A 55,016-nucleotide genomic window follows, 5' to 3' on the forward strand; every position below is an offset into this window, starting at 1 on the left:
GTGACGCCGGCCCTGGCGCAGACACCCCGTCCGGTGGGCTGGTTCACGGGCGCGACCCACGGCGGAGGCTACTGGCCGGCCGCGGAATGGGCGGGCGACGCCGACGGCGACTACCGCAAACAGTGCGAGTACGCTCCCTGGTCATCCATGGTCAACGTTTGCGGGCTGCCGGCCATCAGCATCCCGGTGCACTGGACCGGCGGCGCCCCTGGTTCCGGCCTGCCGATGGGCATCCAGGTGATCGGGCCGATGGGCTCCGAGGGGCTCCTGCTGCAGGTGGCCGCCCAATTGGGCTTCTAGCCGTGGACCCGGCACTCACCCGTGGGCATGCCCACTCCTGACGCCGCGCAGGGGACATGTCCGGAACTCACATCGGGCACCGGACATGTCCGTCCTCCACCAGTCGGGACATGCCCATTCCACACGCCGCGCACCGGACCCGCCCGCCCCTGACGCCGCGCTATGGACATGTCCAGTGCTCATCACGGACATGTCCGCCCGTAGCCGAGGCGGGTGGACATAATGCCATCTTGTCCACGCCCGGGCACCAAAAATGAGCATGTCCCCAGCTGGCGTCCAGGAACTCAGCCAACACACACCCCCCGGGCACCAAGAATGGGCATGTCCCCCGGTGCGGCCCAGGAACTCAGCCAACACACGCACCCCCGGGCACCCCAAGCCCGCGGCCGCCGTCGGACCTCCCCCTCCCCCAAATGGACGCTGGCGGCGGCAGGCGGCTATCGTTCACTCAAACCCGACCAGGCCGCGAAAGAGGATCGATGAAGATCACCGGTGCAGTACTTGAGGAAATCGGCCGCCCCCGCCCTTTCGCGGAGTCCAGGCCGATCAGCATCTCCGAGCTGGAACTGGCGGCTCCCGGGCCCACCGAGATCCTTGTCCGGATGGAGGCCGCCGGGATTTGCCATTCGGACCTGAGCGTCGTCGACGGCAACCGGGTCCGGCCCGTTCCCATGCTGCTGGGCCACGAAGCCGCGGGCCGCATCGTGACGGTCGGTTCAGGCGTCACGGACCTGCAGCCCGGTCAGCGCGTGGTCATGTCCTTCCTGCCCCGATGCGAGAACTGCGCGAACTGCGCCGAGGACGGCCGGCTGCCCTGCACGGCAGGGTCCAAGAGCAACAACGACGGGACCCTGCTGCACGGATCCCGGCTCCTGAGCCGCGACGGCGAGCCCGTCCACCACCACCTGGGCGTCTCAGGCTTCGCCACCCACGCCGTCGTGGACCGCGCTTCCGCCGTGCCGGTGGACGACGACATCCCCGCGGACATTGCGGCGGTGCTGGGCTGCGCCGTGCTGACCGGCGGCGGCGCGGTGCTCAACGCGGCCCGGCCCCGCCCGCAGGACAGCATCATGATCGTCGGCCTCGGAGGGGTGGGCATGGCGGCGCTCATCACCGCCGTCTCGCAAGGAATCTCGCGGATTGTCGCTGTGGACACGCTGGAGCAGAAACTCGATCACGCCCGCCGCCTCGGCGCCCACGAGACATACACCCCGCAGCAGGTCCTCGACGCCGGGGTCAAAGCCAGGTTCGTGATCGAGTGCGCGGGAAATCCCCGCGCGTTCGAGACCGCGTTCGCCGCCACCTCCCCCGGCGGCACCACCGTCACGGCGGGACTGCCCTCCCCCGAGGCCCGCGCCCAGCTGGCGCCGCTGACCGTCACCGCCGAAGCCCGGACGATCGTGGGCAGCTACCTGGGCTCCGCCGTCCCGTCGCGGGACATCCCGAGATACGCCCAGTTGTGGCGGGACGGGAAACTGCCCGTCGAGGAGCTGATCTCGGACCGCATCGCCCTGGCCGATATCAACCGGGCCATGGACCAGCTGGCGGACGGCCTCGCCATCCGGCAGATCATTATGTTCGACGCCGGCGAGCCCGCCCAGGAGCCCGCCGGCGAGCCCGTCTAGGACGCAGCCGCCCAGCCCGGAACGCCCCGCGAAACCGGCGGAAAGAGAGGCAAAACACGGCCGCGGTTGCTTGCCTCGAGCCTGCTCGAATGTGACAATCGCGCGTCACAATGTCACCATTAAGTAAATGAGCACAACTCATTTATCCAATCCCCCCGCTATAACGCCGGGCGATCCCTCGTTACGTCCCCCCACCAAGACACCGGGCGACACCTCGTTTTTTGGCCACCCAAAGATGCTGGCCAGCCTTTTCTCCGTAGAGATGTGGGAGCGCTTCTCCTTCTACGGAATGCAGGGGATCCTCCTTTACTACATGTACTTCACGGCCGCCCAGGGTGGCCTTGAGATTCCACAAGCTTTGGCGGCCGGCCTCGTCGGCGCCTACGGCGGCGGCGTCTACCTCTCCACAATCCTCGGCGCCTGGCTCGCGGACCGGCTCTTCGGGTCCGAGCGGGTGCTGTTCGGCGCGGCCGTCCTGATCATGGCCGGCCACATCGGGCTGGCACTCGTGCCCGGCACACCCGGCCTGATCGCCGGGCTGGTGCTGGTGGGCGTCGGTTCCGGCGGCCTGAAGGCCAATGCCACCGCCCTCGTCGGCAGCCTGTATGGGGAGAAGGACGAACGCCGCGACGCCGGGTTCTCCATCTTCTACATGGGCATCAACGCCGGTGCGCTGATCGGCCCGCTGGTCACCGGCTGGCTGCAGGAAAGCCAGGGCTTCCACTGGGGCTTCGGCGCCGCCGCCGTCGGCATGGCCATTGGCCTTGTCATCTACTCGCTGGGCCGCAAGAAGCTGCCCGAAGAAGCACACCGGGTACCGAACCCGCTCCCGGCCGCCCAGCGCACCCGCTACGGCCTCGTCTTCGCCGGCATCGCCGTGATCATCGCCGTGCTGCTCGTGACCGGCACGGTGAACGCCGAAAACCTGGCCATGTCCATGGCCTACGCCGCAATCGGCGCGTCGGTGCTGTACTTCGCGCTGATCTTCAGCAGCAAGAAGGTCACCCCCACCGAGCGCGGACGGGTCGCAGCGTTTATCCCGCTGTACATCGCCTCTGCCGCGTTCTGGGCCCTGTTCCAGCAGCAGTTCACCTTCATCGCCGTGTACTCGGAGGAGAAGCTGGACCGGAACCTGTTCGGCTGGGAAATGCCTGCCGCCTGGGTCCAGTCCATCAACCCGGTGTTCATCATCATCTTCGCCGGCATCATGGCCGCCCTCTGGACCCGGCTCGGCCGCAAGCAGCCCGGTTCGGCCCTGAAGTTCTCGATCGGCCTGTTCGTGATGGGCCTTGCTTTCCTGGCGTTCATCCCGCTGGCCGGCGGTGGCAAGACCCCTCTGCTGGCTCTGGTTGGAATCCTGCTTCTGTTCACGCTTGCAGAGCTGTTCCTTTCCCCCATCGGCCTGTCTGTGACCACCAAGCTGGCGCCCAAGGCCTTCCACACCCAGATGGTGGCACTGTTCTTCCTCTCGGTGTCCCTGGGCACCACCCTGGCCGGCATCCTGTCCGGCCTGTACAACCCGCAGGACGAGCTGCCCTACTTCATCGGCATCGGCGGAACCGCAATGCTGCTGGCTGTGGGCCTGGCGGTCGCCTCGCCGGCGATCAAGAAGCTCATGGGCGGCGTACGCTGACCCGATGAGCACCGCCCATCGCGTTCCGGTTGCTTCGCGCGTCTACACCCCCGCCCCCGGCGAGGCGTCCGACGTCGAAGTCATGCCGGCAGGCGATGTCACCGACGGCGTGGTGCGGGTTGGCGGAACTATCCGCCGCCCGCACCAGCCGCAATCCCTCGCCGTCGCCGAGTACCTAGACTGGCTGGACGACGCCGGCTTTGAAGGCTCCCCCCGCTTCCTCGGCCGCGACCCGCAGGGCCGGGACGCCCTGATACTGCGCCGGGTCGCCGCCGGAATCCTGGGTGCAGTCCGAAGACCTGCTGGCCTCCGTGGCCCGCATGGTGCGGCGTCTGCACACCGCGTCCGCCGGCTTCGTGCCGCGGGCCCACGCGTTTCCGCCCCGGCCGGTCCGGCCAAACCCCACCGACGCCGCCGGACTCATCTGCCACCTGGACGTGACACCCCAGAATGTGGTGGTCCGGGGCGGCCTGGCCGCGGGACTGGTGGATTTCGACCTCGCCGGACCCGCCACGGCACTTCACGATTCGCTCAACACCGCCATGCACTGGGTGCCGCTCCGCGACCCGTCAGATAGGTGGCCGGGCTGGGAAGACCAGAATCCGTTCCGCCGGCTGCGCATCTTCGCCGATGCCTACGGCTGGAGCGAGGATGAACGACGCCGGGTGCCCGGCGCCGGGATCGACGCCGCGACGCTCAGCTACGAGCGGATGCGGCACAGCGCCGCCGCCCTGGGCGGCGGCTGGGCGCGGATGTGGCAGGACGGCGTGGGCGGCCAGATCAACCGCCGGCGCGCTTGGCTTGAGGCCAACGCGAAGCCCCTGGTGGCTGCGCTGACAACCTGACCAGGCGCGGCTCCGGCGCCACAGGGCAGACCTAGGCTCCGTACCCGCTGTTGCGCGCGGTGCCGATGACCAGTCCGAAAATGACCAGGACCAGGATGGTCACGGCGATGCCCACGTAACCCATCACCAGACCGGCGATCGCCATGCCCCGGCCGGCCGGTTCGCGCCGCAGGGCCAGGTGCCCCAGTATCACGGCGGCCAGCTGCGGGAGCAGGAAGAATCCGAATCCCACCAGTGCCGCGATGCCGCAGCACATGCTGGCGATGCTCAGACTCTTGGGCGACGGGGGCGCGCCGTAGTACGCGGGCTGGCCGTAGGCGTTGGGGCTGCCCGGCTGGGCATACGGCGACGGCTGGCCATACGGGGCGGCCGGCTGGCCGTAGATCGGGGGGTACGGGCTTGAGTACTGGCCGCGGTCAGGTGCCGCCTGGCCGGTGTAGGGCTGCTGTCCGACGTGGGGCTGCTCGCCCGTGTCGGGCTTCTGGCCTGTGTGAGGCTGCTGGCCCGGGTAGGGCTGCTGGCCTGTGTGGGGCTGCTGGCCCGGGTAGGGTTGCTGCGGGGATTCGGGTTGCGCGAACTGCTGCGTCGCCGACGGTCCCTGGTCCTGGCCGGCGGGTGGTGCCTGCCCCGGCGGAACGTCGGGTTGCTGGTCCGGGAGGCGCAGGGTCGGCTGGTAGCCCTCCGGGGTCTCGTCTTTGCCTTGTTTTGGCTGTTCAGTCATGGCTTGTCCCCTCAAGAAGTCTCTGGATCCAGAGTACCGCCGCACGGTTGGCTTGGGACCGGGCCTATTGGCGGGTTTTCTTTCGTCACAGGAGCGGGTTTGGCGCGAAACCGTGTTGCACCCCGCCCTCGTCTGGCATGCTGGTGCCATGGCTAGCCGCGCGGGCACAGTTGCCCAACCCCAAGACCTTGTTGACCTCACTGCGCTTTTGGATGCGTACTACGACATTTCGCCGGACCTCTCGGACCCGGGCCAGCGGGTGGCCTTCGGCACCTCCGGGCATCGGGGATCGAGCCTGAAGGCGTCCTTCAACGAACCCCACATCCTCGCCATCACGCAGGCGATCGTGGAATACCGGGCAGGCCAGGGCATCACCGGCCCCCTCTACATGGCCAAGGACACCCATGGCCTGAGCGAGCCCGCACAAAACTCCGCCCTTGAGGTGCTGGCCGCCAACGGCGTGCACGTCCTCATCGACGCCCGCCACGGCTACACGCCCACCCCTGCCCTGAGCCACGCCATCCTGACGCACAACCGCAATGCCGCCCCTGGCGCGCCGCAGGCCGACGGCATCGTGGTGACCCCCAGCCACAACCCCCCGGGCGACGGCGGATTCAAGTACAACCCTCCGCACGGCGGCCCCGCGGACACCGACGCCACCGGCTGGATCGCCAACCGCGCCAACGAGCTGCTGGAAAACGGCCTGCGCGGCGTCAAGCGGATTCCGGTGGCCGAGGCCCTGGCCGCCGGGACCACCGGCAAGTTCGACTTCCTGAGCAGCTACGTCGACGACCTCCCCTCCGTACTGGATCTCAACGCGATCCGCGAGGCGGGCGTCCGGATCGGCGCCGACCCGATGGGCGGAGCGTCGGTGGACTACTGGGGCGAGATCGGTGAGCGCCACCACCTGAACCTCACCGTGGTCAACCCCACCGTTGACCCCCAGTGGGCTTTCATGACGCTGGACTGGGACGAGAAGATCCGGATGGATTGCTCCTCGCCGTCGGCGATGGCGTCCCTGATCAACCGCATGTCCGACGGCGCCAAGTTCGACGTCGCCACAGGCAACGACGCCGATGCCGACCGCCACGGGATCGTCACCCCGGACGGCGGGCTGATGAACCCGAACCACTACCTCGCCGTCGCCATCGATTATCTGTACCGGCACCGGACCGGCTGGAACCCGCAGTCCGTGATCGGCAAGACCCTGGTTTCCTCATCCATCATCGACCGCGTGGCCGAGAGCCTGGGCCGCAAACTTGTCGAAGTGCCCGTGGGCTTCAAGTGGTTCGTCCCCGGGCTGCTGTCCGGAGAGGGCGCCTTCGGCGGCGAGGAATCCGCCGGTGCCTCCTTTAACAAGATGGACGGGAGCGTCTGGACCACCGACAAGGATGGCATCCTGCTGGCTCTGCTGGCCTCGGAGATCACGGCGGTGACGGGCAAATCACCGTCGCAGCTGTACAAGGGCCTCACCGACCAGTTCGGCGACCCCGTCTACGCCCGGATCGACGCGGCCGCCACCCGGGAGCAGAAGGCAGCGCTGGGCAAGCTCTCGCCGTCGGACGTCACCGCGACCGAACTGGCCGGCGAAACGATCACGGCCAAACTGACCGAAGCACCGGGCAACGGCGCCGCGATTGGCGGCCTCAAGGTCGTTACCGAAAACGCCTGGTTCGCGGCCCGGCCCTCCGGCACGGAAGACGTCTACAAGATCTACGCCGAGTCCTTCAAGGGTGCCGAGCACCTCAAGCAGGTCCAGGCCGAGGCGAAGGCGCTGGTGGACGGGGTTATCTCGTAGTTCAGCCGCCGGTGGCCAACTCGGCGCGGTCCCTGCCAAGCGTCTTTGCCTGGTAGAGGGCCGCGTCGGCCGAGATCACTGCGGCGTCGAGGCCGCCCGGTCCGGCGCCGGTGGACGCGATGCCGTAGCTCACGGTGGGCAGCCGGGGAATGACTGCGGAGCCGGATTGATGGAGCCGGACGCTGATGTCGGCAGCGATTTCCCGTGCCCGGTCCGGCGTGACGCCAGGCAGCAGGAGGATGAATTCTTCGCCGCCGTAACGGCCCACGAGGTCGGTGGAGCGGACGGTGCCGGAGCAGGCCCTGGCAAAGGCCTGCAGAGCGGAGTCCCCGGCCGAGTGGCCGAACTGATCGTTGATGGCCTTGAAGTGGTCCAGGTCCGCGAGGATGATCGATGCCGTGGTGCCGGTCCGGCGCAAACGGCGCAGTTCGTTTTCGGCGAGGTCCAGGAACGCAGAACGGTTGAGCAGGCCCGTGAGGCCGTCCACGGTGGCCCGTGCCCGGAGATCCTGGGTCTGCTGTTCGTAGCTCAGCTCGGCCATGGTGAAGGAAGCAACCACGAGCGTGATCGTCGAGAAGACGGTCATGGGGACGGAGCCGAACACCGACGTGAAGACGGCACCGTCCGGTCCGTTCGCCAGGAAAGCGACCAGGCGGCCCAGGTAGAACACGGCCAGGATGCCGGCGCCCACGGCGAGAGGACGGTGGACGCGCGAGTAGTCGCGCTCGAGCAGGAACAGCTCCCGGGATGCCAGGCCGATCAGCACGGCCATGAATCCCAGGTACACCGGGCCTCCCGCCCAGACGTTGGTGGCCGGGTGGTCGAGGAAGGAAGCGACGGCGGTGGCGGCAGGACCGGCCGCGAGCTGCCAAGGCCGGAGGGAGGGGGCGCGGAGGGATCGTCCGCCGGCCCAGATGCTGGCGGCACCGGCGACCAGCAGGACGTTGCCGGCAGGGATGGCCCACCCCTGCTGCGCCGTACCGTCCAGCAGGTACGCGGCGTTGCCGACGAGGAACAGCAGGAGCGCCATGCACCACCAGCCGCTGTAGTGCGACCGTGTGCGCCGGAACGTAATGAAGTAGAAAAGCATGAGCAGTGTGAGGTCGACAAGCGCCAAGGCAACCCGCAGTGTCGCGGCGTCAAGCATCATTTAGTGGTCCCCCCGGTCCGCTGTGATTTGCCCGAAATACTCACTTCGTCTTCGAATAACCCTCGAATAGCTGCCGAAGTTGACCCCAGTATGGCACCCGGTCCGCAGGAATCCAGCGCCGGCGTCGCGGATATGACGCCGGGCCCTCCCAAGACGCCGTTCTGGCGCCTCGCCTACGCCTGGCCGGCGGTCCACAACTTCAGGATCCGGCGCGTGGCGTGCCCGCCGTCGGGCGCCATGTCCACGAGCGCTAATCGGTCAAGCGCGAAGGTGTCGCCCTGCCGGAGCCGTTTGTCGCCGTGGTGCGAGACGTGCGGCCGGTACCCCCCCAGGGTGTAGGCAGGCGTGGAGATCCGGCCTGGCAGCTGATCCACGATCCGGACCAGCTCGTTGTGGAGGACCTGCAGCTCGTCGCTGGGTTCAATCAGGTTGACCGGGATTGACCCTGCGCGCCCGAACCCGGCTTCGCCGCCCACGCTGAGCCGGCAACCCAGGGCAGCGGCCATCGGGTCCGCCATGAGGGCGGCGATGTGGTCGGCGAGCCGATCGCCCGCGGCCGGCGGCGTGCCCGACGCGGGTTCGGCGCGGGTTTCCTGGCCGGGTTCGACGACGTCGGACTTCACGACGCCGGCCGTGACCACGTCGAACTTGACCAGGGTGAGATGCAGCGGCCAGTCATCCCGGGGAAACTCGAGCCCTTCGGCTACCGGTTCCACGAAGGCCACCGCGATCAGGTTCCGCATGGGAAAAGTGTGCCACGCCGCGGCGCCTCCGGGGCCGGGCGGGCGACGCAAACTCACAGTGCCGGCGGCGACGGCGCGGACTAAAATGGGAAGTGGCCTTGGATGTGGGCCTTGCGCTGAACCGCAGAATCGCATCCCGCGTGCCTCCGGCCTGTCCCCCATGGTGCCGGAGGCACCTCCGCGGGAGGACAGCGCCGCAGGCACCTCCGCGAAAGGACAGTGCCGGAGGCACCTCCGCGGGAGGACAGCGCCGCAGGCACCTCCGCGAAAGGACAGTGCCGGAGAACGGCGCCGCAGGCTGTTAGACGGTGCGGACGACGTCCTCGTAGGCGAATTTCGGCTTGGCTTCGCCCCAGGCGTCTGCCCCGGGCTGGCCGATGTTGACCACCAGGAAGCTCTTCTGGCTCCCGTCGGGGAAGAACGCAGCGTCGATCTTGGCGAAGTCGGCACCGGTCATGGGACCTGCCGCGAGGCCCAGGGTGCGGACCGCGAGGATGAAGTAGCCGGCCTGCAGGTGGGCGTTGTTGTTGCCCGTGGCCGCGGCGAGATCCGGCGCGGCGTCATACATGGCCTTGGGGGCGTTGTAGCCGGGAAGGAACGCGTCCCACTGCTCCTGCCACGCGGTGTCGTAGCTCAGGACCGCGACGAGCGGCGCTGATGCCGTCTTGGCGCGGTTTCCGGCGGCCAGCGCATCAACAAGCGTGGCGCGGGCTTCGTCGGAGCGCACGTACGTAACGCGCAGCGGCTGGGAGTTGAACGCCGTGGGGCCGAACTTCGTCAGTTCGTAAATCGCGCGGGCCTGCTCGTCGGTAACGTCGCCGGTGAAGGCGTTCGCCGTGCGGGCTTCGGCAAATATGGCGTCGACGGCGGCTGCCTCGATTACTGCTTCATCGTGGGCGAGTGTCATGGGCATCCCTTTCGCTGGGCCGGCGCACTCTTGGGCGGCCGGCGTCTCCTGCTGTCAATAGTTGCAACTTCAACGGACGGCGCCTGCTTCCCGCTGCGCCCTGTGACCTCGGGCACACCGGCCCGGCCCGCAGCACGCCGGCCCGACGGGACGGCCGGTAAATGCTGCGCGGTAAAGTTGCTCGGGAAGATTCCTTCCCGCCCGCCCCACATTCTCTGAAAGGCTCCCGGCATGAGCATGCTCGGCACCAAATGGAAGCTCCACGGCAACGGCAAGTCCGTCCGCCCCGGTGAGGTCGTCAGGCCGGATGAGCGGCTCACCTGGCCCCTGACGGTAGGGATCGGGATGCAGCATGTTGTGGCCATGTTCGGTGCCACCTTCCTGGTCCCGATCATCACGGGCATGCCGCCAGCCACCACCCTGTTCTTCTCCGGCATTGGCACGCTCCTGTTCCTGGTCATCACCCAGGGACGGGTGCCCAGCTACCTCGGTTCCAGCTTCGCGTTCATCGCGCCGATCATGGCTTCCCAGCAGCAGTTCGGCGTCCCCGGGGCACTCGGCGGCGTGGTCCTGGCGGGCGCGACCCTCGCCGTCGTCGGCGCCGTAGTGCAGAAGTTCGGCGCCGGCTGGATCAACCGGGTCATGCCGCCGATCGTGACCGGCGCGATCGTGGCGCTGATCGGTCTGAACCTGGCACCCGCGGCGAAGGCCAACTTCGACCAGGCCCCCGTCACCGCCTTCATCACCCTGGCCGTCATCATCGTGGTCAGCGTGCTGTTCCGCGGCATGCTGGGCCGGCTGAGCATCCTGGTGGGTGTCCTGGTGGGCTACCTTGTTGCGATGATCCGGGGCGAGGTGGACTTCTCCAAGGTGGACAGTGCTGGGTGGGTGGGCCTGCCGCATTTCCAGACCCCCGAATTCCACCTGGGCGTCGTGGGCCTGTTCGTGCCGGTCGTACTGGTGCTGGTGGCAGAGAACATCGGCCACGTGAAATCCGTGTCCGCCATGACGGGGCAGAACCTCGACGGCGTCTCCGGCCGCGCGCTGCTGGCCGACGGCGCCGCCACCGTACTTGCCGGTCTTGGCGGCGGGTCCGGGACGACCACGTACGCCGAGAACATCGGCGTCATGGCCGCCACGAAGGTGTATTCGACGGCGGCGTACTGGGTGGCCGGCGCCTTCGCTGTGATCCTGAGCTTCTCGCCGAAGTTTGGTGAGCTTATCGCCACCGTCCCCGCCGGCGTCCTGGGCGGCGCGGCCACGATGCTGTACGGCATGATCGGCGTGCTGGGCGTGAAAATCTGGGTCCAGAACAAGGTGAACTTCTCCAACTCGATCAACCTGACCACGGCCGCCGTCGCCCTGATTGTCGGGATTGCCGACTACACCTGGACCATCGGCGACTTGAAGTTCACCGGGATTGCGCTCGGCTCGGCCGCGGCCCTGGTGATCTACCACGGCATGAAGGCGATCGCGAAGGTGCGCGGCACGGTGGCCGAACCGGAAACCGAAGATTCCGCGCCGGCCGCAGCTTCGACGGCCGCGGTCAAGGCAGCGGTCAAGCGCTCCCCCAAGAAGCGCCGCTAAAGAACGCCGCCCGGAAGCGCGCGGCGGGCGGGCAATCCCGCCGACGAGAAAGGCCGGACTCCGCCCAAGGGCAGGAGTCCGGCCTTTACGCTGTCACGGCCGGCAGCGCCGGTGGCGGCGGGGCGCGGCGGGCCTGGGACTAGCCGGCGTCGAAGGCGTCCTTGTCATCGTCGCGGTCCTTCGGCGACTTGTTCTCCGGCAGGTCCGTCCCGGAGCCGTCCGGCAGCCCCGCCGCGTCCTGTCCGGACTCAGAGGAGAAGGGCCGCCCGGCGTCGGGCTCTTCCGTGTTGGCACCGTCCATCTCCGCTTCCGACGACGGCACTGCCGCCTCGGAATTCTCCGAGGCGTCCGGGTCGAAGCCGGGGGTTGCGCTGGCGTTTTCTGAACTCATTTGTTCCTCCGCTCCTCCGAAGCGTCCTGCTCCGGGTTCTCCTGCACTGTCTTGGTCTTCTGCACCGAACTGGCTCAGGTCCGGCGCGCCGGCCGGATACGTCTCGCCGTCGGGGCTGTCCTGGTTCAGCCCGGCGGCGTCGAAGGCCTCCTCCTCGCGGGGCTGGGCAAATTTCTTCCCATCGCCGCCCATCTCCTGCTCGGCGGTCGGCGTGCCGTAGCCGCCCGCTTCCTCGGTGACGGACTTGGGATCCTGCTGGTTTTCAGTCATGTCATTCCTCCTGGTACGGGAAACTGGTGCTGGAAATGGGACTAGCTGGCAGTGGACGGGTCCGGAGCGGGTTCAGAGCGGGTTCAGAGACCCTTGCCTCCGGTGACCGGAAGCACGGCTCCGGAAATATAGGATCCGTGGTCGGAGGCGAGAAGGACATAGGCGGCCGCGAGCTCCGCCGGCTGCCCCGCCCGCTGCAGGGGCGTGTCCTGGCCGAAGGACGGGAGCTTGTCGGGCCATTCGGTGGCCGGAATCAGCGGTGTCCAGATGGGACCCGGGGCCACGGCGTTGACCCTGATCCCCTTGGGTCCGAGCTCCTGGGCCAGGGCTTTGGTGAAAGCCACCTGGGCCGCCTTGGTCATGGCGTAGTCAATGAGTTCCGGGGACGGGTTGAAGGCCTGGATTGACGCAGTGGTGATGATCGACGCTCCCGCTTCCAGATGCGGGACCGCGGCACGGGCCGTCCAGAGCAGGGAGTACAGATTGGTTTTGAAAACTCGATCAAACTCTTCGGTGGGCAGTGATTCGAAGCTCTCGCGGTTCTTCTGGTAGGCCGCGTTGAGCACCAGGACGTCGAGGCGCCCGAATTCGGCCAGCGTCGCCTTCACGATGTCCGCCGCGAAGTCCTCGCTGCGGCCGTCGCCGGGGAGCAGCAGGGCCTTGCGGCCGGCCTGTCGGATCCACTCGGCGGTGTCCTGCGCGTCGTCTTCTTCCTCCGGCAGGTAGGAGATGGCGACGTCGGCCCCCTCACGGGCGAAGGCGATCGCCACCCCCCTGCCGATTCCGGAGTCGCCGCCGGTAATCAGGGCGGCCTTGCCGCTCAGGGCACCGCTGCCGCGGTAGCTTTCCTCGCCGTGGTCCGGCTTGGGCTCCATGGGCGCGGTGAGGCCGGGCTGCTTCTGGACCTGTTCCGGGAACGGGCCGGAATGGTAGCCGGCGCGCGGATCACGCGGCTGTTCGGGCTGCTTGGGCTGATCCTGCCGTTCGCTTGAGTCGCTCATAGTCCGCCTAACAACGTGTCGGTTTCCAGGATGTTCATCGGTCCCATGGGGCCTGGGCCCGCTGAATCCATCCCAGCGAAGTAATCAGTTTCTACCCTAACTACAATATCGTCAGCAAGCTTAGTACCAACTTGTTTTTGGCAACTCTCAAGCCTAGGTTGAGGGTGGGGCCGCATGTTGTGGCGGTCTTGGTTTCAAGATTTTGCGGAGGAGTACCGATGACCGGCCCAGTAGTGCCGAAGAACGACGGCAGGGACGAGTCCGTTGCGGAGCGGATGGACCGCAACTGGGTCGAACTGCTGCAGGAACTGCGCGTACTGCAGACCGGCGTCCAGATTCTCGCCGGCTTCCTCCTGACGCTGCCGTTCCAGTCGCGCTTCGAGACGCTCGATGACTACCAGACCCGCCTGTATCTCGCCAACGTCGTCCTGGCCGCCCTGACCACGGCCACGATCCTGCTGCCCGTGAGCGTGCAGCGCCGGCTGTTCCGGCAAGGGCTGAAGCAGGCCCTCGTGAGCAGCGCGGACATCATCGTCAGGTTTTCGTTGACCGGGGTGGGGCTGCTGAGCCTGGGCACCACCTCACTGATCTTCGATGTCACCGTAGGCCGGACGGCGGGCGTGATCGCCGGCGTCGGACTGCTCGCCGTGCTGGTGCTGCTGCTGGTACTTGTCCCTGCCTGGATCCGTCGACGGGCCCGCAAAGAGGAGTCGCTATGACAAACGTTTCACATGAGCGCCACACCGCAGGCACCGGAACCATGGGCAAGTGGGTCAAGGAACATGGATTGCTTCTGGCCAACATCGGGCTGTTCGTCGTGTTTTTCGGCGGCATGGTCCTGAGCGGGGCAAGCACCTACAGCGACGAGCAGCTTGCCCACGGCGAACCTGCCGTGACCGTCCTGCAGTACCTTGGCACCGGGAACTTCCTGGAGGCGACTTTCGAGAACTGGGAGTCGGAATTCCTGCAGATGGGCATGTACGTCATCCTCACCGTCTTCCTGTTCCAGAAAGGGTCCTCCGAGTCCAAGCCGGTGGGCCGGACCGCCCCGCAGGACGAGGATCCCCGGCAGGCAAAGCTCAAGGAGTCCACGCCGTGGCCGGTGCGGCGCGGCGGCTGGGTCCTCAAGCTCTATGAACACTCGCTTTCGATCATGTTCCTCCTGCTGTTCCTGGCGTCGATCGCCCTGCACGCGGTTGGCGGCGCGGAGGACTACAACAGTGACCAGCAGGCGCACGGCCAGCCCACCGTGACGGTGCTGGGCTATCTGGCGACGAGCCGATTCTGGTTCGAGTCCTTCCAGAACTGGCAAAGCGAGTTCCTCGCCGTGGCGGTCCTGGTGGGCGCCTCGGTATACCTGCGCGAGAAGGGCTCCCCCGAGTCCAAACCCGTGGCCGAACCGCACTACGAGACCGGCGCCTAGACGGCAGGCCGGCCGGCACGGGCGTCAGGAAGGCGCGTCAGGCGCCTTCGAGGACCTGGCTGGTGACCCAGGTAAGGTACTTTGCGGCGTTTGCTACTGCGTCCTGGGGGCTGCCGGCGACGTCCAGCAGCTGTGCCGCGGCCACCACGCCGTGGCGGGCAAGGTCCTCCGGGGTGACGAGGATCCGTCCGGCCACCACTACCACCGGAATGCCAAGGGCCTGCGCGGCATCGGCGAGGGCGATCGGCGCCTTGCCTGTCAGCGATTGGCTGTCCATGGAGCCTTCTCCGGTGATGACCAAATCAGCCACCGCGAGTTTCGCGTCCAGCCCGGTGAGGCCGGCCACCAGCTCGAAGCCGCCTTCCAGGGCGGCCGTGCTGAAGGCCAGGAACGACGCCGGGAACCCGCCGGCCGCCCCGGCGCCGGGCACGTTGACGTCCCGGCCGGTCCTCTGGCGCAGGACCGAGGCCCAGTTGCGCAGGCCGGCGTCGAGCAGTTCCACCGCATCGGCGTCGGCGCCTTTTTGCGGTCCGAACACGTGTGCCGCGCCGTCACTGCCGAACAGCGGGTTTTGGACGTCGACGGCGATCCTGAACTTCACCCCGGCCAGCCGCGGGTCCAGGCCGCTGATGTCCACGGACGCGACGTCGGCAAGCGACCCGCCGCCGAGGGGCACCACGTTGCCGGCGGCGTCCAACGGCTTGAGTCCGAGGGCGCGGAGGGCCCCGCTGCCGCCGTCGCTCATGGCCGAACCGCCTACGCCCAGCACGATTTCCGTGGCACCGGCGTCCAGTGCGGCGGCGATCAGCTGGCCGCAGCCGTAGCTGTGGGCGCGCAGGGCGTTGGCCGGTGTGGGCTCCATGTGCGCCAGCCCTGAGGCCTGCGCCGTTTCAATCACCGCGGTGGCGCCGCCGAAAGCGTCCGCCCGGATGGCCCACGCGGCACCGATCGGGGCCAGGATCGGGCCGACGACCGCGTTGAGCCGTTCCTCGTAGCCGGCCGCGACGGCCGCCTCGAGGGTTCCTTCGCCGCCGTCGGCCACCGGGAACTGGATGGCGTCGGCCTCGGGGTAGACGCGGAGGGCGCCTTCGGCAATGGCCGCGGCGGCTTCGACGGCGGTGAGGGAACCCTTGAACTTGTCCGGGGCGATGAGGATGCGCATGGCTCTATCCTGCCAGCCCGGCGGCCCCGGTGTTGCTCGATCGCCGGTGCAGCGGACAAATCCGCGCCACCGGGAGTAACCTTTCTGCCACACATATTCCAGCCCGGGCCCGCCCGGCTGAGGACGACGTTGGAAAGCAACGGATAGGGGGAACGGTGAGCCACTATGGACACGGCGTTCCGGGCGTGAGCGAGTTACTGCTCGTGCGGCACGGTGAAAGCCAGGGCAACGTTGCCGCCACGCTGGCTCAGCAGGCCGGCGCGCATGTCATTGACGTCCCGGCCCGGGACGCGGACGTCGGATTGTCGGACACGGGACGGGAGCAGGCGCTGGCCCTGGGCAGACTCCTCGCGGACTACCCGGACGGCCGGCGCACGCCAGTCTGGTCCTCGCCCTACCTGCGCGCACGCCAGACCGCGGAACTCGCCGTCCAGACCGGCGGCTGGCAAACATCTATCCTGATCGATGAGCGGTTGCGCGACCGTGAGCTCGGCATCCTGGACATGCTCACTTCGGCCGGGGTGGAAGCCCGCCTCCCGGAGGAGGCCGGCCGGCGGCGGTGGCTCGGCAAGTTCTACTACCGGCCCCCGGGCGGCGAGTCCTGGGCGGACGTCGTGCTGCGGCTTCGCTCGCTGCTCGCCGACCTCGACACCAGGCATCCGGGCGGGGGCGTCCTGCTGGTCTGCCACGATGCCGTGATCCTGCTCATCCGCTACATCCTGGAGGGGCTCTCGGAGGAGCAGCTGCTGGACATCGCGGCCGCGTCCACCATCCTCAACGCCTCCGTCAGCCGCTTCATCCGGCCCGGCGGCCGGGGGGAATGGCAGCTGGAGGGGTTCAATATGGCCGACCACCTCACGAGCGAAGGTGTCCCGGTAACCCAGCACTCGGGAGACGCCGATGTCCACCCCCGCTAACTCCCGGCAAGCGAAACGCCGCCCCCAGGCCGAGGCCGTCACCCCTGCTTTGCTGCGGGCCTGGCCGCTCCCCGACGGCGGCTCCGGAAAGGATGACCGCGGCTCCGTGCTGGTGATCGGCGGCGCGCGCAAGACGCCCGGAGCGGCGTTGCTCGCCGGCGTCGCCGCCCTCCGCGCGGGCGCTGGCCGGCTGACCCTGGCCGTGGCGGAGTCCGTGGCGGTGCCGCTCGCCATCGCCCTGCCCGAAGCCGGCGTCCTTGGCTTGCCGGAAACGACGGCCGGGACCGTGGTCGGTTCCGCCGCCGGGTCCCTGGCCGCCGAGCTGGAAACCGCCGACGCCGTCCTGGTGGGGCCGGGCCTGGACGACAAGGACCAGACCACGGCGCTGCTGCGCGAACTCCTTCAGGCCACCCCGGGCAGCCCGCCGTGCATTGTCCTGGATGCTTTTGCCCTGGCCAGCGTCCCGGAGCTCGAAGCCGAACTGGCGCCGTGGGCCGGCCGGCTGATCCTGACCCCGAACGTCACGGAGGCGGGCATCCTGCTCGGGCGGGAGGTCGAGGACCTGCACCGCCAGCTCCCTGAGGTTGCCGACAAATACGGGGCCGTGGTCACGTGTCAGGGGGCCATCGCAGAACCCCGCAGCACCGGCAGGGCTGCCACGTCCGGGGCCGGCCTCTGGGAGATCACCACAGGGCACAGCGGGCTGGGCACCTCGGGCAGCGGGGATGTCCTCTCCGGCGCCATCACCGGCCTCCGCGCCAGGGGAACGGGCAACGCGCAGGCCGCCTGCTGGGGAACGCATCTGCATGCTGCGGCCGGAGACCGCCTTGCCAGCCGGCTGGGCGGCCTGGGCTATCTCGCCCGGGAGCTCACCGACGAATTGCCGCCACTCATGATGGAACTCTCCGCCTGAGCGGAGCGACCCTTCAGGACCAGGTCCCGCGCTCCTGGAGGACCGATTTGAGCAGGTCCGCGCGGTCCGTGACAATCCCGTCGACGCCAAGGTCAAGCAGCCGGTGCATTTCCGCGGGCTCGTTGATTGTCCAGACGTGGACCTGCAGCCCGTGCCGGTGTGCCCGCCGGATGAAGCCCGGCGTCACCACCGGCACGGCGCCGTAGCGGACGGGGACCTGCAGGGCGTGGACTCCGCGCAGTGCCCGGCGCACCACGGCGGCCATCAGCGGCGTCGGCAGCACGGGGCCCAGCAGGACGAACACGGCGTTGGACACGATGCCGGCCGAGCTCGCGGCGGGACGGCTCAGCTGCTTCAGCACTGCCCGGCGCCGCCGGTCCGAGAAACTGGCCACCAGCACGCGGTCGTGCAGTCCGTGGCGTTCGATCGCCGAGGCCAGGGTGCCCACGGAGTTCCAGTCCTTGACGTCGATATTGAGCCGGACGTCCGGGAAGGCAGCGATCAACTCATCGAACCGCGGGATCGGTTCGGTCCCGCCGATCCTGGCCCGGGCCACGGTTGAGGCCGGGAGGTCAGCGATTTGGCCCCGACCCTCCGTGATCCGGTCCAGGGTCTTGTCGTGGAAAAGCACCAACACGCCGTCGGCCGTGGTGTGCACGTCCGTCTCCAGATGCCGGAACCCGAGGTCGACGGCGGCGCGGAACGCGGCCATCGAGTTCTCCAGCCCGTCCAGTGAGAAGCCCCGGTGGGCCAGCGCCAGCGGCGCCCGGGAACTGCCAGAGGCCGGGGTGGCGGCGCCCTCCGGGCCGCCGTCGCGATCCCCGCGAGGGGCAAAGTAGGGGTGCAGGTCAGTCACTCCTGAAGCGTACCTTGGTCTGCCGGGACCGGGGCTTGCGGGCCGGCACTGGCGGGCCGGGTCAGCGGGCCTCAGTGGGCCTCAGTGGGACGGGGTGTCAGGAGCCTGCTGGCGGATTTCGACGCCGTCGCTGCAGTGCAGCAGCGTGCGGCCGCGGCCGCCGTCGAGGTCGACCCAAACGACGCTGTGGTCCGCCGTCACGGCGTCCACAAGGCCGCCGGTCTCAAGGCCCGGGGCGAGCCGGACGCTGACGCGGTCGCCCTGGCGCAACTGCCTCCAGTGCCGGTCCGGTTCCACCGGGTGCAGGGGTTGTTCGTCCGTGTTGTTGATGCGGTGCCTGGCCATGATGTCCCCATTCTCGGTCAAACGTTTCGTCGCGAGCTTCCAGCCTAGGAGGCCAAGGTGAACGCCAGTTGACCGCGAGCTGGGAATCCGGTGTCCGCCGGGAACCGGGCGACCGGTGGGGGGACCTGGGCCGGGCGTGGGACCCGGGGCCGGGGCGGGCGTGGGGAGCGGGTGCGGGACCGGGGTTTTAGGGCAGCCGGACGCCGAGTTCGGCGAGCTTTGACTCGAGGATCTGGGCGACGCCGTCGTCGTCGAAGTGCGGGGCCTGCCGGCCGGCGGCCCGGATCGCTTCCGGGTGGCCGCTGGCCATCGCGTAGCCGTGCCCGGCCCAGCGAAGCATCTCGATGTCGTTGGGCATGTCCCCGAATGCCACCACGTCCGCGGCGCCGATGCCGAGGGACGACGCATATTCAGCCAGGGCCACGGCCTTGTTCACGCCTGGCAGGGACAGCTCGAGGAGGGCCATGTTCGGCGCCGAGTGCGTCGCGGCGGCCAGATGGGCGACGGCGGGCGTCACCTCGGCGAGGAACTCGTCGGCGGTGCCTTCGCGGACAATGGCCAGGAACTTCGCCACGGCGTCCGCCTCCGTGAGGGTGGTGTGAAGCGGGGCCGGGGTGAATTCCGCGAGCAGTTCGCTCGAGCCGTTTTCGATAAAGCCCGGTTCCAGATGGAAGCCGGTCAGGGTTTCGGCGGCAAACAGCGCGGACGGACGCAGCCGCTTGATGATGCGGCGGGCCTCGAACATGGCGTCGAGGTCCAGTGTCCGCGCCGAGAGCAGGCGGTCGGCCTCGAGGTCCCACACGACGGCGCCGTTGGAGCAGATGACCGTTCCGGTATGCCCCAACTGGTCCTGCAGGGGGTGGAGCCAGCGCGGCGGCCGTCCGGTGACGAACACCAGTTCCAGCCCGGCGTCGCGGCAGGCGTGGAACGCGCGGACGGTCCGGTCGCTGATTTTGCCGTCATGGCCGAGGATCGTTCCGTCAATGTCACTTGCTACCAGCCGCATAGTGCCAGTCTACGTGCGCCGGGGCGGCAGGCCCTCGCGGCCGCATTCGCCGAGTTCGCCGGACCGCGTCGGGTTCGCCGGACAATCACGGCGAACTGGGGAGGTTCCGGCGAACTCGGCGACAGGGGCGACAGCGGCGACAGGCTCGGCGGGCGGCGGCGGGCTCAGTGACGTTCGAAGATGCCGGTCAGCGTGCCCCGGCCCAGGGTGTGCTGCGACAGCTTCGCCTCCAGGCTGCCCGGAGCGGTGTGCTCGTTGAGTCCGGACGGTGCGATGTCGAGCGCGTGGACGGTGATGACGTACCGGTGCGGCCCGTGTCCGGGGGGCGGTGCGGCGCCCAGGTAGCCATGGAACCCGGCGTCGTTCTTCAACTGGATGGCGCCCGCGGGAAGGAGCCTGCCGCCCTCGGCGCCCGCTCCTGCCGGCAACGACGTGACGTCGGCGGGGACGTCCAGCACGGCCCAGTGCCAGAAGCCGCCGCGCCCCGGGGCGTCAGGGTCGAACATCGTCACCGCGTAGCCCTTGGTGCCGGCCGGGGCGCCGCTCCAGCTCAGCTGCGGGGATTCGTCCCGGCCGCCGGCGCGCATTTTGCCGCTGCGTTGGGCGGCCGGGAGCGTCTGGCCCTCCGCGTAGGATTCACTGCGGACGGGGAACACCGGAACATCGTGCCGTGTCATGGCTGCCTTTCACTCACTGCAGGGGCTGGGCCCCCATTTCCATCCGTGCCAGTTCCGCGCGCGTGGGCGGGTTCGCGCCGGCGCGGGACACGGTGACCGCCGCTGCCCGGGAGGCATGGGCGAGGACATCGCGGAGGCTTTCGGCGGAGAGTTCGCGCAGGCCCCTGCGGTTTTGTGCCCCGTCCAGGCCCAGATCCACCACGCCGGACAGGAGCGCGGCCATGAAGGAATCCCCGGCGCCGACTGTGTCCGCGACGTTGATCTCAGGGGCCGGGAACTGCGCCTCACCGGCGGCGTTGATGCCCCAGGGCCCCTTGCTGCCGCGGGTCACCACCACCATCGCCGGCCCTTCGGAACCGCCCAACGCCTGCCAGCGGCGGGCCGAGTCCAGCGGGTCCACGCCCGGGTAGAGCCATTCGAGGTCCTCGTCGGAGGCCTTCACAACGTCGGCGAGGCGCACAAACTTTTCGGCCTGCCCGCGGGCGTAGTCCACGTCCGGGATGATGCTGGGACGGCAATTGGGGTCGAAGCTGATGGTGGCGGACGGGTGGGCGCGCTCGACGGCGGCAAACACGTCGGCGGCGCCCGGCGCCAGCATGGTGGCGATCGAACCGGTGTGCAGCAGCGTGGTTCCCTGGAGCAGGAACGGCAGTCGCGCCGCGACGCCGGGAAGCTCCCAGGCGAGGTCGAACGTGTACGTGGCGGCGCCGGCGTCGTCGATCAGGGCGGCGGCCACACTGGTGGGCAGCTCGTCGGGTCCCAGCGGGAGCAGCACGGAGCTCGACTTCAGGTGCGCGGCCAGGGCCTCGCCATACGCATCGCGGCCGTAGCGGCCGATGAACTGGACCGGATGGTCCAGCCGCGCCAGCCCCACCGCCACGTTGAGGGGGCTGCCGCCGACATGGGCCTGGACGCCGGAGGACCGCTGGACAACATCAACCAGCCCCTCGCCAATAACTGTGAGCATGACCATACTCTGCCAGAGAATGCGCTCCGGTGCCGTGTGTTGCGCCCCCACCCGCTTCCGCCCTGCCGGCGTCACTGCCGGCGCTCAGGCCGCGGTGGTGTCCAGCGCGATCCCCGCGGAGGCGGCATGGGCAAACCTGGCGTCGATGTGGACCACGTCCCGGCCTGCCCGTTGCAGGAGGCTGGCGGCGACCCCGGCCCGGTACCCGGAGCCGCAGTGCACCCAAAGTTTCCCGGCGGGAATGTCTCCGAGGCGCAGCAACAGTTCGTGCAGCGGCACGTTGACCGCGCCCACCACGCGGGCGGCAGCGAATTCGTCGGCCCGGCGCACGTCCAGGACAGTGTCCTCAGGCGCCCGGCCGGCGAGCATGCCGTCCCAGCCCACGCGCGGGTAGGAGGCGAGGCCGGCCTGCGGGGCGAGGGCGTGCGGCTCGGAACCGAGCGCGGCGTCGGGGGATTCGATGCCGATCCGGGAGAGGTCGCGGATGGCGTTCTCAACGTCTTCCCGCGAGCCCACCAGGGTCAGCGGTTCGCGCCACGGCAGCACCCAGCCGAGATAGGTGGTGAAACTGGAGCCGGAGCCATACTCAAAACTGACGCTGCCCTTGAGGTGGCTGTTGGCGAACGCCACGCGCCGGCGCAGGTCCACCACCCACTCGCCGCCGTCCAGGCGCCGGGTGAGTTCGGCGGCATCGAGCGATGCCGGAACGGCCAGCTCGGCAGGGCCCGGGCCCCGGACATTGGCCGGGCTCATGTGCGCGTAGTAGGAGGGGTGGTCCGTGAGGTTGGCGATGAGCTGGCGGACGAAGTGGTCCTCATCAGGGTCCGTCAGGGCGTGGTTGGCGGCAAGCTGCTCGCCGATGGTGGAGGACCGGGCACCGCTGGCGGGTCCGGAGGAGCAGAACGAGCCGAATCCGTGGGTCGGGAACAGCTCCGCGTCAGGGCCGGCCTCGGCGGCGAGTCGACGGACCGAGGCGTACTGGTCGTGGGTCAAGCCAACCGTGTCCGCCTCGGCGACAAGGTCCGTGCGGCCCACCGAGCCATACAGGAGGCTGCCGCCCGAGAAGACGGCCTGCTTCCCGCCGTCGTCCACGATGAACGACAGGTGGGTATGCGTGTGCCCCGGCGTGGCGACCGCCTTGACCGTAAGCGAGCCCACGCGGACCGTTTGGCCGTCCGCGATGGGAGTGCGCTCGAACCCGACGGCGTCCGCGGCGTTGACGAGATAGCTGGCGCCGTGGGCGCGGGCCAGGATCAGCCCGCCGGTGATGTAGTCATTGTGCATGTGCGTTTCGGCCACATGCGTGATGGCTACCCCGGCGTCACGGGCGGCCGCCTCGATGCGGTCCGTGTCGCGCTGCGGGTCGATCGCCAGCGCCACCGAGCCGTCGTGGACCAGGTAGCTGCGGTCCCCGAGCTGCGGGGTCTCGATGACGATGACTTCCATGGTCCCTCCGCTGCGGTCAGCCCTTGAAGGTCAGCCCCGGTTGACGGGGTGTCCCTCGTCCTGCCACTTCATGATCCCGCCGGTTACGTTGACGGCGTCGTATCCCTGGTCCTCCAGGTAGGTGGCGGCCTGGGCACTGCGGCCCCCGGCGGCGCACATGACGTAGACGGTGCCGCTGGCCGGGACCTCGGCGAGGGACTGGACGAACCGTGAGAGCGGGATGCTCCGGGCGCCGGGAACGCGGACGGCGACGTATTCGTCTTCCTCGCGGACATCGACGATTTCGGTGGCATCGCCCAGGGCGGCCAGGTCCTTGACGGAAATGCTCTTCATGCCTGTTCCTTTCGCGGGCGCCAGACGGCCCGGCGCGCGTATTCCAGCTCAATCATGATACCCCTTGGGGTATCATTGACCCTCCGGACGGCCCCTCCCGCCACACCCCTAAATATAGCCCGTCGGCCTGGCCTGCCTAGCCTGCGGGGCGGTCCTGCTGGTAGACGTCCGGGATGCCGTCGTGGTCCGAGTCGACCTGTTCCGCCTCCTCCGCACGCCGGTACTGGTGGTTGCGTGTCCGGAGCACCGTGGTGGCAAGGAGCGCGGCGAGCAGTGAGGCCGCGAGGATCCCTACCTTCGCGTGGTCTTCATGCGCAGTGCCCTGGCCGAAGCTCAACTCGGCAAGCAGCAGCGAGACGGTGAAACCGATGCCGGCGAGGATGGCGAGGCCGAAGACGTCAATCCACTTGAAGGACCCGTCCAGGCGGGCCCGCGTGACTTTGGTGATGAGCCATGTGGTGCCGAGGATGCCCGCCGGCTTTCCGGCAACCAGCGCCACGATGATGCCCACCGCCACGGGGTCCGTCAGGGCGGCACCGAGGCCCAGCCAGCCGCCTATGGCCACCCCGGCGGAAAAGAACGCGAAGACCGGGACGGCGATCCCGGCCGAGATGGGACGGAACCGGTGTTCGAAAATCTCCGCCAGGCCCGGGCCGGCTTCAGGGCCGCCGCTGGCCTTCGAACGTTTGACGGGAATGGCAAATCCGAGCAGGACCCCGGCCACGGTGGCGTGGATGCCTGATGCGTGCACGAGGGCCCACGTCGCGAAGCCGAGCGGCAGCAGGATCACCCAGGCTGCGGCTGCGTGCGTGCCGAAGAACCGCCGGTATTTGTGCGCCAGGAACGTGTAGAGGCCCAGCGGGAGCAGGGCCAGCAGGAACGGCTCGGGGTGGAGATCGCTGGTGTAGAAGATCGCGATGATGGCGATGGCCAGGAGGTCGTCGACGACGGCGAGGGTCAGCAGGAAGATCCGCAGCGCACTGGGCAGGTGGGAACCGATGAGCGCCAGCACCGCGACGGCGAAGGCGATGTCGGTGGCGGTGGGAATGGCCCAGCCGTGCAGCGTTTCGGGACCGGAGAGGTTGATGGCCGCGTAGATGAGGGCCGGAACGGCCACACCGCCAACGGCGGCGGCCACCGGAACCACGGACTTGCTCGGCTCGCGCAGGTCGCCGGCGACAAACTCGCGCTTGAGTTCGAGCCCCACCAGGAAGAAGAAGATGGCCAGCAGTCCGTCGGCGGCCCAGGCGCCCAGGCTCAGGTCCAGATGCCAGGGCGCGTAGCCGATGGTGAAGTCGCGCAGTGCGAAGTAACTCTCCGAGGCCGGTGAGTTGGCCCAGATAAGGGCCACCATCGCCGCGGCGACCAGCAGGGCGCCGCCCACGGTTTCCTTGCGGAGGATCTCGCCGATCCGCAGGGCCTCGGCATAGCTGCCCCGGCCGAAAATGGTGAGGCGGGGCGGCGAAGGAGGAGGCGGTGTTGGTGAAGAGGGTGTCGGCGAAGGGGGCAGGGCGCTCATGGGGTCCTCAAAATGGGGTCGACGGAACTATGCCGACCAGACTTCCCGGCGCACCTGCGCTCCAGTCTATTCGCTTTCGCCGGCCAGGGGATGCCATCGGGGACACCGGGGCCCCCATCCCGGCCGCCGGGCGGACTTCAGACCAGCAGCTGCTGCACGAGTTCACGGCATTTCCGGTATGCGGGTGCCTTTGGGTCGATGAGCGCGAAGTGGTCGCCCGGGACCTTGAGCAGCTGGACCGGCGCGCCGGCGGCCTTGGCTGCGCCGGCGTAGGTCTCGGACTGGCTCACCGGCACGGTATCGTCCTCCGTGCCGTGAACGGCATATACGGGCACGCCCAGCGGTACCGCACTCATGGGGTCGGCAAATTTATGCCGTTTGGGATATTTCTCCGATGAGCCGCCCAGGAAGTTGCTGACGGCGCCGTTGCTGAGGTTGAGCCGCTCGGCGGCCGCGAGGTTAAGTACCCCCGACTGGCTGACGACGCCGGTGAGCTGCACCGCGCCGTCGTCGTCGCCCCGACGCGTCAGCTGGCGGTCCGCGTCCGGGGCACCAAGCCCCGCGAGCCGGCGGCGTCCCGCCGCCCAGACGGCGAGGTGGCCGCCTGCCGAGTGGCCCAGGGCCACCACGCGGTCCAGTCCCAGCCCGTGCTCGTCGGCCAGTTCACCGAGCTTGTCGATGCCGGCCAGGACGTCGGCGAACGTGTTGGGCCAGCCTCCGCCGTTGCCGGCCCGCCGGTACTCCAGGTTCCAGGCCGCCATGCCGTGCGCGGCGAGGTCCTTGGCAAGGGGCTCCCCCAGTTCTGCGCCGTACTGCGAACGCCAGTACCCGCCATGGATCACCACCACCACGCCCTTGGGCGCGGCAACATCCGGGAGGAAGAGCTCACCCCACTGGCTGGGGTCCTCGCCATATTGGTACTTGTGCCTCTTCACAGCGTCCTCCTTGGGGCCCGGTGAACAGGCGGCGGAGACTGCCCCCAGAGTCACCGCCGCTGCGGCCGCGATCATAGTCCGCCGCCGCATTTCAGCCATATGCTGAGCCTACCTTGGGCACCAAGCGGCCCAGCGCAGGCCGGACCCCTCGCATGCCGGACCCCGCCCTTGCCGGCTGCGCTGCCCTTGCCTGCGGGCGTGCCCGGCGTTGCCAGCCTGCGGGCCGGTGTCGTTGGTGCGCCGTAAGCTGGATCCATGGCGAGCAACTGGGACCGTTTGGACGTGAGCCTGCGCGATTCCGTGCAGGAGAACGTGGAGTTGTACGAGCGGGTCCGGCCTGCCCTGAAGCTGGTCACCCGGGAGGTCCTGCTCACGCTGCGGACCATGCTCAAGGACACCGAAGTCACGCCGTTGTTCGTCACCGGACGCACCAAGACCGTTGAATCCTTCCGCGAGAAGATTTCCCGCATTGAGGAACCACTGGAGCCGGGCGGGCCACCTGTGCTGAAGTTCCCGGACCCGTTCCGGACCCTGAATGACATGGTGGGAATCCGTGTGATCACGAAGCTGCCGGCGGAAAACGCGGTGGTGGCGAATCTGATCAAGCGCCAGCGCCAGCTCTTTGACTGCCGGGGGGACCGGGAAAAGGACATCGGCTCGATCGAGTCCGGCACATACGGCTACTCGAGCCGGCACCTGATCCTGCGGACCATCCAGAACGAGGCCGTCAAGGACTACCAGCTGGCCTTCAACCCGGACGTCCCGCCGAACGGCAGCTACTTCTTCGAGTGCCAGATCCGCACCGTCTTCGCCCACGCCTGGAGCGAGATCGAGCACGACATCCGGTTCAAGGCCGAGGACCCGCGGGCCTGGACCCCGCACTTCGACCGCCAGTTCACCGCGACGGCCGCCATGCTGGAGACCGTGGAGAGCGCGTTCTCGGACCTGCACGAGCGCTACGAGGAGGTCCGCGGCTACTGGGACATGGACGGTGAGGGTGCCGCGCAGCTGACGCCCAACCGGATCCGCGACGTCTGGCGCACCCTGCTGCCGCACGTGGACCGGAAGGTCGACGACGACTGGGGCTGGGCCGCGGAGCTCATGGCCGCCCACGGCCTCAACCAGACCATGCAGCTCGCCGGGCTGCTTAGCGCCAACCGGATCACCGAGGTCCGCAAGGCCCTGGACCACCGCTACTCCCCCGGGCCGGACCGGCTGCTCGACGACCTGCTGCTGTGGCAGTACGGCACCGAGCACATCGAGCTCACCGCCGAGCCGGCCGACGCCGTCCCGCACCCCCGGCGCGACAGCCTCCTGCGGCGGCTCAAGCAGATCGAACGGTACCGGCTCACCCAGGGCTAGCGCGCCTGCCTCCGCGGATGCCCTCTGCCACCACCGATTCTCCCCACCTTTGAACCAGCGACGCCGGGCCTCACCGGCGGTTCGGCCCGACACGCCGGGTGCGGCGACCAAAGGTGGGGAATTTCAGCGCCAGCGGGGCGGATGTTCGATGGACGCGGACGGCGGGTGCGGCTACGTGTGGGCGTAGGTGAGGCAGTCGGCGTTGTCGACGCCCGGGCCCACGTGAACTTCGGGCGCCTTGCACATCAGATGGTCGTTGTGGGTGCACTCGGAACGCTGGCAGGCGCCGACGTCGGCCAGCACCTTGGGGAGCCCGCCGTGCACACCGATGTCGATGAAGGTCGCGCAGGAGGCATGATCTGCGGCGCCGCCGACGGTAATGGCGGCCGCGTTGCAGTGGGAGTGGTCATTGAAGGAGCAATTGCTCACGCTGCAGTCGGCTACGTGCGTCGTCATTGGATTTCCTCCATGCTCCGGCCACCCGGACGGGCGGCGCCGTAAATCCACGCTAGGCCGCACCAAGGCAAACAAAAAGACCCAAACGTGTGACCTAATACCGGCCCGACCGGTCGCGCCGCCCCGTCAGTTCCCCGCGCCGAGCTTGCCGGCCAGGCGTTCGCGCATCAGGGCGCTGGCCTGGTTCAGGCCCACGACGTCGACGCTCTTGCCGTGCTGCCGGTACTTCTCCGTGATCGCATCCAAAGCGGCGATCGTGGAGGTGTCCCACAGGTGGGAGTCGCGCATGTCGATGACGACGCGTTCGGGGTCCAGTGCGTACTCGAACTGGGTGTAGAGGTCATTCGCGGAGGCGAAGAACAGCTCGCCGTCCACGCGATACGTGGCCTGGCCGCCGTCGTGTTCCGTCACGGTGCGCTCGACGGTGACGAAGTGGGCCACACGCCTGGCGAACAGGACCATCGCGACGAGTACGCCGACGCCGACGCCGATTGCCAGGTTGTGCGTGGCAACGGTGACCACCACCGTCGCTGCCATGACGGCGGTTTCGCTCTTGGGCAGGGCCTTGAGGGTGGCGGGCCGGATGCTGTGCCAGTCAAAGGTGGCAACTGATACGAAAATCATGACGGCCACGAGCGCGGCCATCGGGATGAGGGACACAATGTCTCCGAGTGCCACCACGAGGATGAGCAGGAAGACGCCGGCCAGAAGGGTGGAGATCCGGGTCCGGGCGCCGGAGGCTTTGACGTTGATCATGGTCTGGCCGATCATTGCGCAACCGCCCATGCCGCCGAAAATGCCGGTGACAATGTTCGCGACGCCCTGCCCCCAGGCCTCGCGGGTCTTGGCTGAACGCGTGTCCGTGATGTCATCCACGAGCTTCGCGGTCATGAGGGATTCGAGCAGGCCCACGAAGGCCATGGCCAGCGCGAACGGGAAGATGACCTGCAACGTTTCGAACGTGTTCGGCACGTTGGGCAGTGACAAAGAGGGCAGCGAGTCCGGCAGTGCACCCTTGTCCCCCACAGTGGGAACGACGACGGCGGCCGTCACCGTGATGAGCGTCAGGGCCACAATGGCCACGAGGGGTGCGGGGACGGCTTTGGTGAGCCTGGGCAGGCCGAAGACGATCAGCAGGCCCAGCGCGGTGAGCGGGTAGACCAGCCAGGGCACTCCGATCAGCTCGGGCACCTGCGACAGAAAGATCAGGATGGCCAGGGCGTTCACAAACCCCACCATGACCGGGCGGGGGATGAACCGCATCAGTTTCGCCACGCCGGAGAGGCCCAGCACGATCTGGAAAATGCCGGCCAGAATCACCGCCGCCACAAGGTAATCCAGTCCGTGGGACTTCACCAGTGGGGCGATCACCAGGGCGACGGCGCCGGTGGCCGCAGAAATCATCGCCGGACGGCCGCCGACGAAGGCGATGGTCACTGCCATCGTAAAGGACGCGAAGAGCCCGATCCTCGGGTCCAGGCCGGCGATGATCGAGAAGGCGATCGCCTCAGGAATCAGAGCCAGTGCCACCACGAGGCCGCCCAAAACCTCGGTCTTGAGCCGTCGCGGGGACGTCAAGGCGCCTCGGACCGATTGCAGTTGCGCGGGCGTGGCGGCCGGGGCCTGCGCGTCGATACTGGTGGCCATCGCTGGCTCCGTTCGTGGTCAAGGAGGCCGAACGGCCTCCAGATGTCAAAGAATGTGCAGAATTCAGGGAAGGTGGGGCGCTGCGTCGCGCCGCGGTGGGGAGTTCGCCTTTTCGGGCTCACCCACGCAATGAACCCTACCCGTCGGATTCCCGCCCGCACGGCCGCACGGCGGCATAAAAATCTGACATATTTGTCCGACAGGTGGTCACGAAGTGGCCACCCCGTGGACGCCGGTGGCACCATTCTTGGATGCTTGAGGCAACTAAAACTTCGAATACCGCCCGGGACGCGGGCACTGCCGCCGACGGCCCGGCCAATCCCGCCCTCGCCGCCGAGGCAAGGATTGCCCGCATCGCGGTGACGGTCTTCCCGGTCCTTGTGGTGGTGGCCGGACTCGCCGGCTTCCTGCTCCCCGGCGCGTTCAAACCCCTCGCCCCCAGCGTGCCCTTCCTGCTGGGCATCATCATGTTCTGCATGGGCCTGACGCTGACGCCGCCCGATTTCGCGTCGGTGGCCAAGCGGCCCTGGGCCGTGGCCCTGGGAATTGTGGCGCACTACGTCATCATGCCGGGGGCCGGCTGGCTGATCGCCGTCGGCCTCCACCTCGAGCCGGAGCTTGCGGTGGGCCTGATCCTGGTGGGCTGCGCGCCGTCGGGCACCGCCTCCAACGTGATGGCGTTCCTCGCCAAGGGCGACGTCGCCCTGTCCGTGGCCGTCGCCTCCGTGTCCACCCTGATCGCGCCGATCGTGACGCCGCTGCTGGTGCTGTTCCTGGCCGGCTCGTACCTGAACATCGACGCCGGGGGCATGGTCCAGGACATCGTCAAGACCGTCCTCCTGCCGGTCATCGCCGGACTGCTGGCCCGCCTCTTCCTCAAGAAGCTCGTGGCCAAGGTCCTGCCCGCGCTGCCGTGGGCCTCGGCCGTCGTGATTTCCCTGATCGTCGCGATTGTCGTGGCCGGCAGCGCCAGCAAGATCGTCGCCGCGGGCGGCATCGTGTTCCTCGCCGTGGTGCTGCACAACGGCTTCGGCCTGGGTCTGGGCTACCTGGCCGGCAAGCTGGGGCGCCTGGATGACAAGGCGCGCAGGGCCCTCGCCTTCGAGGTCGGGATGCAGAATTCCGGCCTGGCTGCCACCCTCGCCACCGCGCACTTCGGCGCGCTGGCGGCGCTGCCGTCTGCGGTCTTCTCCCTGTGGCACAACGTCTCCGGCGCGATCGTGGCCGCGTGGCTGGCCCGGCGTCCCCTCCGGGAGGCCGCAACCCCGGAAGCCGCAACGCAGAACGCGGCACCGCAGAACACAGCACCGGAGGCCGCGCTGAAAGCCTAAGGTTCCTAACCCCGCAACTGTGCCAGCAGCAGAATGACGGCGCGCCCGGCCAGGATCTCGGGGGTGTCCGTGCCGGCGGGGACCACCTCGTGTCCGCCCTGGACAGCAAGGCTGCCGGGCCCGGCGTCGTCCGTGATGAACACGTGGGGCGTGCCGCGGCCAGCGGGCTCTGCCATGGCGCCGGAATCGTCGTCCGTCTTCGGCGCGCTGGTGTGGATCACGCCGTCGGCTCCGCCGGAGAGCATGAACTGCCGCCAGTTCCCGCCCAGCAGGATGACCGACTGGTAGCCGTGCTCCGGCAGGATCCTGGCCAGCACCGTGGCGATGGCCCTGTCCCGGGGCTGCTCGAGGTCCGGGACGGCCACGGCCACCAGCTCCGTCCGGCCCCGGCGCATTCCCCGGGCGGCACTGTTGGCCACATAGCCAAGTTCGCGGACCGCGGCGTGCACCCGGTCCTGGGTGGCTTCGCTGATCCGGGTGGTACCGCCGGAGCGGCCGGAGAGCACATAGGAGACGGTGGTCAGGGAGACCCCGGCCGTCTGCGCGACATCGCGGATGGTGGGCTTGGATCCAGGCCGCACTGATGACTCCCGGCTGTTTCTCCGCCGGGTCCGCGGCGGCTCGTGAAAACGTTGTTTTAGGGCAGACCCCCTGTGTGAACTCTAGCCCGAAGCGCCGGTTCCCGGCCCACACCGACCAAGCAGCGCGGCGGGGTTCGCGGCGGGGTTTGCGGTGGGGTTTGCGACAGGCAGGTGCTTGGTGAATGCCAGCGGCCCGATGGTTTCCGGGTCGGCGGAGAGATCGAACTGTGCCTCGTAACCGGTGCTCAGGTAGAGGTGTTTCGCCTCCGGCTGGCGCGGGCCGGTTGTCAGGTAGACCTTCCGGTAGCCGCGACGGCCGGCCAGCGCCTCCAGCTCGGCAAGGACAAACCGGGCCAGTCCGCGGCGGCGGTGCGCTGAATGCGTCCAGATCCGCTTGAACTCGGCGGTCTGCGGGCCGTGCCGGCGGAACGCGCCGCCGGCCACGGATTCGCCGTTCTCGCGCACAATCAGCAGGGCCCCGCCCGGCGCGGCGAACTCCTCGGCCGGGTAACGGTTGAGTTCCTCCGCGGCGGCCCCGCGGCCAAAGAGGCTGCCGTAGCGGGTGTCGTATTCGAGCGCGAGCTCGTCCAGGAGCGGACGGACCCTGGGATCGCTCATGGGGAGATTGAGGACCGTCAGCGCGGCGGTGTCCACGGGCGGGGTGTCCACGGGCGGGGTGTGTAGTGGGGACGGGGTCATGACGGGTCCTTTCCGTCGGCGGCGGCCTGCGGCACCGCCCGGCCGGCGTCCGTTTGATCGTTGTTCGCCAGGCCGCTGTCGGCCGGGCCGTTGTTGGGGTTCGCCAGCAGTTTCAGGACTCGCCGGGCCAGGGCATCGTTTTCGCGGAACGGCGCGGCGTTGGTGCCGGGCCGGGCGAAGGCGCCGGCGCCCCAGCCGGAAGTACCGGGCCCGACGCCGAACAGCCGTTCGCGCCGCTCCCCCACCGGACTGATGAGCTCGTTGTGGGCGGACACCAGGAGCCGTCCGGTCGCGTGCGTGCCGTCGGCAGTGAGGAGCTGCTGTTCAGTGCCGAGCCCGGAGGCGTGCAGCTGGCGCAGCAGCGGGTTCGCGGAGCGGGCCACCGACGGCGCCGGGAGCCGGCCCTCGATCAGGGCCGGCGCTGACACGCTGATCCCGGATTGGGCCGAGCGGGCGACGAACCGGCCCGAGTACTCCGCGGCCTCGATCTCCAGTCCCGGGCCAATGAACTGCAGCAGACCGGCCCGGTGGATCGCCAGCATCTCCCGCAGCCTGCGCGGCGGCGGCCCGGAATCCACGAAGCTGAAGAAGCCGTGCCACCAGCCCTGGACCTCCCGCTGCGACCGTGCGTTCAGCCGCTCGGACGGCACCAGCCGGCCCAGGTCCATGTAGGACTTCAGCAAGGAAGTGAACAGGGCCAGGGTTTCCGAATGGTCCGGCCCGGTGCGCAGCTCAAGGTCGCGGCCAATGTACGCTGCCACCGCCGACTGGAAGTCTGCGTGGCCGGCGAAAACGCGGCCGGCGAAGGGATGGTCCAGCCGTTCGAGGTCCAGGTGGAGCCCTGCGTCCGGGACGGACCCGGCGACGAGCCGCCGGCGCTCTTGGCTGTACCAGTCCGCAGCGGCGAACCGTTCGGCGAATTCCCGCCAGCCGATCCGGACCCGTTCCGGGTAGCCGGTGAACAGCTCGCGGTAGTACGCGTAACCGGCGTCCTTGGCGATCAGGGGCCACAGCTGGGCGCGGAAGTCCACCTCGCCAGGCGCATCCAGCAGCGCCGTGACGGCGTCGGCCGTGAAGAACGCCGGCTCGCCCGCTGCGTCGCCGCGCAGGGCGGACGTGATCTTGGAGTGGTAGGGCACGCCGCGGCGGGAGCCGGCCCACAGCCGCGGCTCGGCACCGGAGGGCACGTAGCGCAGGCCGCCGCCTGGCAGCTCCTCGAATCTGCCGCCGCGGCCCTCCATGAGCAGGACCAGCAGGTCCACGAAGGCCAGGCCCATGCCGGAGACAATCACGTCCTGGCCGGCGGCGAGGGGTGAGTAGTCGACGTCGGTGGTGTAGCTGGGCGCCGCGTGGAACGCGCCGTGCCGGGCGGCAAAACCGGCCCACGCCGCAGACTCCTCATTGGGCAGCGAATCCGTGTGCCCCAGGGAGGCGATCACGACGTCGGCGGGCAGCACCGCGCCGCCGGCCAGCCGGACGCGGTAGCGTTCCGGACCCTGGTCGGCTTCATGCTGCACCGGCTCGACGGCGGACGCCGTGTCCCGGTGCACGGTGACGGTGGTGTCCGGTCCGAGGGCGGCGACGGAGCGGCGGAAGAACCATTCCAGGTAGACACTCTGCAGCTGCCGGGTGGGGAAGCTGGCACCGGTGAGGGCGGCCAGCTGGCGCCGGAGTTCCGCCGGCAGCTCCGGAACATCCGCGATGGACCCGTCCAGGACCCCGGCGGCCCACTTTGCCAGGCCGGGGCCGTCGACCGCGGGTCCCTCGCATTGGACGGAGGCATCCGTGAACATCGTGACGTCCGCCGCCGCAGAGTTGAGCATCAGCCCGGGATGCTGCTCGTAACGCCAGATCCTGCCGGCACCCGGGGTGTGCGGCTCCACGACGTGGATCTGCAGGGCGCCGTCGAGCAGCTCCGGCCGGTTGGCGGCGAGGCGTTCCAGCAGCCCGGCCGCGCGCGGGCCGCCGCCGATGAGGACCACGGATGGGGCATTCACTGGCATGACAGTCTCCTGGCTCGGGTGCGGAGCCCTCATGCTAGGCACCCGAAATGGAGCCGGTCGAGGCGCCGGTCACGGCCGTTCACCCCGCGTAACGCGGCGTAAATCGAGGCAAGAATTCGTCGTGTGACGCCGTGCGAACCTGCGTGAACGTATGCAACCTGCCGCCTTGCCGCGCGTTTTCGCACGGCCCTAGATTGGCAGCCAACTACCCCCACAGCAACTGGAAGAAGCGAGGTGGCGCATGAGTTCAACAGCAACCCCGGTGGCACAGTCCGCCCCGGAGCCGGCGTCCGCCGGCATCGAATCCGCACCCGAGACCGCGGAGGTCCGGCCCGCAGGACCCGTACCCGCCGGCGAGACCGCACCGGCCGGAACAGTCGGCTCCGGTTCGGTGGGCCGCAAGGCCGCAACCGACTACGCCGACTACCGGCTGGTCCCGGCCCGCCACCCGTGGCGCTGGGTGGGCACCGCCGTCGTCGCGGTGGGCGTGGCCGGCATTGCCTGGTCGCTGGCCACCAACCCGCGCTGGGAGTGGGGCGTGGTGGCGCAGTGGTTCACCGCGCAGTCGATCGTGAACGGCCTGCTGGAGACCCTGAAACTGACGGCGATCTCCGGGGCGCTCGGCTTCATCCTGGGGTTCATCCTGGCGCTGATGCGGCTGTCCGCGTCGCCCCTGCTGGTCTCCGTCTCCTGGACGTTCTCCTGGATTTTCCGCTCCACGCCGCTGCTGGTGCAGATGCTGCTCTGGTACAACCTGGGCTACCTCTACGAGAAAATCAGCCTGGGGCTCCCCTTCACGGACGTGCGCTTCTTTGAAGCGCAGACCACCACCCTGATCAGCCAGTTCGCCGCGGCAGTCCTCGGCCTGACCCTGAACCAGGCCGCCTACTCCGCCGAGATCATCCGCGGCGGCATCCTGTCCGTGGACCAGGGCCAGCTCGAGGCCGCAACCGCCCTGGGCATTCCGGCCTGGCGGCGTTCCACCAGGATCGTCCTGCCCCAGGCCATGCGGGCCATCCTGCCCACCGCCTTCAACGAGGTGATCGGCCTCGTCAAGGGCACCTCGATCGTCTACGTCCTGGCCTATTCCGAGCTGTTCTACACCGTCCAGGTCATTTACAACCGCACCCAGCAGGTCCTGCCGCTTCTGCTCGTGGCCACGCTCTGGTACATCGTCATCACCTCGGTCCTGAGCGTCTTCCAGTACCACATCGAGCGGCACTACTCCAGGGGCGCGGTCCGCACGCTGCCCCTGACCCCGCTGCAGAAGGCCCGCAAATTCCTCGCCATCCATACGCCCGCCGCCCGGGAATCGAACCAGGAAAGGGGCACCCGATGAGCACCGCACTCCGTACGACCACCCAGACCCCGTCCGCGGCCGCTGCCACGGACGCCGTAACCACCCGCGGCCTCGTCGAGATCACGAAGGTCCGCAAGTCCTTCGGCGCCGCGGAAGTCCTCAAGGGCATCACGCTGACGGTCGAGCCCGGGGGTGTCGCCGTGATCGTCGGACCGTCCGGATCCGGCAAATCCACCCTCCTGCGCACCATCAACCACCTCGAAAAGGTCGACGCCGGGTTCATCGCGATCGACGGCACGCTGGTGGGCTACGAGGTCCGCGGGCGCCGGCTCCACGAGTTGCGCGAAAAGGACATCCTGAAGCAGCGCACCGAGATCGGCATGGTGTTCCAGAACTTCAACCTCTTCCCGCACCTGACCGCGCTGGAAAACGTCACCGAGGCACCGATCGTCGCGCCGCGGGCCGGAAAACCCCGGCTCTCCAAGGCCGAGGCCCGCGACCGCGGGCTGGAACTGCTGGACCGCGTGGGCCTGAAGGACCGTGCCGGCGCCTACCCGCGCCAGCTGTCCGGCGGCCAGCAGCAGCGCGTCGCGATCGCCCGGGCGCTTGCCCTGGACCCGAAGATCCTGCTCTTCGACGAGCCCACGTCGGCTCTGGACCCGGAACTGGTCAACGAGGTCCTGGACGTCATCCGCGGGCTGGCCAAGTCCGGCACCACGCTGATCATCGTCACGCATGAGATGGGCTTCGCCCGCGACGTCGCCGACACGGTGGTGTTCATGGACCAGGGCCAGATCGTCGAGCAAGGCACACCCCAGGAAATTTTCACCAACCCGCGCGAAGTTCGCACCCGGAGCTTCTTCTCCAAAGTCATCGAACCCGCTTTCAACATCTAAGGAACCCCATGGCAATCAGCTCCGCCCTCCGCACCACCCGCGCGAGTACTGGTCCCCGGCGGACGCGTGCGGCGCTTCCCGCCGTCGTCCTCATCGGCACCCTGTCCGGCACCGTGGCCCTGAGTGGCTGCGCGGATCCCGGCGCATCTGCCGCGTCCGGCGGGCAGCCGGCGACGACGGCTGCCCGCAACGGCGTCGTCTACAACACCTCGCCGGACCAGCAGCGGATCCGGGCCGAGAAGGACGCATCCCTGGCCGCGAAGGTCCCCGCGCTGATCGGCAAGGACGGCAAGCTGACCGTCGCGACGACGGCGGGCGCGATTCCGCTGTCCTTCCACGCCACGGACGACAAGACCCCGATCGGCGTGGAGGTGGACCTGGCCCAGCTGGTCGCGGACAAGCTGGGCCTGGACCTGGACGTCCAGGTGACCTCCTGGGAGAACTGGCCGTTGAAGACCCAGTCCGGCGACTTCGAGGCCGTGTTCTCCAATGTGGGCATCAACGCCGCCCGCGTGAAGCTCTTCGACTTCTCCAGCTACCGCGCCGCGTACATGGGCTTCGAGGCGAAGAAGAGCTCCGGTTACAACATCAAGGGCTCGGACGACATCTCCGGGCTGAAGATCTCGGTGGGCTCGGGCACCAACCAGGAGAAGATCCTGATCGCCTGGAACAAGGAGCTCGAGGCCAAGGGCAAGGCGCCCGCGGTGCTGCAGTACTACTCCTCCGACGCCGACACCATCCTGGCGCTGTCCTCCGGCCGCACCGACTTGAACCTCGCGCCCTACCCGTCCGTCACGTACCGGGAAAACACCCGCGACGACCTCAAGGTGGTGGGCAAGGTCAACGCCGGCTGGCCGTCCGAGACCCTGGTCGCGGCCACCACGCTCAAGGGCAACGGCCTGGCCCCGGCCATCACGGACGCCCTGAACTCCGCCATCAAGGACGGCTCCTACGCCAAGGTCCTGGACCGCTGGGGACTCTCCGAGGAAGCCCTTCCCGAGTCCACGACCGTCACTGAGGGCAACTTCGGGACAGCCCCTGCAGGGAAGACCCAGACAGGGAAAACACAGTGAGGTTCCAGGTCCTCGACATCATCCCGCACCTGAAGAACCCGGTCACCGGGGAGATCGTCTCCACCGCGGACCGGCTCAACCAGGTGGTGGAGACCGCGCGCCGGGCGGAGGGCCTCGGCTACGACAGCTTCTCCGTCGGGGAACGCCACGCGGGTGAGTTCATCTCCTCCTCCCCCACCACCGTGCTCGCCGCCATCGCCGCCGTCACCACCAGGATCCGGCTGCAAAGCGGCGTGACGGTGCTGTCCGTGCTGGACCCGGTGCGGGTCGCCGAGGACTACGCCACGATCGACCAGCTCAGCCGCGGCCGGCTGGAACTGGTGATCGGCAAGGGCAATGAGGTGCTGCAGTACCCGCTGTTCGGCCTGGACCTGGCGGACCAGTGGGAGCTCCTTGCGGAGAAATATGCCCTGCTCCGCCGGCTTTGGACCGAGGAAAACGTCACGTGGTCCGGGAGGTTCCGCGCCGCGCTGACGGAGCCCACCACCACGACGCCGCGGCCCTTCGCCGGGGCGCCGCGGGTCTGGCACGGCTCCGCCACCAGCCTGGCCTCGGCGGCGCTGGCGGCGCAGTGGGGCGATCCGCTGTTCACGGCCAACGCGATCCAGCCGCGGGAAAACTACAAGGTGCTCATTGACCACTACCGCGAGGAATACGCGCGCCACGGCCACGATCCCCGGCACCAGTACCTGGGCTCCGGATCGGGCGCGGGCGGGGTGTTCATCGCGGACACCACGCAGGAGGCCAAGCGGCAGTTCGGCCCGGTCTACGAGGCCCTCACGACCGGCCGGAACGTTCCCGGCAACAACTCCCCCTACCGGGACATCGACCACGCCGTCGCCGACGGTCCGGCCCTGGTGGGCAGCGCGGAGCAGGTGATCGACAAGATCCTCAGCTACCACGCGCTCTACGGCCACGACCTGCAGTCCATCTCGCTGCCCACCACACTGCCCTTCGCCCAGCAGCTGGAAATCCTCGAGCGCTTCGCCCTCGAAATCATTCCGGCCGTCCGCGCCGCCGCGCCCACCACGCTCTGGGCCGACGGCGACCCGCACGCCGGCCGGCCTGCATTCGCCGGCACTACTGAGACCGACGCCGCCGCCCGCGTCACGGCCGACCACACCCACCACAGGAGCTCTCATGTCCACGCCCACTGACACCGACGGCAGTCCTGACATTCGTCCCGACCGCCGTCCCGACAATGAATTCCAAGCCGCCTGGGCGGACTGGCATGCCGCGCACGAACGCCACCGCGCCGACCCCCACGGCTTCCTCGCCGTTACGCACCTGCATTGGCTCGATGCCGCGCCCGCCCGGCTGGACGGCGCGCCGGGCACCTGGAGCGTCGAGGACGGCGCAGTCCGCCTGGCTTTGGGGGCCGGCGAACGCGTCCTTCGCGACGGGCGGGAACTGAACGCCGACGGGACCGGAGCCACAGTGTTCCTCGGCCCCATCCCCGAGCGCGACGGCCTGAATCTGCGGATGGTGGATGCCGGCGCCGGCCATACCGTGATCGAGCTCGCCAAACGCGGCGGCCGCTATGTCGTGCGGCCGCGGCATCCCCTGAACCCCCTGCTCACCGGCTACCGCGGGACGCCCGCCTACGCCCCCACCCCTGAATATGCCATTTCAGGAATATTCGTCCCGTTCGCCGAACCGCGGCCCACCACCGTGGGCGCGGCGGTCGAAGGAATCCACCACGTCTACGAGGCCCCGGGGGAAATCCACTTCCGGCTCCGCGGCAAGGACCTGAGCCTCACCGCATTCAACGGCCACACTCCGGGCACGCTGTCTGTCCTTTTCACGGACGCGACCTCGGGCAAAAGCACCTACGCGGCCAACCGCTCGCTCACCGTGGCGGCTCCGGGCGCCCACGGCACCGTCTGGCTCGACTTCAACCGGGCGGTGAACCTGCCGTGCGCCTACACAGACCTCGCCACGTGCCCGCTGCCGCCGGCCGAGAACCGCCTGCCGGTGCCCATCGAGGCCGGCGAAAAGATCCCCCACGAACGACAGGACGCATCATGAGCACCCATCCCGCCAAGAACGGGCCCCGCGAACACGGCCTGCTCCTGCTGGAGCTCGACGGCGCCGGCAGCCACCCGGCCGCGTGGCGGGTTTCCCGGACGGCCCCGGCAGCCGTGCTGGGCCCGGAACACCTCCGCGGCGCCGTGCTCGCCGCCGAGTCCGCCGGATTCCACGCGGCGACGTTCTCCGACCCCGGCCTCCCGGACCCCGGGCACCCGGACGCCGCGGCCCGGCTCAACGCCCTGCAGCGCGCCGCGTTCGCCGGCCCCGTGACCCGCTCCCTCGCACTGATTCCGGAAGTGGACACCGCCTACACCGAGCCGTTCCACATCTCCACCCAGCTCGCCAGCCTCGACTACGTCTCCGGCGGACGGGCCGGCTGGCTGGTATCCGCTTCATCAAGCGCGGCCGATGCCGCCGCCGTCGGACGTGACACCCTGCGCGGGGACCGGCTCTCCCGCGAGGCCGCCGATTCGATCGAGGTCGGCCGCAGGCTCTGGGACTCCTGGGAGGACAACGCCGTGATCCGCGACGTCCCCACCGGGCGCTACCTCGACGTCGACAAGCTGCATTACATCGACGTCGAGAACGGCAGCTATTCCGTCAAGGGTCCGTCGATCATTCCGCGGCCGCCGCAGGGCCAGCTGCCTGTGCTGGTCCCGGCCGGGCTCCTCGCCCCGGAGGCCGTCGCGGCCGGGGCAGCGGACGCGCTGCTGGTTTCGGCCCCGACGCCCGGGCTCCTGGCCGCCGAGCTCGCGGCGACGCGCGCAGAACTCGCCGGCGGCAACGGGCCTGCGCTGATCGCCGAGCTCGACGTCGTGCTGGACTCCCGCGGCCAGGCCGCCGCCCAGCGGCTGGCCGGGCTGAACGGCCACACCCCGTGGCAGAGCCCGCGCGCACAGTTCATCGGCTCGGCGGCCGGGCTTGCCGATCTGCTCACCGAGGTGCTGGCCTGGGCCGAAGGGGTCCGCCTGCACCCCGCCGTGCTGGACACGGATCTTGAGGAACTGACGCGGCTGGTGCTGCCCGAACTGCGCCGGCGCGGGGTCCTCGCCCCCACCAGCCCGGACGCCACATTCCGCGATCAGCTGGGGCTGGCACGGCCAGCCAGCCGCTACGCCGCCGCATCCAGCGCCCCCGGCGCGGAAAACTAAGGAGCCCACCATGAGCCACAGCACCCACCCCGCCGCTGAATTCACCGCGTCCGGGTTCATCCCCTCTGGTCAGCTCCAGCTGGGCGTGTTCTTCCAGGGCGTCAACTCCGGAACCGTCTGGAAGGCGGCCGAGTCCGGCTCCCAGACCGACTTCGAATCATTCCGGCGCATCGCCCAAACCGCCGAGCGCGGCCTGTTCGCGGCGTTCTTCCTCGGCGAAGGCCTGCGGCTGCGCGAGCATCTTGGCCGCCCGCACGCGCTCGACGTCGCCGGCCGTCCCGACGCGCAGACCGCCCTCGCCGCCTTGGCCGCGGTGACCACCAAGATCGGGCTGGTCGCAACCCAGAACACCACGTACAACGACCCCGCAGACCTGGCGCACCGGCTCTCCACGCTGGATCTGCTGTCCGGTGGCCGCGCGGCCTGGAACATCGTCACCACGGACAACGCCTGGACCGGCGCCAACTTCCGCCGCGGCGGCTACCTGGACCACGCCGACCGGTACACCCATGCCGAGGCCTTCGTGGAAACCGCCAAGCGGATCTGGGACGCGTGGGACGACGGCGCCGTCGCGGACTCGGCCTCCGCCGAGCGGTGGTCGGCGGAGGGCGCGGTCCGGCGGGTGCGCCACACCGGCCGGCACTACACCGTCGACGTCACCCCGCGGCTGCCGCGCAGCGCCCAGTACCGGCCGGTGCTGTTCCAGGCCGGGGATTCGCCCGCGGGCAGGGACTTCGCCGCCCGGCAGGCGGACGTCATCTTTTCCGCGCACCCGCAGCTCGATGACGCCCTGGAGTTCCGCCGCGACATCGTGGAGCGCACCCTCCGGGCCGGCCGCGGCGCCCAGGACGTGAAGATCATGCCTGCCAGCGAGTTCATCCTCGCCGCCACGCCGCGAGAGGCCCTCGAAAAGAAGGCCTGGGTCCGCAGTCTGCAGATCGGCCCGCAGCAGGCCATCGCGTACCTCGAACAGTTCTGGGGCCGGGAACTGCAGGGCTACGACCCCGACGGCCCGCTGCCGGACATCGACCCCGTGGTCGAAGAAACCTCCGAAACGCGCGGCAGCGGCTTCCACGGCGCCAAGGCACGCCAGCTGGCCGACCAGTGGCGGGCCGAGGCCACGGAGAAGGGCCTGTCCATCCGCCAATTCGTCTCGGCCAAGACCAGCCGGGGCGACTCCACCTTCAGCGGCTCGTACACCGAGGTCGCGGACCGGCTCAGCGAGTATGCCCGGACCGGTGCCGTCGACGGCTTCAACATCTCGCCTTGGCTGATCCCGTCCGGCCTCGACGACATCGTCAACCACCTCGTCCCGGAACTGCAGGAGCGCGGCGTGTACCCCACGGAATACGCGGGCAGCACGCTGCGGGAGAACCTCGGCCTGGCCACCCCGGTGCGCCCAGGTGCCAGCGTCGAGGCCGGCATCGATTCAGGTTCGGTCACGGCACAGGTCTAGACGATCTCCGCTGGGTCACCACGCAGGCACAACGAATCCCCGCCGGAGACGTTCCCGGCGGGGATTCGTTGGCTTTCGGCACCGTTCAGACAACCAACGCGGGGTCACATCGCGCCCATAATCCTCTCCGGGWTGGGCGCGATGTGACCCCGCGTTGGATTTAGGGCGGGCTACTGCTTCGGCAGGCCCGCCGGGTTCAGCTCCGACTTCGCGACGGCTTCCGCGGACAACCCCCAGCGGTCCAGGATCTTGGCGTAGCTTCCGTCCTGGATCAGATGGTTCAGTCCGGCCTGGGCCGCTGCGGCAAACCCGTTGTCCTTCTTGGTGGTGACGGCGATGCTGGCCTTCAGCGGCCAGCCGCCGTCGACCAGGCCGACGAGCTTTGTCTTGGCGTCGGAGGCCGCCTTGTAGGCCGCCGTGGCGTTGGGGCCGAACGTGAGGTCCGCCCGTCCGGACTGGATGGCGAGCTGGGAGGCGGAGTCGTCGTCGTAATACTGGAACTCCACGGGCTTGAGGCCGTTTTTCTTGTTCTCCTCATCCCAGCGCAGCAGGATTGCCTCCTGGTTGGTGCCGGAACCGACGATCACGCGCTTGCCGGCGACGTCCGGGGCCGATTCGACCTTGGTGACGCTGCTGTCCGCCTTGGCGTAGAAGCCGAGCTTGTCCTCACGGTAGCTGGCGAAGTCGAACTTGAGCTTGCGCTCCTCCGTGACGGTGACATTGGAGAGCACAGCCTCGTACTTGCCGGAATCGACGCCGAGCGGCCAGTCGGCCCAGGCCGTCGGGACAATGTCTGCCTCCAGGCCCAGGGACTCGGCCAGAGCGACGGCGATATCCACCTCGTTGCCCACCGGGGTCTTGTTGTCGGTGGCGTAAACGGCCAGCGGCGCCGCAAACGGGCTCACCGCCACGGTCAGCTTCCCGTCCTTCTTAATGGCTTCCGGGACGAGCGCGGCGGCCGCGGCATCCACCGTGGCCTTGACGCGGTCCTGCTGCGGCGAGAGGTTGAACTGCTTCACCCCGGTGGACGACGACGCCGCTGCCGACGGGCCGCCGGCAGCGGCGGCGCCGGGATCGGAGCAGGCCGCCAGACCCAGGACAGTGGTGGCCGCCAACGCGACCGCGGCGCCTGATTTAAGCGAAAGACTGGACATGTTCTCCCCTTGAGAGTGGACTGAAATGGTGCTGGTGCCAGCAACTATCCGGGGCCCGGGAGAGCCGGTCAAAGCGCCGTGAAACCGGGTGAAACCAAGGGATACAGGCGGTAATACCCGTTCATCCGGCGTCCGCGGACGCTGCCTGCGGACGCCCTGTGTTACCGAAGATTGCCCTGCGTGACGCGACGGGACGGAATTGTTCACGGCAGGCCGCAACTGGCCTAGCCTGCATAGAAGACCTGCAAGGTGACAGCACGACACAGGAGGGGTGAACTTGTCAGTGAGCACGCACCAGCAAACGCACCGGACCACGCACCGGCTCGGCATCAACGCCCCGGCGGACCTTGTCTTCAGCATGCTGCGCGACGCCTCACACTGGCCCTACCTCGAGGGCCTGACGGTGTACTCGGAGCGCGTCAGCGGCGACGACGCCGGCCACGAGCTGCGCACGTCCGTGGTGTCCAACGGCTCACTCAGTTCAAGCCACTGCTGGCGCGTCTTTGACACCGCCAGCCACCGCGCCCAGTTCCACCAGCTGGACCTCGAGCCCCCGTTCCGGGAGCTCGGCGGCGACTGGGCGATCCTGCCGGCGGACGGGCTCTCCGTGGTCACGCTGAACCATGAGTTCGAGGTCGACGACGAGCACCTCACCGAGCGGATCCGTGCGATCATCGAGGACTACAGCCGGCGTGAACTGGAGGCGCTGCGGATCAGCTGCGAACGGTTGTCCGTCCTCCTGCAGCACCACGCCCCGCAGACGCACCCCACCCCACATCTCACGGCGCAGTCCACCCCGCACCCCACAGCACAGGAGGCCTAAATGTCAGAGGCCAGGTTCACGACGGAACGGGACAGCTTCGGCCGGCTTCTCGCGGACCGCGAAGTCTGGCGGCAGGCCTCCACCATCCCGGCGGCCGGCGAACTGACCGCCCGTTGGCTGGAGGGCAACAGCCAATACCAGCCGGGAGTCTTCGCGCCCGGGTTCGACGAGGAGACCGCGGCCATCGCCGGAGAGCTCGCCCGGCTGAACCGCAACGGGCTCTTCACCAAGGAATCGCAGCCGGGCGTTCAGGCCGGGGGCCACGCGCAGCGCGCCTACGTGACGGCCTTCTGCGGCCCGGAGGCGGCGACGGCACTCCTGGCCCTGTCCGCAAGGACCGGTCTGGTGACGGTCGTCCACGACCCCGGTGAGGCGAGCAGCGTCTCCATCCCGGTGACCGTACAGGACGACGACGTCGCGACCTTGCTCGGCAGCAGCGAGGGGCCCGTTGGGGAGGACCAGCTCAGGGACTGGGCAGCCGAGACCAATGAGACCTTGGCCCTGGTCCTGGCGGATGCCTGGTATGTGGAAATCTTCGATCCCGTCTGGGGCCGGAACGATGTCCTGTTGGCCGCCGTACTCGAGGCGCTGCAGGCCGCTTAGCCGCGGGAACGCGCGCCGCGCAGCCGGCGGCGACCCGGTTCCCGGTAAATTCACATATCGGTCGCATCCCACCCGATGCTCGCGGCCTCGTCCAGGGTGCGCGCCTCGAAATGCTCCAGCATGTCCTTCATTGCCTCGAGGCCCTGCTTGAACAGGGCAGAATCCCGCCACTGTTCAATCTGTTCCAGGGACTCCCACGGGCCGGTGCTGATGAACCTGTTCTTGACGTCGCGATCGTGCATCAGCACGGCTTTGGCGTTGGGAAAGTCTTCCTTCGTCTTCCTGGCCAGATCCCGCCAGGCCTGCACAAAATCGTTCTCGCGGCCGGGATGCACCAGCCAGATTCCGAGCGTATAAACAGACACGTCGATCGCCTCCATTGTCCGTACGGGTTGATACGCCGATTATGTTCCTGTCCTCCGGCCGGCGGTAGTGCCGGACCGCCCGGAGCCCGGTTGTGGCCGCAAATGAACCGTTGTAAGGGTGAAGTGGAAGGCCTAGCATGTGGGCAGACCCCCACTCTGGGGCCAGCCTCGGACCTTCCATCGTTGGGAGCGGGCACACGTTCGGATGCCGATGTCCTGGGCGAACACAGGATAGGAAAAACGATGAGCAAATATCTGTTCGAAGCGAACTACGTCGGCGACGGAATCAAGGGACTCATGCGTGAGGGCGGCACCAAACGGCGTGATGCCGTTGTCGAAGCCCTCAAATCGGTGGACGGCTCACTGGAAAGCTTCTACTACGCCTTCGGGGAGACCGACGTCGTCGGAGTCTTCGATATCCCCGACCAGGCCAACGCCGTCGCCCTGTCGCTGATGATCAATTCCACCGGCGCCGTGAACCTGCACATGAAACCGCTCATGTCAGCAGAGGATCTCGACGCGGCAGCCAAGAAGACGCCGTCGTACCGGGCCCCGGGGCAATAGCCCACGCGGTGCCCGGCGTGCCGGTGCGGGGCCAGTCCCCCGGGCTGGCCCCGCACCCCGGCGCGGCCCCGTGCCAGTGCCATTCGCCCGGCGGCGTGTAGATCGTGTCGCCGGGGCGGATTTCGGTCACTTCGCCGCCGCGGGCCTGGACCAGGCCGACACCTTCGGTGACGTGCAGGGTCTGTCCGACGGCGTGCGAGTGCCAGGCCGTGCGGGCGCACGGGGCAAAGTGCACCGCGTTGACGCGCATGCGGGACGGTTCGGGCTGCGGGGCCGCGACGACGTCAAACCAGACGTCGCCGGTGAACATCTGCGCCGGTCCCTTGACGCTTGGCTTCCTGGCTTGGATTTCCACTGTCATTTCCTCACAGGGTGTTTTTGTCGGGTGGCGGGCGCGACCGGAGGCCGCGTCCGCCCACTCCCGGGGTTCTTCGTGCGCTGCTGCGTCCTAGTTCAGGGTCGCGGTGTCGATCACGAAGCGGTAGCGGACGTCGGAGGCCAGGACGCGCTCGTAGGCGTCGTTGATCTTCGCGGCCGGGATGACCTCGATTTCGGCGCCCAGGCCGTGCTCGGCGCAGAAGTTGAGCATTTCCTGGGTTTCCCGGATGCCGCCGATCATCGAGCCGGCGAAGGAACGGCGGCCCATGATCAGGGCGAACGCGTTCACCGGGAGCGGTTCCGCGGGGGCGCCGACGTTGACCAGTGCGCCGTCGAGGGTCAGCAGCTGCAGGTAGGAGCTGATGTCGATCGCGGCACTGACCGTGTTGATGATCAGGTCAAAAGTGCCGGCAAGGTCCGTGAAAGTGTTCTCGTCGCTCGTGGCGTAGTAATGGTCCGCGCCCAGCTTCAGCCCGTCTTCCTGCTTCTTCAGCGACTGCGACAGGACCGTGACCTCGGCGCCCATGGCGTGGGCGATCTTGACCGCCATGTGGCCGAGTCCGCCGAGTCCGACGATCGCGACCTTCTTGCCGGGACCCGCGCCCCAGTGGTTCAGCGGCGAGTAGGTGGTGATGCCGGCGCACAGCAGCGGCGCGGCGACGTCGAGCTCGATGCCCTCGGGAATGGTGACCACGAAATCTTCGGTCACAACGACGTGGGTGGAGTAGCCGCCCTGGGTGATGGTGCCGTCACGGTCGACGGCGCCATAGGTGCCGGTGTTCCCGGCGAGGCAGTATTGCTCCTCGCCGGCCTGGCAGTTGACGCACTCGCCGCAGGAGTTGACCATGCAGCCGACGCCGACCCGGTCACCGACGGCGTGCTTGGTCACGGCCGTGCCCACCTCGGTGACAATGCCGGCAATTTCATGGCCGGGAACCAGCGGATAGGTCTGCGGGCCCCAGTCGCCGCGGACAGTGTGGATATCGGAATGGCAGATCCCGGCGTACTTGATCTCGATCAGGACATCGTGCGGTCCAACGTCGCGGCGCTCGATGGTGGTGAGGGCGAGCGGCTCGGTCGCGGACGGTGATGCGTAAGCGTTGACGGTAGGCAATGAATCTCCTGCTTGTTGATCGTTGGGGGTTGTTCAACGGAACACCATCCATCAAACCCGGTAACGCAGCCGTGAGGGAGTCCCTGCTGATAGGGGTACTGGCAGGGCCTCCCTCAGAGAGCCCAAAGGCCTAACGTTGATGGCATGGATAATCGAGAGGCGACCCGCGAGTTCCTTGCCTCGCGCCGGGCCAAGATCACCCCCGAAGAGTCGGGATTGCCGATCTACGGCGCGAAACGCCGGGTCCCCGGACTCCGCCGCGGGGAAGTCGCCATGCTGGCCGGCGTCAGCGTCGAGTACTACACGAGGCTGGAGCGGGGAAACCTGTCCGGCGTTTCGGAGGGGGTGCTGGACGCTGTGGCCAGGGCCCTGCAACTCGACGACGCCGAACGGGCCCACCTCTTCGATCTGGCCCGGGCAGCGGCCCCGGGCAGCCGGACCCGCCGTCGTCCCCGTCCCGCGGAGTCCGTCCGGCGCAGCGTTCAGCTGACGCTGAACGCCATCGCCAACGCGCCCGCCTTTGTGCGGAACGGACGCATGGACATCCTTGCGGCCAACCCGCTGGGCCATGCCCTGTATTCGGACATGTACGCGGGTCCGGCCCGCCCGGCCAACCATGCCCGGTTCATCTTCCTGGACGCACGATCGCGCAGCTTCTACCCGGACTGGGGCCGTGCGGCGAGCGACACCGTCGCGATCCTGCGCACCGAGGCCGGCCGGGACCCCTACGACCGCGGGCTGACCGACCTGGTCGGGGAACTATCGACGCGGAGCGAGGAATTCCGCACCTTGTGGGCGGCGCATAACGTGCGCCAGCACTACACCGGGCTCAAGCACTTGCACCACCCGGTGGTCGGGGATCTCCACCTGATGTACGAGGCAATGGACGTCTCCGCCGACGCCGGGCTGTCCCTGCTGGTCTACAACGCCGAGCCCGGCTCCGCGTCGGAAGATGCGCTGCGGCTGCTGGCCAGCTGGGCCGCGACCAACCAGCAAGTCAAGGAGGCCGGGGCGGCTTTTACGGTGGACAAGGCCTAACCGGGGCAGGCCGGCACTGTCACGCCAGGGCGGATATGCCGTCCGTGTATCCACCGGACTGGCCGCTGGAGGTGAAGTTGTTCAGCCAGGCCATGGCCTCGTCCCGGGACGTGAAGAATTCGTGGGGGTAGCGGGTGTGCCGGCTCATGGCCGCCGCGATCACACGATCCACTGTGCTGGATCCAAGCACGGCAATCGCCAGAACCCCTGTTGTCTGCGCGAACTCGTACCTGGCGGCCGCGCTGATCTCCACGTCCGTCATTTCGGAGAGCATCGGCATCGGTATTCCGCCGCTGATCTGCGCTACGGCCAGCATCGCGTCCCTGGCATCGTCGACATCAACAAACGTGCCCGGCTGCCAGACGGATGTGATGATGCCCGCACTGATGCTCAGCACGTTCTTTCCGTCAGCAGCTGCTATATGTCCTGGCATCATCGAGACCATTCTAGGGCCGGTCCTGACAAGCCACGGGTTTGGGGCCGGGTGCGCGTGGCGGACCGCAAACCCGCGGCTGCACTCCGCGTCGCTGACCGGCAAGGCGTACCCCGGGTGCCACGTGGCCCGCAGCCCGTGCCGGTATTCAGCAAAGGCATTGCCTTCGCCATGCCCCGCAGGCATACTCGTGCCTGCGGGAGGACGTCCCCGCGTCCCCCACCGACGACCCGCGATGCACACGCGAACGGATGAGCGCCATGGCTGATATGACGAACCTCGAGCAACAGCAGGTGGACCGGGCGAATGCTTCCGGCCTCAAACCCGTCGTCTTCGTCCACGGACTGTGGCTCCTGTCCAGCAGTTGGGACCGGTGGCGGGCCCTGTATGAGGAGAACGGCTACACCACGCTCGCCCCCACGTGGCCCGATGATCCCGAAAGCGTCGATGAGGCCAGACGCGACCCGGAGGTCTTTGCCAAGAAGATGGTCAGGCAAGTCACGGACCACTACCTCGACGCGATTGGCCAGCTCACCATCAAGCCCGCCGTCGTGGGGCATTCCTTCGGCGGACTCATCGCCCAGAGGATCGCCGGAACCGGAGCCGCCGCAGTCACGGTGGCGATCGACCCCGCACCGTTCCGGGGAGTCCTGCCGCTGCCGGCCTCCGCCCTAAAGTCAGCAGCGCCTGTGATCGCGAATCCCGCCAACGCAAAGCGTGCAGTGTCTTTGACTTTTGACGAATTCCGTTTCGGCTGGGCCAATGCCCTGGACGAGGACGAAGCCCGCCAATTGTTTGACACCTTTCACGTCGCGGCCTCTGGTGTGCCTCTGTTCCAGGCTGCAACCGCAAACCTCAACCCGTTCACCGAGGCCAAGGTCGACACGAAGAATCCGGATCGGGGGCCGTTGCTGATCATCTCCGGGGAGAAAGACCACACAGTGCCGTGGGCCATCGCCAATGCGTCCTACAAGCGTCAAAAAAGAAATTCGGCGCACACGGCAATCAAGGAGTTGCCGGACCGCGGCCACTCTCTCACGATCGATCACGGCTGGCCTGAGGTCGCCCAAACCGCCCTGGACTTCATCAAAGAGTTCGGCTGAGCACTACCGGCCAGAGTCAGCGTGTCCGGCCGAGGGCATGCCCCCTGCCGGCGCTCAGCAGTGGACATGTCCCTTTCTCAGGAATGGACTTGTCCCCCGGCGCGGCTCAGGGATGGACATAGTGGGCATATGTCCATCCCTGGGCGCCCGAGGAGGGCATGTCCCGCGGAGGGGTGCCGGAACCGGCCCGGCCGTCACAGCATCCGGCGGTCAGGACTCCAGGACCAGCAGCTGGGCCTTGTCCGCGTCCCAGCCCACCCACAGCTCCTCATCCGGCCGGATCCGGGCGACACTGTCGGAGCTCAGCTCACGGAGCTGGAGGTCGTGGCCGCCGGCAGTGAGGCGGTGGCGGACCGTGGCGCCAAGATTCGTGGAGGACAGCAGGGTCGCGGCGCATCCGTTGCCCGCCGCGGCCCGTGTCCTGAATTTGAGGTGCTCCGGGCGGATGGAGACGGCGTAGTTCTCACCGCTTGCCCCGCGGTCCCGGACCTTTGCCATACCCAGTCCGCCGAGGTCCACCACGGCTTCCTCGCCGTTGCGCTCCACGATGGTGCACGGGATGAGGTTGGTGTCGCCCAGGAAGCTGGCCACCCAGTCGGTCATGGGGTGGTTGTACACCTCCTCCGGCGGGCCGGACTGCACGATCTGCCCGTCCCGCATCACCACGATCCGGTCCGACATGGCCATGGCCTCGTCCTGGTCGTGTGTCACGAACAGCACGGAGATGCCCAGGCCCTTCTGCAGGGTCTTGATCTCCTCCTGCATCTGCTCGCGAAGGCGCTTGTCCAGGGCTGCCATCGGCTCATCCAGCAGCAGGGCCGCCGGGTTGAAGACCAGTGCCCGGGCCAGCGCCACCCGCTGCTGCTGTCCGCCCGAGAGCTGGCGCGGCTTGCGCCCGCCCATCTTGCCCAGTCCCACACGGTCGAGAGCTTCCTCGGCGCGCTGGCGGCGTTCCGCGCGCGGCACCTTCCTCATGCGCAGCGCAAACTCCACGTTTTCCAGCGCGCTCATGTGCGGGAACAGGGCGTAGTTCTGAAACACGACACCGAGATTGCGGTCCCGGGGCGGCAGCATGTCCACGGGTTTGCCGTCAATGAGGATGGCTCCGGCGGTGTGTTCTTCAAACCCCGCCACCATCATCATGGTGGTCGTCTTGCCGGAGCCGCTTGGGCCCAGGAGGGTCACGAACTCCCCCGGCTGGACTGTCAGGTCCAGTTCGTCCACGGCAACGACGTCGCCGTAGTGCTTGCTGACCTGGCGGAGCTCAATGGCGCCCTGGGCGGCCCTGCCCGTGCCGGGAATGGGCCCCGCGGAAATCACTGAAGCGGTCATCGACTTTCCTTACGTTTGTGCGGACACGGCCAGCGGCAGCATCCGGGTTGAAGAGCGGCGCTTGAGGACAAACAAGACCTGGAGCAGCAGCCCGATGGTGGCGACGCTGACCAGCAGGGCGGAGGACACCGCGATCTTCGGGGTCAGGTTGAACTGGATATCCGTGAACATCTTCACCGGCAAGGTGGTGGCCCCCGGGGACTGCATGAACAGGGACATGACCGTCTCATCGATGGAGACCGAGAACGCGAAGAGCGCCCCGGAGATCAGGCCGGGCAGGATGATGGGCAGATACACGTGCCGCAGGACGGAGAGCGGTCCGGCCCCGAGGCTCTGCGCCGACCGGACCAGGGCCGGGTTGAGCCCGGCGAGGCTGGCGCGGGTGGTCAGGTACACATAGGGGGTCGCGATCACGGCGTGCGCCAGGCCGATGGGGACGATGCTGCCCACCAGGCCGATCGAGATGAAGAACTGGTAGAACGCCAGCGCCAGCACCACGGTCGGCACGATCATCGGCGCTAGGATCAGACCCACCACGGCGGGCCGGCCGGGAAACTTGCGCCCGTGCAGGCCGATCGCCGCGGTGGCGCCCAGCAGCACGCCGATCACGACGGCGATCGCCGCCGACTGCAGGCTGGCCGTCAGGGCGGAGGTCCAGGCCCGGTCGGCGAAGAATCCTGCCACGGCGGCGAAGGAGATTCCCTCCGGCGGGAAGGTGATGTAACGGCTGTCGTTCAGCGCGACCGGCACCACAATCGCCGTCGGAATGACGAGGAACAGGAAGGCCGGGATGGAAAGAAGCGCCAGCAGCCGGTGCTGTGGATTAGTTGTCTTCATGTTGGCCTCCTGCCTTGAGGACGCGCTGGTAGACGGCCACGAGGATGCTGACCATGACCGTCAGGATGACGGCCAGCGCAGCGGCCCCGGAGAAGTCCGTGAGCTGTCGGGCGTAGTAGTCGATCTGGTTGGCGATCATCATGTCGCCGGGCCCGCCCATCACCACCGGGGTGATAAAGAAGCCTGTGCTGATGATGAAGACCAGCAGCCCGGCCGCGGAAATGCCGGGCATGCTCAGCGGCAGCGTGATCCTGCGGAAGACGGATCCTTCCCGCGCGCCAAGGGAGCGGGCCGCGAGCCCGAGCCGGTCATCGATCGATGTCAGCGAGGAGAAGATCGGGAACACCGCGTACGGCAGGAGGCAGTGCACCATGCCGACAATCACGGCGAACCGGTTGTGCAGCAACGGGATCGGCGCACCGGTCAGCCCGATTCCCTGCAGGAAGGCGTTCACAATGCCGTTGTCCTGGAGCAGGACCGCCCAGGCGAAGTTCTTCACCAGGATGCCGGTCCAGAACGGCAGGAGTACGACGGCGAACAGGATCACCCGGGTGACGTTGCCGGCCCGCCACAGGACCATGGCGATGATGTAGCCCAGCACCACGGTGACAATGGTGCTGGCCAGGCTGATGGTCAGGGTGTTGACCAGGGCGCGCATCACCAGCGGGTCCTCGAGGACCCGCTGGTAGGCGTTGTCGGCGAAGCTTGCGCCGACCAGTTTGCCCAGCGGCGTCAGGAACAGCACGACGTCGAAGGCAAGGATCGGAGCCAGCAGCAGCCACCAGCCGCTGCGCCGCCGTCGGGGTGCTGCCTCGGCGGAGGCAGGCTCGCCGCGGCCCCGCGGCCGGGGCCGTTCGAGGGTTGCGTTGCTCATGTCAGCTGGCCTGCCAGAGCTTGAACTGCTGCTCGGTCTTCTTCAGGTTCTGCGACCACCACTTGTCGTCGCGGACCAGGATCTTGTCCGCGAGCCGGGGGCTGGTGGGAAGCGTGTCGGCGATTTCCTTCGGCAGCTTGGACAGCGCCGGGGTGTTGGCCAGGGTCAGGTTGGTGACCTTGTCGAACGCCGCGCCGGCCTCGGCGTCGTTGGACATGAAGTTCATCAGTTTGAAGGCCGCTTCCTTGTTCTTGGCGCCCTTCGGAACCACGAAGTAGTCGCCGGCGAGGACGGCGTTTTCGGCGGAGAAGTTCAGTTTCGCGCCGTCGTTGCGGGCTGCGTTAATGCGGTTGTTGAAGCTGGTGGAGAGCGAGACCTCGCCGGAGGTGAGCTGCTGGATGGGCTCCTGGTTGGCGGCGTGGTAGAGAAGCCGGTCCTTGCCCGGGTGCTGGCCCAGGACCCTAAGGGCCCGGTCGACGTCGAGCGGGTAGATCTTGTCGAAGGGGACACCGTCGGCCAGCAGCGCGGCTTCCAGGACGGAGCTGTCGGAGAGCTGGTTGTACACCGAGCGCTTGGTGTTGTACTTGCCCTGGTCGAAGAATTGGGCCCAGTCTTTCGGGGCCTGCGCGTCGGAAATGACCTTCTGGTCCCAGGCCATGACAAACAGGAAGCTCAGGTACTTGATGCCGTATTCAGCCTTCGCGTATCCGGGCAGGCCCTTGTCGCTGATGATGTCGTAGTCGAACTTCTCTAACAGCCCCTCGGCCACGGCCACCTCATACTCCGGCGCCGTGATTTCCACGAGGTCCCACTGCACGTCGCCGGACTGGACCTGGGCCTTGAGCGCGGCCAGGGAGGTGTTGGCCAGCAGCGTCGTCTGGATCCCCGACTGCTTGGAGAACGGGTCCAGGATTGTCTGGGTCAGCTGGTCGTTGTACGAGCCACCATAGGACGTGACGGTCACCGTCTTGTTGGCAGCGGCACTTTCGGCGGGCTTCGCCGCGCAGCCGGAGAGCGCCAGACCCGCAAATGGCGTCAGCGCTGCCGCCTTGAGGAGCTGCCTGCGGTCAAAGGGAGTGGAACGGAATGCTGTCATGGGGGAAGTGCCTCTCATGGACGCGGGCACGCCAAAAGAGGGCGTGCAGGATTGCGGGCGTGGCGGGGTGCGGTGCGTGTGACGCAGTGAAGCGAGAAGAAGTGAAGAGAGAAGGAGAAGTGACAGCTGCGGTTCGCGCGCGCCATCCATTCCAGCTGGAGATCTCGAGTCCGCCTTCCGGCGGCTTTTCGGTTTCGCAACTGTAACTGTGAAGTTGCTCACTAGTCAACAGTTGTATTGCTTTAAGAAACAACGAGATTTCTGCCCCGCGAGCTCCCCTAACGCCGGCCCTCCTGAGCCCGCCCGGGCATCTCCAGGGTCACCGAATGATGCGCCCGTCGTGGATAACAGTCCTCGACCTGTTGTGGTCCCAGAGAACTGCCGGGTCCACAAAGGGGTCGCCGTCCAGAATCACGGCATCGCCCGCCATTCCAGCGCCGATGCTCCCGATGCTTGGGTCCTGAAGGAGCTCTGCGTTTACTGAGGTAAGGGATCTCAGCGTCTCCAAGACGCCTGCCGCCTCGATCTGCAGCCGAATGCCGACAAGCTGATCATCCTCAAGGTCCCCCATCAGGTCGGATCCGAAGCCCACCTTGACTCCGGCCTGCAGGGCCAGTTCCACAGCAATTTTGCCGGCCTCAAGCACCTCGGCGTTCTTGGCCTGGGAAACGGGGTTCAGGCCCATTGCAGCTCCCCTTCGGCTCATGGCGTCGTAGGCGGCAAGCGTCGGCACGAGGAAGCTCCCGTGCTCGGCCATCATCTGCGCCGTGTCCCGGTCCAAGAGGTTCCCGTGTTCTATGGAACGTACCCCGTTTTCCACGGAATGCCTGATTGCCTCGGGTGAATACGCATGGGCCGCCACGTAACTCTTGCGCCGGGTGGCCTCGTCCACCACCGCCCGGACTTCTTCCGCTGAATACTGCGGCAGCCGGATGGGATCTGTCAGGGAGACCACGCCTCCGGAAGTCATGATCTTGATGGCGTGGCTTCCCGTGCGGAACCGATCACGAACTGCCCGGCGCAGGTTGTCCACCCCGTCCACCACGGCGCACATGTGACCGTGATCGAAGCAGACATCCAGATCCGCGGACCGGGGATCGCCATGGCCACCGGTTTGGCTGAGGGCCGGACCCGTGTAGTAGTATCTCGGAGCCGTGACCAGGCCGCTGCGGATGGCCCGGGCCAGCCCGCTGTCCCCGCCGGCCACATCGCGGACGGTCGTGAATCCCCGCCGCACGGCGGCGCCCAAGCGGCGCGCCCCCACCAGTGCGGTGTAGCTCAGGAGCGAGCGCTCAACCTCAAGGCCGCCCAAGCCCACGGCGTACGCGTGAAAGTGGGCATCGATGAGCCCTGGCACCACGACGCGGCCGCCGGCGTCGATCACCTCACCTTCGGGGATGACGTCGCCGGCCTCCTGGATGATCCCGTCCCGGAACAGGATGGATCCGCTCGCCAGCTCGGGCGAATGTCCGTCAAAGATCCGGGCATTGTGGATGGTCAGGGCGTCTGCGTTGGTCATGCTGACAACTCCTCGGGTGAGATGTTCGTGGGTGGGCTCGGTCCGGTTCTCTAGGTGCTGGCCGGTTCCGTGGAACCGCGGACCATCAGTGAACCCTGGAGGATCAGCTGGTGCTGTTCCAAGCCCTTGCCCTCCATGACCCTGCGGAGCTGTTCGCCGGCCCTGGCCCCGAGGGCGTCGCCCGGAAGGTGGACGCTGGTCAGGCCCGGGTTGGACGTGGCCGAATAGGGCAGGTCATCGAAGCCTGCCACGGCCAGTTCCTGCGGAATGCGGACGCCGGCCACCCTGGCTTCCTGCAGCACGCCGTAGGCATGGGTATCGGTGGCG

The 55,016-nt window shown here is 68.3% G+C and carries 56 protein-coding genes (2 of these 56 cut by a window edge); 24 read left to right on the forward strand and 32 right to left on the reverse strand.

Features of this window, described 5'->3' with window-relative positions; all coding sequences use genetic code 11:
* From AC1DN2_RS08210 to AC1DN2_RS08225, 4 genes are all read left to right on the forward strand, one after another.
* On the forward strand, window positions 1–300 hold the end of the coding sequence (locus tag AC1DN2_RS08210) for an amidase (protein ID WP_476849920.1). It extends 1,176 nt beyond the left edge of the window; 300 of the gene's 1,476 nt are visible here — the last part of the coding sequence; the start codon falls outside the window, past its left edge; its stop codon occupies window positions 298–300.
* Window positions 301–779: 479 nt separating this feature from the next.
* Entirely contained in the window at window positions 780–1,925 is a 1,146-nt protein-coding gene (locus AC1DN2_RS08215) for an alcohol dehydrogenase catalytic domain-containing protein (RefSeq protein WP_476849921.1), read from the forward strand.
* A gap of 127 nt (window positions 1,926–2,052) precedes the next feature.
* Window positions 2,053–3,558: a peptide MFS transporter gene (locus tag AC1DN2_RS08220; protein WP_476849922.1), complete on the forward strand. Its 1,506-nt coding sequence runs from the start codon at window positions 2,053–2,055 to the stop codon at window positions 3,556–3,558.
* A 284-nt stretch (window positions 3,559–3,842) separates the two neighbouring features.
* Window positions 3,843–4,403: a phosphotransferase gene (locus AC1DN2_RS08225; RefSeq protein ID WP_476849923.1), complete on the forward strand. Its 561-nt coding sequence runs from the start codon at window positions 3,843–3,845 to the stop codon at window positions 4,401–4,403.
* A gap of 31 nt (window positions 4,404–4,434) precedes the next feature.
* Here AC1DN2_RS08225 and AC1DN2_RS08230 read toward each other — a convergent pair whose 3' ends face one another.
* Window positions 4,435–5,124, reverse strand: a complete 690-nt coding sequence (locus AC1DN2_RS08230; protein ID WP_476849924.1) for a DUF4190 domain-containing protein — start codon at window positions 5,122–5,124, stop codon at window positions 4,435–4,437.
* 148 nt (window positions 5,125–5,272) lie between these two features.
* On the opposite strand from AC1DN2_RS08230, the gene pgm reads away from it, so the two are divergent.
* The gene (gene pgm / locus AC1DN2_RS08235) at window positions 5,273–6,922 is read left to right on the forward strand and encodes a phosphoglucomutase (alpha-D-glucose-1,6-bisphosphate-dependent) (protein ID WP_476849925.1); all 1,650 of its coding nucleotides are present in this window, start codon (window positions 5,273–5,275) and stop codon (window positions 6,920–6,922) included.
* 1 nt (window position 6,923) lies between these two features.
* On the opposite strand, the gene AC1DN2_RS08240 is transcribed toward pgm, so the two are convergent.
* The 3 genes from AC1DN2_RS08240 to AC1DN2_RS08250 all read right to left on the reverse strand — a co-directional run bounded on the left by AC1DN2_RS08240 (window position 6,924) and on the right by AC1DN2_RS08250 (window position 9,722).
* Window positions 6,924–8,072, reverse strand: a complete 1,149-nt coding sequence (locus tag AC1DN2_RS08240; protein WP_476849926.1) for a GGDEF domain-containing protein — start codon at window positions 8,070–8,072, stop codon at window positions 6,924–6,926.
* Between the two features lie 173 nt (window positions 8,073–8,245).
* Window positions 8,246–8,815: a 2'-5' RNA ligase family protein gene (locus AC1DN2_RS08245; protein ID WP_476849927.1), complete on the reverse strand. Its 570-nt coding sequence runs from the start codon at window positions 8,813–8,815 to the stop codon at window positions 8,246–8,248.
* A gap of 301 nt (window positions 8,816–9,116) precedes the next feature.
* Window positions 9,117–9,722, reverse strand: a complete 606-nt coding sequence (locus tag AC1DN2_RS08250) for a malonic semialdehyde reductase (RefSeq protein WP_476849928.1) — start codon at window positions 9,720–9,722, stop codon at window positions 9,117–9,119.
* A gap of 231 nt (window positions 9,723–9,953) precedes the next feature.
* Here AC1DN2_RS08250 and AC1DN2_RS08255 point away from each other — a divergent pair, with 231 nt between their 5' ends.
* Window positions 9,954–11,309, forward strand: coding sequence for a uracil-xanthine permease family protein (locus AC1DN2_RS08255; protein WP_223914722.1), 1,356 nt, complete (start codon window positions 9,954–9,956; stop codon window positions 11,307–11,309).
* Between the two features lie 139 nt (window positions 11,310–11,448).
* On the opposite strand, the gene AC1DN2_RS08260 is transcribed toward AC1DN2_RS08255, so the two are convergent.
* Entirely contained in the window at window positions 11,449–11,970 is a 522-nt protein-coding gene (locus AC1DN2_RS08260; RefSeq protein ID WP_476849929.1) for a hypothetical protein, read from the reverse strand.
* An 83-nt stretch (window positions 11,971–12,053) separates the two neighbouring features.
* A complete protein-coding gene (locus AC1DN2_RS08265) occupies window positions 12,054–12,971 on the reverse strand; it encodes an SDR family oxidoreductase (RefSeq protein WP_476849930.1) in 918 nt (305 codons plus the stop codon).
* Between the two features lie 218 nt (window positions 12,972–13,189).
* Here AC1DN2_RS08265 and AC1DN2_RS08270 point away from each other — a divergent pair, with 218 nt between their 5' ends.
* Window positions 13,190–13,690 (forward strand): DUF6328 family protein, encoded by a 501-nt coding sequence (locus tag AC1DN2_RS08270; protein ID WP_476849931.1) that lies wholly within the window; start codon window positions 13,190–13,192, stop codon window positions 13,688–13,690.
* Window positions 13,687–14,394: a DUF6766 family protein gene (locus tag AC1DN2_RS08275; protein WP_476849932.1), complete on the forward strand. Its 708-nt coding sequence runs from the start codon at window positions 13,687–13,689 to the stop codon at window positions 14,392–14,394. The genes AC1DN2_RS08270 and AC1DN2_RS08275 overlap by 4 nt, the downstream gene beginning before the upstream one ends.
* Before the next feature lie 37 nt (window positions 14,395–14,431).
* Here the strand turns inward: AC1DN2_RS08275 and AC1DN2_RS08280 are convergent, their stop codons facing one another.
* Window positions 14,432–15,556, reverse strand: a complete 1,125-nt coding sequence (locus AC1DN2_RS08280) for a glycerate kinase (RefSeq protein WP_028275966.1) — start codon at window positions 15,554–15,556, stop codon at window positions 14,432–14,434.
* 185 nt (window positions 15,557–15,741) lie between these two features.
* Here AC1DN2_RS08280 and AC1DN2_RS08285 point away from each other — a divergent pair, with 185 nt between their 5' ends.
* Both AC1DN2_RS08285 and AC1DN2_RS08290 read left to right on the forward strand, forming a co-directional pair.
* On the forward strand, window positions 15,742–16,473 hold the full coding sequence (locus AC1DN2_RS08285; protein WP_476849933.1) for a histidine phosphatase family protein: 732 nt from the start codon (window positions 15,742–15,744) through the stop codon (window positions 16,471–16,473).
* Window positions 16,457–17,386, forward strand: coding sequence for an NAD(P)H-hydrate dehydratase (locus tag AC1DN2_RS08290; RefSeq protein ID WP_476849934.1), 930 nt, complete (start codon window positions 16,457–16,459; stop codon window positions 17,384–17,386). The genes AC1DN2_RS08285 and AC1DN2_RS08290 overlap by 17 nt, the downstream gene beginning before the upstream one ends.
* A gap of 13 nt (window positions 17,387–17,399) precedes the next feature.
* Here AC1DN2_RS08290 and AC1DN2_RS08295 read toward each other — a convergent pair whose 3' ends face one another.
* From AC1DN2_RS08295 to AC1DN2_RS08335, 9 genes are all read right to left on the reverse strand, one after another.
* A complete protein-coding gene (locus tag AC1DN2_RS08295; RefSeq protein WP_476849935.1) occupies window positions 17,400–18,242 on the reverse strand; it encodes a glycerophosphodiester phosphodiesterase family protein in 843 nt (280 codons plus the stop codon).
* An 81-nt stretch (window positions 18,243–18,323) separates the two neighbouring features.
* Window positions 18,324–18,587, reverse strand: a complete 264-nt coding sequence (locus AC1DN2_RS08300; protein ID WP_476849936.1) for a hypothetical protein — start codon at window positions 18,585–18,587, stop codon at window positions 18,324–18,326.
* 187 nt (window positions 18,588–18,774) lie between these two features.
* Complete coding sequence (locus AC1DN2_RS08305) at window positions 18,775–19,593, reverse strand: HAD family hydrolase (protein ID WP_476849937.1); 819 nt, start codon at window positions 19,591–19,593, stop codon at window positions 18,775–18,777.
* 164 nt (window positions 19,594–19,757) lie between these two features.
* On the reverse strand, window positions 19,758–20,270 hold the full coding sequence (locus AC1DN2_RS08310; RefSeq protein WP_223914728.1) for a YbhB/YbcL family Raf kinase inhibitor-like protein: 513 nt from the start codon (window positions 20,268–20,270) through the stop codon (window positions 19,758–19,760).
* 13 nt (window positions 20,271–20,283) lie between these two features.
* On the reverse strand, window positions 20,284–21,237 hold the full coding sequence (locus tag AC1DN2_RS08315; RefSeq protein WP_476849938.1) for a carbohydrate kinase family protein: 954 nt from the start codon (window positions 21,235–21,237) through the stop codon (window positions 20,284–20,286).
* An 84-nt stretch (window positions 21,238–21,321) separates the two neighbouring features.
* Window positions 21,322–22,683, reverse strand: a complete 1,362-nt coding sequence (locus tag AC1DN2_RS08320) for an MBL fold metallo-hydrolase (RefSeq protein WP_476849939.1) — start codon at window positions 22,681–22,683, stop codon at window positions 21,322–21,324.
* A gap of 30 nt (window positions 22,684–22,713) precedes the next feature.
* A complete protein-coding gene (locus AC1DN2_RS08325) occupies window positions 22,714–23,016 on the reverse strand; it encodes a rhodanese-like domain-containing protein (RefSeq protein WP_028275958.1) in 303 nt (100 codons plus the stop codon).
* A 136-nt stretch (window positions 23,017–23,152) separates the two neighbouring features.
* Window positions 23,153–24,535, reverse strand: coding sequence for a Na+/H+ antiporter NhaA (gene nhaA, locus AC1DN2_RS08330; RefSeq protein ID WP_476849940.1), 1,383 nt, complete (start codon window positions 24,533–24,535; stop codon window positions 23,153–23,155).
* A 137-nt stretch (window positions 24,536–24,672) separates the two neighbouring features.
* Window positions 24,673–25,470, reverse strand: a complete 798-nt coding sequence (locus AC1DN2_RS08335) for an alpha/beta hydrolase (RefSeq protein ID WP_223914733.1) — start codon at window positions 25,468–25,470, stop codon at window positions 24,673–24,675.
* Between the two features lie 255 nt (window positions 25,471–25,725).
* Here AC1DN2_RS08335 and AC1DN2_RS08340 point away from each other — a divergent pair, with 255 nt between their 5' ends.
* On the forward strand, window positions 25,726–26,832 hold the full coding sequence (locus tag AC1DN2_RS08340; protein WP_223914734.1) for a GTP pyrophosphokinase: 1,107 nt from the start codon (window positions 25,726–25,728) through the stop codon (window positions 26,830–26,832).
* 171 nt (window positions 26,833–27,003) lie between these two features.
* Here the strand turns inward: AC1DN2_RS08340 and AC1DN2_RS08345 are convergent, their stop codons facing one another.
* Both AC1DN2_RS08345 and AC1DN2_RS08350 read right to left on the reverse strand, forming a co-directional pair.
* A complete protein-coding gene (locus tag AC1DN2_RS08345) occupies window positions 27,004–27,288 on the reverse strand; it encodes a DUF1540 domain-containing protein (RefSeq protein WP_028275954.1) in 285 nt (94 codons plus the stop codon).
* Window positions 27,289–27,414: 126 nt separating this feature from the next.
* Complete coding sequence (locus AC1DN2_RS08350) at window positions 27,415–28,935, reverse strand: SulP family inorganic anion transporter (protein ID WP_476849941.1); 1,521 nt, start codon at window positions 28,933–28,935, stop codon at window positions 27,415–27,417.
* 251 nt (window positions 28,936–29,186) lie between these two features.
* On the opposite strand from AC1DN2_RS08350, the gene AC1DN2_RS08355 reads away from it, so the two are divergent.
* Window positions 29,187–30,266, forward strand: a complete 1,080-nt coding sequence (locus AC1DN2_RS08355) for a bile acid:sodium symporter family protein (RefSeq protein ID WP_476849942.1) — start codon at window positions 29,187–29,189, stop codon at window positions 30,264–30,266.
* 5 nt (window positions 30,267–30,271) lie between these two features.
* Here the strand turns inward: AC1DN2_RS08355 and AC1DN2_RS08360 are convergent, their stop codons facing one another.
* The 3 genes from AC1DN2_RS08360 to AC1DN2_RS08370 all read right to left on the reverse strand — a co-directional run bounded on the left by AC1DN2_RS08360 (window position 30,272) and on the right by AC1DN2_RS08370 (window position 33,549).
* A complete protein-coding gene (locus AC1DN2_RS08360; RefSeq protein ID WP_476849943.1) occupies window positions 30,272–30,847 on the reverse strand; it encodes a LacI family DNA-binding transcriptional regulator in 576 nt (191 codons plus the stop codon).
* Window positions 30,848–30,928: 81 nt separating this feature from the next.
* The gene (locus AC1DN2_RS08365) at window positions 30,929–31,546 is read right to left on the reverse strand and encodes a GNAT family N-acetyltransferase (RefSeq protein ID WP_476849944.1); all 618 of its coding nucleotides are present in this window, start codon (window positions 31,544–31,546) and stop codon (window positions 30,929–30,931) included.
* Entirely contained in the window at window positions 31,543–33,549 is a 2,007-nt protein-coding gene (locus tag AC1DN2_RS08370) for an FAD/NAD(P)-binding protein (protein ID WP_476849945.1), read from the reverse strand. The genes AC1DN2_RS08365 and AC1DN2_RS08370 overlap by 4 nt, the downstream gene beginning before the upstream one ends.
* 241 nt (window positions 33,550–33,790) lie before the next feature.
* Between AC1DN2_RS08370 and AC1DN2_RS08375 the strand changes: the two genes are divergently transcribed.
* From AC1DN2_RS08375 to AC1DN2_RS08405, 7 genes are read left to right on the forward strand one after another with little or no spacing between them, the layout of a single operon-like run.
* Window positions 33,791–34,888 (forward strand): amino acid ABC transporter permease, encoded by a 1,098-nt coding sequence (locus AC1DN2_RS08375; RefSeq protein ID WP_476849946.1) that lies wholly within the window; start codon window positions 33,791–33,793, stop codon window positions 34,886–34,888.
* Entirely contained in the window at window positions 34,885–35,745 is an 861-nt protein-coding gene (locus AC1DN2_RS08380; RefSeq protein ID WP_476849947.1) for an amino acid ABC transporter ATP-binding protein, read from the forward strand. Before AC1DN2_RS08375 ends, AC1DN2_RS08380 begins: the two co-directional genes overlap by 4 nt.
* An 8-nt stretch (window positions 35,746–35,753) precedes the next feature.
* Entirely contained in the window at window positions 35,754–36,818 is a 1,065-nt protein-coding gene (locus tag AC1DN2_RS08385; RefSeq protein ID WP_476849948.1) for an ABC transporter substrate-binding protein, read from the forward strand.
* On the forward strand, window positions 36,815–37,975 hold the full coding sequence (locus AC1DN2_RS08390) for an LLM class flavin-dependent oxidoreductase (RefSeq protein WP_476849949.1): 1,161 nt from the start codon (window positions 36,815–36,817) through the stop codon (window positions 37,973–37,975). Before AC1DN2_RS08385 ends, AC1DN2_RS08390 begins: the two co-directional genes overlap by 4 nt.
* Window positions 37,959–38,846 (forward strand): DUF1684 domain-containing protein, encoded by an 888-nt coding sequence (locus AC1DN2_RS08395; RefSeq protein WP_476849950.1) that lies wholly within the window; start codon window positions 37,959–37,961, stop codon window positions 38,844–38,846. The genes AC1DN2_RS08390 and AC1DN2_RS08395 overlap by 17 nt, the downstream gene beginning before the upstream one ends.
* A complete protein-coding gene (locus AC1DN2_RS08400) occupies window positions 38,843–40,000 on the forward strand; it encodes an LLM class flavin-dependent oxidoreductase (protein ID WP_476849951.1) in 1,158 nt (385 codons plus the stop codon). Before AC1DN2_RS08395 ends, AC1DN2_RS08400 begins: the two co-directional genes overlap by 4 nt.
* 10 nt (window positions 40,001–40,010) lie before the next feature.
* On the forward strand, window positions 40,011–41,456 hold the full coding sequence (locus AC1DN2_RS08405; RefSeq protein ID WP_476849952.1) for an NtaA/DmoA family FMN-dependent monooxygenase: 1,446 nt from the start codon (window positions 40,011–40,013) through the stop codon (window positions 41,454–41,456).
* A 170-nt stretch (window positions 41,457–41,626) separates the two neighbouring features.
* Here AC1DN2_RS08405 and AC1DN2_RS08410 read toward each other — a convergent pair whose 3' ends face one another.
* A complete protein-coding gene (locus tag AC1DN2_RS08410) occupies window positions 41,627–42,610 on the reverse strand; it encodes an ABC transporter substrate-binding protein (RefSeq protein WP_476849953.1) in 984 nt (327 codons plus the stop codon).
* Between the two features lie 283 nt (window positions 42,611–42,893).
* Here AC1DN2_RS08410 and AC1DN2_RS08415 point away from each other — a divergent pair, with 283 nt between their 5' ends.
* Both AC1DN2_RS08415 and AC1DN2_RS08420 read left to right on the forward strand, forming a co-directional pair.
* Window positions 42,894–43,433 carry an SRPBCC family protein gene (locus tag AC1DN2_RS08415; protein WP_476849954.1) on the forward strand — a complete coding sequence of 180 codons (540 nt, stop codon included), beginning with the start codon at window positions 42,894–42,896 and terminating at the stop codon, window positions 43,431–43,433.
* The gene (locus AC1DN2_RS08420) at window positions 43,434–44,036 is read left to right on the forward strand and encodes a DUF6919 domain-containing protein (RefSeq protein ID WP_476849955.1); all 603 of its coding nucleotides are present in this window, start codon (window positions 43,434–43,436) and stop codon (window positions 44,034–44,036) included.
* Between the two features lie 50 nt (window positions 44,037–44,086).
* Here the strand turns inward: AC1DN2_RS08420 and AC1DN2_RS08425 are convergent, their stop codons facing one another.
* Window positions 44,087–44,416 (reverse strand): antibiotic biosynthesis monooxygenase family protein, encoded by a 330-nt coding sequence (locus tag AC1DN2_RS08425; protein ID WP_028275943.1) that lies wholly within the window; start codon window positions 44,414–44,416, stop codon window positions 44,087–44,089.
* 228 nt (window positions 44,417–44,644) lie between these two features.
* Between AC1DN2_RS08425 and AC1DN2_RS08430 the strand changes: the two genes are divergently transcribed.
* A complete protein-coding gene (locus AC1DN2_RS08430; RefSeq protein ID WP_476849956.1) occupies window positions 44,645–44,965 on the forward strand; it encodes a GYD domain-containing protein in 321 nt (106 codons plus the stop codon).
* Here AC1DN2_RS08430 and AC1DN2_RS08435 read toward each other — a convergent pair.
* Window positions 44,898–45,320, reverse strand: coding sequence for a cupin domain-containing protein (locus tag AC1DN2_RS08435; protein WP_476849957.1), 423 nt, complete (start codon window positions 45,318–45,320; stop codon window positions 44,898–44,900). The genes AC1DN2_RS08430 and AC1DN2_RS08435 overlap by 68 nt on opposite strands.
* Before the next feature lie 93 nt (window positions 45,321–45,413).
* The gene (locus AC1DN2_RS08440) at window positions 45,414–46,457 is read right to left on the reverse strand and encodes an NAD(P)-dependent alcohol dehydrogenase (protein WP_476849958.1); all 1,044 of its coding nucleotides are present in this window, start codon (window positions 46,455–46,457) and stop codon (window positions 45,414–45,416) included.
* 144 nt (window positions 46,458–46,601) lie between these two features.
* Here AC1DN2_RS08440 and AC1DN2_RS08445 point away from each other — a divergent pair, with 144 nt between their 5' ends.
* Entirely contained in the window at window positions 46,602–47,495 is an 894-nt protein-coding gene (locus AC1DN2_RS08445; protein ID WP_476849959.1) for a helix-turn-helix transcriptional regulator, read from the forward strand.
* 19 nt (window positions 47,496–47,514) lie between these two features.
* Here the strand turns inward: AC1DN2_RS08445 and AC1DN2_RS08450 are convergent, their stop codons facing one another.
* Complete coding sequence (locus AC1DN2_RS08450) at window positions 47,515–47,931, reverse strand: DUF7793 family protein (RefSeq protein ID WP_476849960.1); 417 nt, start codon at window positions 47,929–47,931, stop codon at window positions 47,515–47,517.
* Window positions 47,932–48,188: 257 nt separating this feature from the next.
* Here AC1DN2_RS08450 and AC1DN2_RS08455 point away from each other — a divergent pair, with 257 nt between their 5' ends.
* Window positions 48,189–49,031, forward strand: a complete 843-nt coding sequence (locus AC1DN2_RS08455; protein ID WP_476849961.1) for an alpha/beta hydrolase — start codon at window positions 48,189–48,191, stop codon at window positions 49,029–49,031.
* Window positions 49,032–49,241: 210 nt separating this feature from the next.
* On the opposite strand, the gene AC1DN2_RS08460 is transcribed toward AC1DN2_RS08455, so the two are convergent.
* The 6 genes from AC1DN2_RS08460 to AC1DN2_RS08485 form a co-directional block, all read right to left on the reverse strand.
* The gene (locus AC1DN2_RS08460) at window positions 49,242–50,363 is read right to left on the reverse strand and encodes an ABC transporter ATP-binding protein (protein WP_476849962.1); all 1,122 of its coding nucleotides are present in this window, start codon (window positions 50,361–50,363) and stop codon (window positions 49,242–49,244) included.
* Window positions 50,364–50,372: 9 nt separating this feature from the next.
* Window positions 50,373–51,200: an ABC transporter permease gene (locus tag AC1DN2_RS08465; RefSeq protein WP_476849963.1), complete on the reverse strand. Its 828-nt coding sequence runs from the start codon at window positions 51,198–51,200 to the stop codon at window positions 50,373–50,375.
* Window positions 51,187–52,074, reverse strand: a complete 888-nt coding sequence (locus AC1DN2_RS08470; protein WP_476849964.1) for an ABC transporter permease — start codon at window positions 52,072–52,074, stop codon at window positions 51,187–51,189. The genes AC1DN2_RS08465 and AC1DN2_RS08470 overlap by 14 nt, the downstream gene beginning before the upstream one ends.
* 1 nt (window position 52,075) lies before the next feature.
* Entirely contained in the window at window positions 52,076–53,170 is a 1,095-nt protein-coding gene (locus AC1DN2_RS08475; protein WP_018775012.1) for an extracellular solute-binding protein, read from the reverse strand.
* Window positions 53,171–53,489: 319 nt separating this feature from the next.
* Window positions 53,490–54,689 (reverse strand): metal-dependent hydrolase family protein, encoded by a 1,200-nt coding sequence (locus AC1DN2_RS08480; protein WP_476849965.1) that lies wholly within the window; start codon window positions 54,687–54,689, stop codon window positions 53,490–53,492.
* 50 nt (window positions 54,690–54,739) lie between these two features.
* A protein-coding gene (locus AC1DN2_RS08485) for a LacI family DNA-binding transcriptional regulator (protein ID WP_243178260.1) crosses the window boundary here: on the reverse strand, window positions 54,740–55,016 show its end. 773 nt of this gene lie beyond the right edge of the window; 277 of the gene's 1,050 nt are visible here — the last part of the coding sequence; its start codon lies beyond the right edge, outside the window — the gene reads right to left on this strand; the stop codon is at window positions 54,740–54,742.

The sequence above is a fragment of the Arthrobacter sp. 01L42 genome (assembly GCF_056400005.1).

Bases quoted from the DNA above. Each gene is read 5' to 3' on its own strand.
- AC1DN2_RS08240 (WP_476849926.1), bottom strand. From the start codon at position 8,072: ATGATGCTTGACGCCGCGACACTGCGGGTTGCCTTGGCGCTTGTCGAC.
- AC1DN2_RS08290 (WP_476849934.1), top strand. From the start codon at position 16,457: ATGTCCACCCCCGCTAACTCCCGGCAAGCGAAACGCCGCCCCCAGGCC.
- AC1DN2_RS08255 (WP_223914722.1), top strand. From the start codon at position 9,954: ATGAGCATGCTCGGCACCAAATGGAAGCTCCACGGCAACGGCAAGTCC.
- AC1DN2_RS08385 (WP_476849948.1), top strand. From the start codon at position 35,754: ATGGCAATCAGCTCCGCCCTCCGCACCACCCGCGCGAGTACTGGTCCC.
- AC1DN2_RS08400 (WP_476849951.1), top strand. From the start codon at position 38,843: ATGAGCACCCATCCCGCCAAGAACGGGCCCCGCGAACACGGCCTGCTC.
- AC1DN2_RS08310 (WP_223914728.1), bottom strand. From the start codon at position 20,270: ATGACACGGCACGATGTTCCGGTGTTCCCCGTCCGCAGTGAATCCTAC.
- AC1DN2_RS08345 (WP_028275954.1), bottom strand. From the start codon at position 27,288: ATGACGACGCACGTAGCCGACTGCAGCGTGAGCAATTGCTCCTTCAAT.
- AC1DN2_RS08230 (WP_476849924.1), bottom strand. From the start codon at position 5,124: ATGACTGAACAGCCAAAACAAGGCAAAGACGAGACCCCGGAGGGCTAC.
- AC1DN2_RS08260 (WP_476849929.1), bottom strand. From the start codon at position 11,970: ATGACTGAAAACCAGCAGGATCCCAAGTCCGTCACCGAGGAAGCGGGC.
- AC1DN2_RS08355 (WP_476849942.1), top strand. From the start codon at position 29,187: ATGCTTGAGGCAACTAAAACTTCGAATACCGCCCGGGACGCGGGCACT.
- AC1DN2_RS08245 (WP_476849927.1), bottom strand. From the start codon at position 8,815: ATGCGGAACCTGATCGCGGTGGCCTTCGTGGAACCGGTAGCCGAAGGG.
- AC1DN2_RS08250 (WP_476849928.1), bottom strand. From the start codon at position 9,722: ATGACACTCGCCCACGATGAAGCAGTAATCGAGGCAGCCGCCGTCGAC.
- AC1DN2_RS08425 (WP_028275943.1), bottom strand. From the start codon at position 44,416: ATGGAGGCGATCGACGTGTCTGTTTATACGCTCGGAATCTGGCTGGTG.
- AC1DN2_RS08265 (WP_476849930.1), bottom strand. From the start codon at position 12,971: ATGAGCGACTCAAGCGAACGGCAGGATCAGCCCAAGCAGCCCGAACAG.
- AC1DN2_RS08445 (WP_476849959.1), top strand. From the start codon at position 46,602: ATGGATAATCGAGAGGCGACCCGCGAGTTCCTTGCCTCGCGCCGGGCC.
- AC1DN2_RS08300 (WP_476849936.1), bottom strand. From the start codon at position 18,587: ATGGCCAGGCACCGCATCAACAACACGGACGAACAACCCCTGCACCCG.
- AC1DN2_RS08480 (WP_476849965.1), bottom strand. From the start codon at position 54,689: ATGACCAACGCAGACGCCCTGACCATCCACAATGCCCGGATCTTTGAC.
- AC1DN2_RS08305 (WP_476849937.1), bottom strand. From the start codon at position 19,593: ATGCGGCTGGTAGCAAGTGACATTGACGGAACGATCCTCGGCCATGAC.
- AC1DN2_RS08410 (WP_476849953.1), bottom strand. From the start codon at position 42,610: ATGTCCAGTCTTTCGCTTAAATCAGGCGCCGCGGTCGCGTTGGCGGCC.
- AC1DN2_RS08275 (WP_476849932.1), top strand. From the start codon at position 13,687: ATGACAAACGTTTCACATGAGCGCCACACCGCAGGCACCGGAACCATG.
- AC1DN2_RS08365 (WP_476849944.1), bottom strand. From the start codon at position 31,546: ATGACCCCGTCCCCACTACACACCCCGCCCGTGGACACCCCGCCCGTG.
- AC1DN2_RS08220 (WP_476849922.1), top strand. From the start codon at position 2,053: ATGAGCACAACTCATTTATCCAATCCCCCCGCTATAACGCCGGGCGAT.
- AC1DN2_RS08270 (WP_476849931.1), top strand. From the start codon at position 13,190: ATGACCGGCCCAGTAGTGCCGAAGAACGACGGCAGGGACGAGTCCGTT.
- AC1DN2_RS08430 (WP_476849956.1), top strand. From the start codon at position 44,645: ATGAGCAAATATCTGTTCGAAGCGAACTACGTCGGCGACGGAATCAAG.
- AC1DN2_RS08420 (WP_476849955.1), top strand. From the start codon at position 43,434: ATGTCAGAGGCCAGGTTCACGACGGAACGGGACAGCTTCGGCCGGCTT.
- AC1DN2_RS08215 (WP_476849921.1), top strand. From the start codon at position 780: ATGAAGATCACCGGTGCAGTACTTGAGGAAATCGGCCGCCCCCGCCCT.
- AC1DN2_RS08350 (WP_476849941.1), bottom strand. From the start codon at position 28,935: ATGGCCACCAGTATCGACGCGCAGGCCCCGGCCGCCACGCCCGCGCAA.
- AC1DN2_RS08405 (WP_476849952.1), top strand. From the start codon at position 40,011: ATGAGCCACAGCACCCACCCCGCCGCTGAATTCACCGCGTCCGGGTTC.
- AC1DN2_RS08340 (WP_223914734.1), top strand. From the start codon at position 25,726: ATGGCGAGCAACTGGGACCGTTTGGACGTGAGCCTGCGCGATTCCGTG.
- AC1DN2_RS08470 (WP_476849964.1), bottom strand. From the start codon at position 52,074: ATGAGCAACGCAACCCTCGAACGGCCCCGGCCGCGGGGCCGCGGCGAG.
- AC1DN2_RS08450 (WP_476849960.1), bottom strand. From the start codon at position 47,931: ATGATGCCAGGACATATAGCAGCTGCTGACGGAAAGAACGTGCTGAGC.
- AC1DN2_RS08475 (WP_018775012.1), bottom strand. From the start codon at position 53,170: ATGACAGCATTCCGTTCCACTCCCTTTGACCGCAGGCAGCTCCTCAAG.
- AC1DN2_RS08395 (WP_476849950.1), top strand. From the start codon at position 37,959: ATGTCCACGCCCACTGACACCGACGGCAGTCCTGACATTCGTCCCGAC.
- pgm (WP_476849925.1), top strand. From the start codon at position 5,273: ATGGCTAGCCGCGCGGGCACAGTTGCCCAACCCCAAGACCTTGTTGAC.
- AC1DN2_RS08320 (WP_476849939.1), bottom strand. From the start codon at position 22,683: ATGGAAGTCATCGTCATCGAGACCCCGCAGCTCGGGGACCGCAGCTAC.
- AC1DN2_RS08315 (WP_476849938.1), bottom strand. From the start codon at position 21,237: ATGCTCACAGTTATTGGCGAGGGGCTGGTTGATGTTGTCCAGCGGTCC.
- AC1DN2_RS08380 (WP_476849947.1), top strand. From the start codon at position 34,885: ATGAGCACCGCACTCCGTACGACCACCCAGACCCCGTCCGCGGCCGCT.
- AC1DN2_RS08280 (WP_028275966.1), bottom strand. From the start codon at position 15,556: ATGCGCATCCTCATCGCCCCGGACAAGTTCAAGGGTTCCCTCACCGCC.
- AC1DN2_RS08370 (WP_476849945.1), bottom strand. From the start codon at position 33,549: ATGCCAGTGAATGCCCCATCCGTGGTCCTCATCGGCGGCGGCCCGCGC.
- nhaA (WP_476849940.1), bottom strand. From the start codon at position 24,535: ATGAGCGCCCTGCCCCCTTCGCCGACACCCTCTTCACCAACACCGCCT.
- AC1DN2_RS08465 (WP_476849963.1), bottom strand. From the start codon at position 51,200: ATGAAGACAACTAATCCACAGCACCGGCTGCTGGCGCTTCTTTCCATC.
- AC1DN2_RS08375 (WP_476849946.1), top strand. From the start codon at position 33,791: ATGAGTTCAACAGCAACCCCGGTGGCACAGTCCGCCCCGGAGCCGGCG.
- AC1DN2_RS08455 (WP_476849961.1), top strand. From the start codon at position 48,189: ATGGCTGATATGACGAACCTCGAGCAACAGCAGGTGGACCGGGCGAAT.
- AC1DN2_RS08325 (WP_028275958.1), bottom strand. From the start codon at position 23,016: ATGAAGAGCATTTCCGTCAAGGACCTGGCCGCCCTGGGCGATGCCACC.
- AC1DN2_RS08460 (WP_476849962.1), bottom strand. From the start codon at position 50,363: ATGACCGCTTCAGTGATTTCCGCGGGGCCCATTCCCGGCACGGGCAGG.